The organism is Ovoidimarina sediminis, from assembly GCF_032586175.1.
Classification (GTDB): Bacteria; Pseudomonadota; Alphaproteobacteria; order Rhodobacterales; family Rhodobacteraceae; genus Ovoidimarina; species Ovoidimarina sediminis.
This window is the reverse complement of record NZ_JAWHTE010000011.1, coordinates 1-54392: the sequence shown is the minus strand read 5'-3', so window position 1 is coordinate 54392 and position 54392 is coordinate 1. Positions and strand designations below refer to the sequence as shown.

Here is a 54392-nt window from a genome sequence, read left to right as displayed (position 1 = left end):
CGCCACGCTCTTCCACGATTGCCGCGTCTCGGAAATCTCCTTCCGCCAGATCCGCAACACCGGGGCCGACGATCTTGCCCCCTTCGGCGCCCGCTTCGATGTCTTCGCCTTCGACGGCTCGTTCCTGTCGCTTGTGCTCGACCTGCCGCCGCAGGGCGTCGACGGGCTCAAGAAACGCCACATCCTCGGCCTCACGCTCACCGTCGAAACCGAAAAACCGCTGGAGATGTTCGCCCGCCTCAACATCCGCCACGGCCCCAACACCGAACAGATCGTGCGCGAATTTCCGATGGACGCCACCGAAATGACCGTCGAATTCGATCTGGGCTACACCGAACTCAACGAACGCCGGATCGAACGGGCCTGGATCGACCTGATCTTCGAAGGCCCGCAGATGAACCAGATCGTCCTGCGCGACATCACCACGGCGCGCCGCCCGCGCGCGGATCTGTGAGGGGAGGGGGCATGTCTGACTTCACGCTCACGAAAACCGCGTTCCGGGCCGGCAGATGGGAAGGGCAGGCCACCCGCGCCGATGGCGAGGATGCGCCGGGCCCCGCCTTCACCGCCTGGCATCTTGACCGGCCGATCGACGGGCTCGAACTCAGCCCCGGCAAGGGGCCGGGGATCTGGAACGTCGCGATGCACGTTCCGGCCGAGATCCTCGCCGACGGCATACAGACGATCCTGATCCGCGACGAAGATACCGGCGACGCCATGGAACGCATCGTCATCGCCGCAGGAAAACCGCTCGACGACGATATCCGCGCCGAGGTCGATCTGCTGCGCGCGGAACTCGACATGATGAAGCGCGCCTTTCGCCGCCACTGCGTCGAAACCGGCGCCGACTAGGGCGGTTTGGATTTGGGCGGGAGTATCCTAGTCTGAATTGCAGGGACAAAGGGGAACACCTGCAATGACGGACTATCCATACGATCTGGGAACCTATGACGTCACCATCACGGCGGCCAACGATGACGCGCGCCTCTGGGCGCGCCGCGGGCTCCTCTGGACCTATGGGTTCAACCATGAAGAGGCCGTGGCCTGCTTCGACCAGGCGCTTGCCGCCGATCCGAACTGCGCCTTCGCCCATTGGGGCCGCGCCTATGCGCTCGGGCCCAATTACAACATGGCGTGGGAGCATATGGATGCCGCGATGCAGGCCGACGCCACCGCCGCCTGCCACGCCGCCATCGCCGCGGCGCGCGATTGCACGGCGGACGTCGCGCCCTGGGAAGCCGACCTGATCGAGGCGCTTGCCGCCCGCTTCCCCCAGGCCGAACCCGCCGAACTCGACGTCATGGAAGGCTGGAACGCCGATTTCGCCGATGCCATGCGCCCCGTCGCGGCAAGGCACCCCGGCAACCTCGAGGTCGCCAGCGTCTTCGCCGAGGCGCTTCTGAACCTCACCCCCTGGCAGATGTGGGATCTGCCCACCGGCACACCGGCGGAAGGCGCGGCGACCGAAGAGGTTCAGGCGTTTCTCGAAGGCCTGTTCGACACCCACCCCGGCGCCATGGCCCACCCGGGCCTCCTGCACCTCTATGTCCACCTGATGGAGATGTCGCCGTTCCCCGAACGCGCCCTGAAACACGGCGACGTCCTGCGCACCATCGTTCCCGACGCAGGCCACCTCGTTCACATGCCCACCCATATCGACGTGCTCTGCGGGCATTACGAAAACGTCGTGCGCTGGAACGAGGCCGCGGTGGTCGCGGACGAAAAGTTCTGGCGCGACAAGGGCGCCTTCAACATCTACACCGGCTACCGCCTCCACAATTACCACTTCGTCATCTACGGGGCGATGTTCCTCGGCCAGCTTCAGCCGGCGCTCACCGCCCTCAGGGGCGCGCGCGACACCGTGCCCGACGAGATGCTGCGCATGGAAAGCCCGCCCATGGCGGATTACTTCGAGGCCTATCTTGGCTTCGAACCCCACGTCCTCGTCCGCTTCGGCCTCTGGCGCGAGGCGACAGAGCTTGAGCTTCCCGAGGATCCCGACCTCTTCTGCACCCATGCCGCCAACGTGCATTACGCCCGTGGCGTCGGCCATGCCGCGCTGGGCGAGATCGACAGGGCCGAGGCGGAAGAAGCGCTGTATCTCGAGGCCATGGCCCGCGTCCCCGAAACCCGGCTTCTTCACAATAACCGGGTGCTCGATCTTCTGGCCATCGGGCGCGAGATGCTCAGGGGCGAAATCCTCTACCGCAAGGGCGAATACGACGCGGCCTTCGCCGCGCTTCGCCGCTCCGTCGCCCTCGACGACGCGCTCCTCTATGACGAGCCCTGGGGCTGGATGCAGCCGACCCGCCACGCCCTCGGCGCGCTTCTCTTCGAACAGGGGCGTACGGCAGAGGCCGAAGCCGTCTACCGCGAGGATCTGGGGCTTGGCGGCACCCTCAGCCGCGCCACCATCCACCCCGACAATGTCTGGGCGCTGCGCGGCCTCCACGACTGCCTGAAGGCGCGGGGGGAAGAGGTGGAAATCCGGCAGGTCCGCCAGCGCCTCGACCTTGCGGAAGCGCGCGCCGACCGCCGCGTCGCGGCCTCCTGCTTCTGCGCGCAAAGCGCCATGGCGGCCGGGTGAGGCGCGCCACTCTTCTCGCCGCGCTTCTCGCGCTGGCGGCCTGCGATTTCGACTATGCCGATATCGAGGTGACAGGGGCCTATCACCGCGAGGCCATCGCCTTCCTGAGCGGCGTTCAACCCGCCTCCATCGCCGCAAACCGCGAATATTGCGGCTACATGGGGATCGACGGCAACGGGCGCTTCACGGCAACCGGTCCGAACCGGGGCGACACCTTCACCTGCGAACTGCCGCGCAACGCGCCGGGGGTTTCGATCGTCGCCTCCTACCACACCCACGCCGCCTTCGATCCGTCGGCCGATGGCGAGGTACCGTCTGCCAATGACGTGATCCTCGACATCGAACACGGCACCTACGGCTATGTGGCCACCCCGGGCGGCCGGGTCTGGTTCGTCGACTGGAAGGCAGAGGAAACCCGCCTTCTCTGCGGCCCGGGCTGCATCGCAAGCGACCCGGCCTATGACGGGCGCCTCGTGGGGCCCGTCGCGCCCGTCTACACGCTGCCTCAGCTCATCCGCCGCGACGCCGGTGGCGGCTAACCCTCGCGCGCGGGAATGTTCAGCCCCGTCTGCACGGCGGGCCGGGCAAGAAACCGGTCGAGATAGGCCGTCACGTTGGTGTAGCTCTCCCACCCCACGGCATCCCGCACCCCGTAGCCTTCAAGCCCGCGCAGCCAGGGCGCAATCGCGATATCGGCGATGGAATAGTCGCCCGCAATCCACTCCTTGCCCTCAAGCGCCCCGTCCAGCACCGACAGAAGCCGCTTGGCCTCGTTCAGGTAGCGCTCTCTCGGCCGCGGATCCTCGATCTCGGCGCCCGCGAATTTCGAGAAATAGCCAAGCTGGCCGAACATCGGCCCGATCCCGCCCATCTGGAACATCACCCACTGGATGATCTCGTATTTCTCCGCCGCGGTCCGGCCCAGAAGCTTGCCGGTCTTCTCGGCCAGATAGATCAGGATCGCCCCGCTTTCGAACACCCGGATCGGCGCGCCATCCGGGCCGTCGGGGTCGATGATCGCCGGGATCTTTCCGTTCGGATTGATCTTCAGATAGGCCTCGCTCTTCACGTCGCTGTCGGCCAGCGTCACGCGATGGGGCTCGTACTCGATGCCCATCTCCTCGAGCGCGATGGAAACCTTCACTCCGTTCGCGGTCGGGAAGGAATAAAGCTGCAGCACATCGGGCCGCGTCGCGGCCCAGCGGTCGTCGGCAGTGAGAGGGCTCAGGTCGTTCATCGAAGGTGCCTCCACGGCAGGAATTTTGAGCAGTCTTTCACATGGCGGCACAGGTGCCGCAATGTAAGGGTCGCAACGGTGCGAATTCATGGTAATCAGTGTGCGGGTCTGCAGGGGAAACGTGCGGGCCGGGAACCAAAGGTGGGAACATGATTCAGGAATTCAAGGACTTCATTGCCAAGGGCAATGTCATGGATATGGCCGTCGGCATCATCATCGGTGCGGCCTTCACGGCCATCGTCACATCGCTTGTCGGCGATATCATCAACCCGATCATCGCGCTCTTCACGGGCGGGATCGATTTCTCCGGCTGGTTCTACATTCTCGGCGACGGCGAATGCTCCTCGGTCGACGCTTGTACGGAAGCGGGCATCCCGATCTTCGCCATCGGCAACTTCCTCATGGCCGTCATCAACTTCCTGATCATCGCCTGGGTCGTGTTCATCCTGGTCAAGATGGTCAACCGGGTGAAGGCAATGGCGGAAAAGCCCGACGAGGTCGCGCCCGAGGTCGATTCCGGACCCTCCGAAAAGGATATCCTGATCGAAATCCGCGACGCCCTCAAAGCGCGGTAATCGACCCGGGAACATTCTGAAAGCCGGCCTGCACCCGTCAGGCCGGCTTTTTCGTGTCAGAGCTTCAGGGCCAGCTGCGGCGACAGCACGTCGATTTCCAGCGCCTTGCCGACCGCGTAATAGGTCAGCCGCCCGGCATGCACGTTGAGCCCGGCCATCAGGTGCGGATCTTCCTCGCAGGCCCGCCGCCATCCCTTGTCGGCCAGCGCCAGCAGGTAGGGCATCGTCGCGTTCCCCAGCGCAATGGTCGAGGTCCGCGCCACCGCGCCCGGCATGTTCGCCACGCAGTAATGGATGATCCCGTCCACCTCGTAGATCGGGTTTTCATGCGTCGTGGGCTTCGAGGTTTCGAAACACCCGCCCTGGTCGATCGCCACGTCGACAAGCACGGCCCCCGGCTTCATCTCCGAAAGCTGCGCGCGGCTGATCAGTTTCGGCGCGGCGGCGCCGGGGATCAGCACGGCGCCGATCACCATATCCGCTTCCGCCACCAGCTCCGCCGTCGCACCTTTAGAGGCATAGCGGTTGCCGAACACGCCCGCGAAGGTGTCGTCGAGATACCGAAGCCGCGGCAGCGACATGTCCAGCACGGTCACATCCGCGCCCATCCCGGCGGCGACCCGTGCGGCATGGGTGCCCACGTTGCCGCCCCCGATCACCACGACCTTGCCGGGGCCCACGCCCGGCACGCCGCCCAGAAGAACGCCGCGCCCGCCATTGGCGCGCTGCAGGGCCCAGCTTCCCACCTGCGGCGCCAGCCGCCCGGCCACCTCCGACATCGGCGCAAGAAGGGGCAGCCCCCCCCGGTCATCCGTCACCGTCTCATAGGCGATGGCGGTCGCGCCTGACTCCATCAGATCGCGCGTCTGCTCCGGATCGGGCGCAAGGTGCAGATAGGTGAACAGCACCTGCCCTTCCTTCAGCCGCTTGCGCTCCACCGCCTGCGGCTCCTTCACCTTGACGATCAGCTCGGCGTCTTCGAACACCGCCTCCGCGGTTTCGACGAGCTTCGCCCCGGCGGCGACATAGTCGGCATCGGGAAAGCCCGATCCCGCCCCCGCGCCGGTCTCGATCAGCACCTCGTGACCGTGCGACACGGCCTCGCGCGCGGCGTTGGGCGTCAGCCCCACGCGGTACTCCTGCGCCTTGATCTCTTTCGGACAACCGATTCTCATGGTCCCTCTCCTCCATTGATCCGCTTATGCCGCCCGTCCCGAGAAATCGGGTTGAAATTTCTCCTGCCTCTCGGGGCAGTTCTGCAATAATCTCGCGCCGAAGGATCATTCAGCGAGAGAATTCATCGCCATGGAAAAGATCGATGAAATCGACCGGCGCATTCTGGTGGAGCTTCAGCGCGCGGGCCGCCTCTCCAACGCCGATCTTGCCGACCGCGTTCACCTCTCGCCCTCGGCCTGCCACCGCCGCGTCCACCGGCTCGAGGCGGCGGGGTATATCTCGGGCTACGTGGCGCTGCTCGACCGCCGCCGCATCGGGCGGCCCACCACGGTCTTCGTCGAGATCACGCTGTCGGGCCAGGCCGACGACATCCTCGATGCCTTTGAACGCGAAGTCGCGCGCATCCCCGAAGTCCTCGAATGCCACCTGATGGCGGGCACGGCGGATTACCTCCTCAAGGTCTCCGCCGAAGACAGCGAGGATTTCGCCCGCATCCACCGCCGCTCCCTCGCGCGGCTTCCGGGGGTCTCGCAGATGCACTCGTCCTTCGCGCTCCGCACCGTGCTGCAGACGACGGCGCTGCCGATCTGAACGACGGGAGGAAAGGAGTGACGAGCCACGAAATTGCCAGCCCGCCGGACGGTCTGGCGATTGCGTGGTGGCTTCGCCGCTATTCACGCCGAGCGCTCCGCTGGGGCAATGCCGGGCTGACCCTCAGGATCGCGATGTTGCCGGCCCTGCGGGCTTCAGCGCCGTTCCCATGTAGAGGATCGCCGTCAGCGGAAGCCGCCCGAAGGTGATATCCCCCCGCCGGTTCAGCCCGCGCGGCCCGAGCCCCGTGAACGGCCCCGGCTCCAGCCCCGCCGCCGCCATCGCGGCCCTCAGCTCTTCGGGCTTGATGAACATCTCCGGGTCATGCGTGCCCATCGGCAGCAGCCTCAGGATATCCTCCGCCACCGTGATCGTCGCCAGCCGCGCCAGCGGGTTGCGGTTGATCGTGTCGAACAGGAAAAGCCCGCCCGGCTCCAGAACCCGCGCCACCTCGGCCATCACCTGCCGCAGGTCGCGCACATGCTCCAGCACATCGACGCACACCACGGCGTCGAAGCTTTGATCCTCATAGGGCAGGTCCTCGCCCACGCCCACGTCATAGGAAATCGCCCGGCCCGCGCGCGCGGCATGGGCCCGCGCCGCCCCGATCGCCTCCGCCGCCGGGTCGATCCCCGTCACCTCCGCCCCGCGCTCGTCCAGCGCCTCGGCCATGAACCCGCCCGCGCAGCCAAGGTCGAGCACGCGCTTGCCCGCCCAGCCGATCTGCCTGTCGAACCACGCGAGCCGCGCGGGCACCAGGTTCTTCAGCGTCCGCACCCAGCGGATATCGTCCGACCACCACGCGGCGGCCACATCGTCGTAAATCGTCAGGTTGTTCCGGATCATCTCGGTCATGACGGGAGAGCTAGGCGATCTTCCGCCCGCGTCTAGGCCCGAATGTTTCCCCAATCCTGAACAATCCGGCCACGCCCTGAGCCTTGTCACCGAACCCTGAACGATTTGCCTCAAAATTTCCTCAGTTTCAGGGCCTTGTGCTACCGAAAGGCGATTGAAACGCGGAGAATTCTATCATGGCACGTGGCGGCAAGAATGGTGGGGGCGGACCTTCTGGTGGCGGCGGCGGCGGCACGACGCCCCTCAACATCATCGGCACCGATGGCGCGGATCGCCTGAAAGGCGGCGACGGCGACGATACGTTCGAAGGCCTGGGTGGCGACGACCTCATTCAGGGCGGCGCGGGCACCGATACGGCGATCTATTCGGGCTCGGTCTACGATTACTCCTAGCAAACCTCGAAGCGCGGGTATCTCGTCAAGGATTGGGGTCACTGGAGCCGCGTGGGCGACAACGGCCGCGACGAGCTTTCCAGCATCGAGATCCTGCAATTCGACGACGCCACGATCGTGCTGGGCGAGGATTCCCCCACCGTCTTCGAAATGGACGCGGTGCATTACGTCACCGTGGGCGAGGAAATCGACCTCACCTTCCACATCCGCGACTGGGACAACCGCTATTCCATCACCTTCGAAAGCAGCGAACCCGACGTCGGCCGTCTGTCCCATTCCCGCGACGCCAACATGGGCATCATGAACATGGAGGCCGACTATTTTCTGACCTTCGATTCGGGCGCTTCTTACTATGGACGTCGCGATCTCACCTACCTCGCGGAAGGCGAGGAACTCACCATCACCTATACCGTGGTGGTCGATTACGAGCTTGAGGAAAGAACCCAGGAATTCTTCTTCGATGTCGTCATCGTCGGCGTGAACGAGGCGCCGGAATTCTCCGGCGCCGCCGCGCTCGAGGTCGTCGAGAAGGGCACGGATACCTCCATCGACCTGTCCCAGTTCGCCAGCGACATCGACAGCGACGACGATGCCTCCACGCTGACCTACGAAATCGTCTCGGCTCCCGAAGGCTTCGATATCTCGCTCGACGGCTCGGTCCTCACCTATTCCGTTTCCACCATCGACAGCCGGATGACCTCCGACGAGGTGCTGGAAGGCGAGGTGGTGTTCCGCGTGGTCGACCGGCATGGCGCGGCCAGCGCCGAAACCGTGACCGTGACGCTTACGGCGCAAGGCGCCGACGGGCCCGACACGCCGATCTACGTCACCCCCGACGGGGTGGATTACGCGGGCCTCGGCGTCGATCCCGATGCGGGGCCGAACCTCGGGCTCCTCCAGGCCTCGCGGCTTCTCGACGGACCCGAACTCCGCGCGCTTCTCGACTTCACCGATGGCGACGACGTGCGCGTGATCGAGGCCGAGGCGATCCTCGGTTTCAGCGACCGCTACAATCTCGACGATGCCGACGGCAATGAAATCATCTCGGGGCTCGGTTTCGATACCGGCGCGGGCGACGACGTGTTCATCCTGAACATCGACGCGGCCGGCAACGCCATCGCCCAGTCGACCGGGATCTCCACCGGCACCGGCGAAGACGTGGTCGTCATCACCGCCACCGGCGGCACCGTGCAGGGTGTCGTCGATGTCGATATCGATACCGGCATGAACAGCGATCAGGTCTGGGTCGGCATCGCGGCCCCGGGCCAGATGTGGTTCTCGGGCAGCATCGGCACCGGCTCGGGCCACGATATCGTCGAGATGCACTTCACCAATCTCGATTACGCCAGCTACACCGACGCCTTCTATGCAGGCTCTGTCAGCCTCGGCAGCGGCGATGACAGCTTCCGGCTGACCTTCGACGCCACCCGCTCCGTCTTCCAGGGCGAAATCGACGGCTCTGTCTATGCCGGTGACGGGAACGATTACGTCTATATCTCGAACAGCGCGGTCGAACAGGTCTTCGTCGAAGGGCTGATCTACACCGGCGGCTACGCCGCGCTCTACAACTTCGGCATGTCCGGCACGGTCGACATGGGCGCGGGCGACGACGTTCTGGATATCGACCTGAACGATGCCTTCCAGCCCGGCACCACCGGGCGGATCGACGGCGGCGACGGTTACGACATCCTCACGCTCCAGCACCTCCTGGCCGAGGACGTCACCGTGACCGAAACCGCCACGGGCTATCGCATCGAGGACGGCAACCAGATCCTTCTGGTCGACGGGTTCGAAGAGATCTGGTTCGCCGACGACACGCCGCTGGTGTGACGGCCTACTGAAAACGAAAAACCCCCGGGGCTCTGCCGCGGGGGTCGTCGCGCGGTCCCGAAACCGGGCCCGCCAGTGTCGAAGTCGCTTAAAGCATCCCTTCGCGCTGGGCCTTCTTGCGTGCGAGCTTGCGGGCGCGGCGGATGGCCTCGGCCTTCTCGCGTGCGCGCTTTTCGCTGGGCTTCTCGAAATGCTGCCGAAGCTTCATTTCGCGGAAGACGCCCTCACGCTGCAACTTCTTCTTCAGGGCACGAAGCGCCTGATCGACGTTGTTGTCGCGAACACTGACCTGCATGTGGTTGTCACCACCTTTCTAGGTTAAGGGTTGCAAGAATTGCAGAAGGTGGCCGTATAGCAAAGGCCGATTACCTTGTCTACCACTGCGCATTTCAGGAGGTATGACCGTGACACAGCCCGTTTCAGACACCCTTCAGGCCCTTGTCGGGGCCGCGCTGCCCCATGTTGCCTTCGACGGCTGGTCGCCCGCGGCCTTCCGCGCCGCCGTGGCCGATAGCGGGATCGACCCGGCCCTCGCGGCCACCGAGGCGCCCCGCGGCGCGCTCGATCTCGCGGTCGCGTTTCACCGCATGGGCGATGCCGCGATGGTTGAACAGCTTGGCGCGATGGATCTCTCCTCCATGCGGTTCCGCGACCGGGTCGCCACCGCCGTCCGCCTCCGCCTCGAACTGGCCGAGGATCGCGAGGCGGTGCGCCGCGGCACCACGCTCTTCGCCCTGCCCCAGAACGCGCCGCTCGGGGCGCAGCTCATCTGGGGCACGGCAGATGCGATCTGGACGGCGCTGGGCGACACCTCGGACGACCTGAACTGGTACACAAAGCGCGCCACGCTTTCGGGCGTCTACAGCGCCACGGTGCTTTACTGGCTGGGCGACGACAGCCACGAACATGCCGACACCTGGGCCTTCCTCGATCGCCGCATCGACGAGGTGATGCAGATCGAAAAACTGAAGGCGAAGATGCGCGAAACCCCGGTGCTGAAGCAATTTGCCGACATCCCGAACCAGATCTTCGCCAGGGTCCGCGCGCCCCGCACCCGCCGCACCGACGTTCCGGGCCAGTGGCCGGTCAGCCCGGAAGGCCCGCGGTGAAGGTCGTCGAAATCTCCGAACCGGGCGGGCCCGAGGTTCTCGCCCCGGCCACCCGCGACCGGCCGGTGCCGGGCCACGGCCAGGTTCTGATCGAGGTCGCCTATGCCGGCGTGAACCGCCCCGATGCGCTGCAGCGCGCGGGCGCCTACGACCCGCCGAAAGGCGCGAGCGATCTGCCGGGGCTCGAAGCTTCGGGCCGCATCGCCGAACTGGGCCCCGGCGTCACCGGCTGGTCGGTGGGCGATGAAGTCTGCGCGCTTCTTCCCGGCGGCGGTTACGCCGAATACGTCACCACGCCCGCCGCCCACTGCCTGCCCGTGCCGCAGGGCATGGGGCTGAAAGAGGCCGCCTGCCTGCCCGAAACCTTCTTCACCGTCTGGTCCAACGTCTTCATGCGCGGCGGCCTTGAGGCCGGCGAACGCTTCCTCATCCATGGCGGCTCGTCGGGCATCGGCACCACCGCGATCCAGCTGGCCCGCGCCTTCGGCGCCCGCGTCTTCGCCACCGCCGGGTCCGAGGCCAAATGCGCCGCCTGCCGCGATCTGGGCGCCGAGCGCGCCATCAACTACCGCGAGGAGGATTTCGTCGACATCCTGAAGGCGGAAGGCGGCGCGAACCTGATCCTCGACATGGTGGGCGGCCCCTACATCCCGCGAAACCTGCGCGCGCTGGCCGAAGACGGCCGCCTCGTCCAGATCGCCTTCCTCGAAGGCCCCAAGGCCGAGGTGAACTTCGCCCTCGCAATGGTCCGCCGCCTCACGATCACCGGCTCCACCCTCCGCCCGCAAAGCGACGCCGCCAAGGCCCGCATCGCCGAAGAGCTGCTGGCCCGTGTCTGGCCGCTCCTCGACGCGGGCCGGATCGGCCCGGTGATGGATTCGGAATTTCCGCTGGACGACGCCGCAGGCGCCCATGCCCGGATGGAAAGCTCCGGCCATATCGGCAAGATCGTGCTCCGCGTGGGCGGCTAGCGGCCCAGCACCAGAAGCTCCTCGAAATACGTCATGTCCGCGAAGCGGCAGAACGCGGGCGGCCTGAGGGGCAGGGCGGGGATCGCCTGAAGCGCGTCAAGGATCTCGCGATAGGCTGCCTCCCAGTCAGGCAGCACGGCGTCGGGCAACCAGGCCACGGGATAGGCGAAGGTCATGTGGAACGTATAGGCGTCGTGATCGGCATGCCGGTAACCGAAGGGGCCGGTCAGCGCCTCGCGCCACGTCCGCATCCGTTCCTCATCGGCCGGCGTCGCCCCGGTCAGCACCAGCCCCGTGGGCCTCACCCCGGCCACCCGCACCTCGAAGGGCTCTGGCGCATCGAAGTTCTGAAGCCGCGCGAGGTGCCAGGCCGTCACCTCGTCCACGGGCGCGTTCCGGTCAAGCGCGCCGGGCCAGGCATCCGCCGTCCGCCGCGTCTCGATCACGCCTTCGAACACCGTCATGTGCAGGCTCTCCACCGGCGTGAACAGAAACCGCTCCGCCTCCGGCAACGCCCGCATCCGCGCCCGCGCCTCCAGCACCGCCTCATGCCCCGGGGCGCCAAGATCAAGATGGCAGACCACCGTATTCCCATGCTCGGGCAGAAATTCCGCGGCGCTGTAGCGCTGCCCCAGCCGCGCCGGCGGCGCGCTCTTACCCGCTTCCGCAAACGCGGCAATCGCTTCTGACACGTCCATCACGTCCCCCTACCGGATCGGCTCGATAAGCGCACTTGTCGCCCGGCAATCCCGGATCACGTCGCGCCCGCACACCCGGGGCTCGAATTCCTTCGTCAGGCACACGCGCGCCTCCTGAATGCGGTTCGACTTGCAGGTGATCGTGATCATGTCCGCCTCAAGCGCCGGATTGACCTCCAGAAACGCGTCCTCGATCACCCGCGCGGGCACCCGCACAGGTTCCTTCAGCGCCCTCAGCACAGGGGGTTTCTCCACCGCCACGAACGCCGCCCGCGCCGCCTCGAAATACGCCTCCGACGACAGCCCCGAACACCGCCCGTGCTTGTTCCACGCATGCCAGGCAAGCCCCGCCGTCCCGGTGATATCCGCCATCGCGGCCGTATCCGCCCGCGACGGGTTCCGCGCCGTCCCCCGGCAATAGCTGGGCCAGCCTTCCTCATATTGCGGCCAAAGCCCGTGCAGAACCCAGCCGTGATCCCGTTCGGGCGCGCATTGCGGCGAACCCCGCGCATCGCCCTCCAGCGCGCACCACGTGGGCGACCAGCTCAGGGACAGCACGTAATAATCGAACGCCCCGGCCCGCTCGCCATCCGCAATGGCGGCAAAGGGCCAGAGGGCCATCAGGACAAAAGCCAGTCGCATTTCCTCTTTTCTCCGGCACACGATACGCTTATATGCCTGCCAACCTCCCCGAAAACGAGGAACCGTTCCAGCCCGGAACAGCCGTTTTCCGGCACGGGGAGAGACGTGTCCGAGGAGAATCCGCATGAACAAACCGATCATGGCAAAAGCGACAGCGGTCTGGCTGGTCGACAACACCACGCTCAGCTTCAAGCAGATCGCGGATTTCTGCGGGCTGCACGAGCTTGAGGTTCAGGGCATCGCCGATGGCGACGTCGCCGCCGGCGTGCGCGGCTTCGACCCGGTTCAGAACAACCAGCTGACCCAGGACGAGATCGACAAGGCCGAGAAGGATCCCCTGCACAAGCTGCAACTGAAATTCAACGCCGCCGCCGTGGGCGAGGAAAAGCGCCGCGGCCCGCGCTACACGCCGCTCTCGAAGCGGCAGGATCGCCCCGCGGCGATCCTCTGGCTCGTGAAGTTCCACCCAGAACTGACCGACGCGCAGATCTCGAAACTCGTGGGCACCACGAAGCCCACGATCCAGTCGATCCGCGAGCGCACGCACTGGAACATCACGAACATCCAGCCGGTCGATCCGGTGGCGCTGGGCCTCACCAAGCAGTCCGAGCTTGACGCCGCCGTCCAGAAGGCCGCCGCCAAGCGCGCCCGCGACGGCGAGGTGATGACGGATGACGAACGCCGCAAGCTTGTCTCGACCGAGCAAAGCCTCGGCATGCCGGACGAACCGAAGATCCCGACGGCGATCTCGGGGCTCGAGACCTTCACGCTCACCGACAGCGACGACGACGAGAAGGAAGACGATCGCGTCCCCGACGCCGACAGCTTCTTCAACCTGCCCGACGCCTCGGATGACGACGACGAGGACGACGACGACCACCGCTAAGGCGCACGCCCCCTCTCACGGGGGCGTTTGGGGAATCCTCCGAACCTGCTAGGCTGCCCCGGCACCAGCAGGGAAGGATACGCCATGTGCCACGTCTGTGTGATGGAAAGCGTGAAGGCGCGCATGTTGTCGCGCCGCCAGGTTCTCACCGCCGCGCCCGCGGCCACCGTCGCGGCGGCGGGGCTCGCCGCCGGCACCCGCGCCATCGCGCAGGCCCCGGGCCGCATCGTCGATCTCACCTACGTGGTCGACGCCGCCTTTCCCACCTGGTCGGACCCCCCGGGCATCAGCATCGATCAGGCGGCGAAGTTTTCGGAAAGCGGGTTCAACGCCTTCAACCTCGCGGTCTTCGAACACACCGGCACCCATATCGACGCGCCGCTCCATTTCTCCGCCGACGGCCAGTCGGTCGAGGAGATCCCGGTCGAAAACCTCGTCTGCCCGCTCTGCGTGATCGACATCCGCGAAAAGGCCGATGCCGATGACGAGGCCGAGGTGACGCCCGACGATCTCGCCGCCTGGATCGGCCGCAATGGCGATATTCCCGACGGCGCGATGGTCGCGATGAATTCGGGCTGGCAGAAGCACGTCGCCACCCCGAAATTCATCGGCTTCGACGACAACAACGTCCGCCACTACCCCGGCTTCCATGTCGAGGCTGCGCAGATGCTGATGGAAAACACCGGCGCGGTGGCGATCGCCACCGATTCCGCCTCGCTCGACATCGGTTCCATCGAAACCTTCGCAACCCATTACGCCTGGCTGCCCACGAACCGCTACGGGGTGGAAAACATCGCCAATCTCGATCAGGTGCCGGAAGCGGGCGCCACCGTCTTCGTCGGCGCCCCCACCCATCGCGGCGGCTCCGGCGGCCCGGCGCGGATCATCGCGATGGTGTGACGACGCGCAAGGTGGACGAAGGGAAGCCCCGCTCGACGGCGGGGCTTTCAACTTGCCGGGGATGCATTCGGGGGCATGCGCGGGAGTGGAGGATGTCTGACTTGAGCCCTCTTTGCCCGGAATCAAGGCGCGCAGCGCCGCCGGGCAGCGGTTCCGAGGGTCCCGCGAAAGGTCCGGTGGACCTTTCGCCCGAGGGACACCGCCCCCCGGGCGGGCCCTATTCCAACGCCGCAATCCTGCGCGATGTCATTCGGGTTTGAGAGATAAAGCGCCCAGAGCAGGCGTCGGCGGACCCACCCGCGGTCGGGCCCCGCCCGGCTTATCGCATGTGTTAGCAAAGTCCCGCCAATCCGACCTCCAGAAAGAGAAAAGCCCCGCCAACCGGCGGGGCCTTTTCTTTACGATGGGCCACACACGGCCCGAAACTCATTAACCGAACAGGCGGCCTTTCGCGGGCACCGGGGCGGCGAGCTCTGCCGAAAGCTTGTCCATGCGGCTTTCCAGCGTCTCGTCGATCTGCGTGCCCTTCAGGCGGTTGATAATCGCGGTCATCTGCCAATCCTCGCTTGCGTTCGATGGTGCCAAGATGCCGGGCGAATCGGACGCGGGTAAGGAGCATTGCGGCTCAGAAAAAGGAAATTTCGGGCCCCCGCCCCCCGAACTATGTGTGGCATGTCACATAAAACGCCGATTACCCGCCGCCCGGGAAACGAAAGCAGGCGATTATTGCCGGATCCGATACCCGGTGCGGAAGATCCACGCGATCACCGCGATGCAGGCCCCGGTGAACCCCAGAATCGCCAGCAAAGACCACCCCAGCGCCACGTCGCTCATCCCGTAGAACGACCAGCGGAAGCCCGAGACGAGGTAAAGCACGGGGTTGAACAGCGTGATCGTCTGCCAGACCGGCGGCAGCATCGAGATCGAGTAGAACGACCCCCCGAGGAAGACGAGCGGCGTCACGACGAGGAGCGGCACAAGCTGCAACTGCTCGAAACTCTGCGCCCAGATCCCGATGATGAAGCCGAAGAGGCTGAAACTGAGGCACGTGAGCACGAGGAACAGAAGCATCCACACCGGATGCTCGATCCTCAGATCGACGAAGAAGAACGCCGTCGCCAGGATGATCAGCCCGATCATCAGCGATTTCGTGGCCGCCGCCAGCACATAGCCCGCGGTGATTTCCAGAAACGACGCGGGCGCCGACAGAAGCTCGTAAATCGTGCCGATGAATTTCGGAAAATAGATCCCGAACGAGGCGTTCGACACCGACTGCACCAGCACCGACAGCATGATCAGCCCGGGCACGATGAAGGCGCCATAGCTCACGCCCTCCACCTCGTCGATCCTGCTGCCGATCGCCGCCCCGAAGACGACGAAGTAAAGCGAGGTCGACAGCACGGGCGAGACGACCGATTGCAGAAGCGTGCGGAACGTCCGCGCCATCTCGAACCGGTAGATCGCGATCACGGCGGTCAGGTTCATGCCCCCGTCTCCTTCACAAGCCCTACGAATATCTCCTCCAGCGAGGATTCCCGCGTCTGCACATCCGCAAGCGTCAGCCCGGCGGCATCCAGATCGTTCAGAAGCCGCCGGATGCCCGTGCGCTCCGCCTGCCGGTCATAGGTATAGACAAGCCGATCCCCGCCGCCCTCGCGTTCCAGCGCGTAATCGCCCAGGCTCTCCGGGATCGCCTCCACCGGCTCGGCCAGTTCCACGACAAGCTGCTTCTGCCCCATCCGGCGGATCAGCGCCTCCTTCTCTTCGACAAGAAGGATCTCGCCGTCCGAAATGATGCCGATCCGGTCCGCGATCGCCTCCGCCTCCTCGATGTAATGGGTGGTGAGGATGATCGTCACGCCTTCGGCCTTCAGCTTCGCCACCGTCTCCCACATGTCCCGGCGCAGCTCGACATCGACGCCCGCCGTGGGTTCGTCGAGAAACAGAATCCGCGGGCCGTGGCTCAGCGCCTTCGCGATCAGCACCCGCCGCCGCATCCCGCCCGAAAGCTCCATCGTCTTCGCGTCGCGCTTGTCCCAGAGCGACAGCTGCCGCAGCACCGCCTCGACGGCCGCCGCATCGCGCGGATGTCCGAACAGCCCGCGCGAGAAGTTGACCGTGCTCGTCACCGTCTCGAACGGCTCCAGGCTGATCTCCTGCGGCACAAGCCCGATCAGGCTTCGCGCCGCGCGGTAATCGTCGATGATGTCGTGCCCGCCCACCGTCACGGTGCCCGAGGTTGCGGTGGTGATCCCGCAGACGGTGGAAATCAGCGTCGTCTTCCCCGCGCCGTTGGGGCCCAGAAGCGCAAGGATCTCGCCTTCCTCGATATCGAGCGTCACGCCTTTCAGCGCGGTGAACCCGCTCGCATAGGTCTTCTTCAGGTCGCGTATGGAAACGATGGGGGCCATGGTCCCGTCTCCTAGGGCGTTCCACACCTCCGGCGCAACCCGCGAAACCGTGCGCCCCGCGCATGAGGCCCATGCAGAATTGCAGAGGTTCTCAGAAGGTCTTCCGCGCCTTCAGCGCCGCCCCGATCGTCCCGTCGTCGAGGTAATCAAGCTCGCCCCCGATCGGCACCCCCTGCGCCAGCGAGGTCACGCTTACGCCGTCGGGCACCTGCTCGGCGATGTAATGCGCCGTCGTCTGGCCATCGACCGTGGCATTCAGCGCAAGGATCACCTCGCGCACGCTCTCGGATGCGATCCGGTCCAGAAGCCGCGGGATCCTCAGATCCTCGGGCCCCACGGCATCCAGCGCCGACAGCGTGCCGCCCAGCACGTGATAGCGCCCGCCGAACACGCCCGCGCGCTCCATCGCCCAAAGATCGGCCACGTCCTCCACCACGCAGATCTCGCCGGTGGCCCGCTTCTCGGCGGCGCAGATCTCGCAGATATCGCCGGTGCCGATATTCCCGCAATTCAGGCATTCGCGCGCCGTCTCGCCCACCGCCCGCATCGCTTCGGCCAGGGGCGTCAACAGAACCGCCCGCTTCTTGATCAGGTGCAGCACCGCACGCCGCGCCGACCGGGGCCCAAGCCCCGGCAGCTTCGACATCATGTCGATCAGCGTTTCGATCTCTGGCGAGGGCTTCACGCGCGTGCGGGGCTCAGAACGGCAGCTTCATGTCCGCCGGCAGGCCCAGCCCCTCGGTCAGCTTCCGCATCTCCTCGGCGCTCTTTTCCTGGGCTTTCTGCTGGGCGTCCTTGATCGCGGCAAGGATCAGGTCCTCCACCACTTCCTTCTCGTCGGGATTGAAGATCGACGGGTCGATATCCAGCGCGGTCAACTCGCCCTTCGCGGTCGCCGTGGCCTTCACAAGCCCCGCGCCGCTTTCCCCGGTCACGGTGATGGAGGCCAGGTCTTCCTGCAACTGCTCCATCTTGCCCTGCATTTCCTGCGCGGCCTTCATCATCTTGCCCATGTCGCCGAGCGACCCAAGTCCCTTGAACATTCACTGCCTCCGATCAGTTCGGCCGCTTTGCGCGGCGCGAGGTGTACAGGATCATCCCGCCACATATCGCAGCGACGACGATGATGAACAAGACGGGGCTGCCGATACAGCCTTCGGCGATCGCCTGCTGCCGGATCGCATCGGGTGCCGACATCGCCACGAACGATACCCAGATCGACCAGCCCACCACCGCCGTCAGCACCAGCCACTGGTGCCCGAACCGGATCGCGGCGGCGGACAGGATCAGAAGCGCAAGCGAGGGCGGGGTGGCCATCAGGCCCAGAAGCTCGTCCCAGCCGGTTGCGGGCGCGCCCGGCTCCCACAGGGGGCGCACCTTGTCGCATACCTCTGCCAGGGCGGGCAGGGGGGCGAGCATCAGGGCAAGCGTGGCGCTCACTCTTCCTCGAAGGGATCCCATTCCTCGTCCACTTCGGCCAGGGCCTCCTCCGCCGCGGCGTTTTCCAGCGCCTCGCGGGTCGTCACCGCCTTGATCGTCGCGCCGGGAAAGGCGGCCATCACTGCCTGCACCATCGGGTGGCCCAGCGCCTCTTTCTCTGTCTTCGCCGTCTCGGCATCGCGGATTTCGGCGATCGTCGGCGCGCCGCCCGTGCCGGTGACGCTGATCGCCCAGCGCACCCCCGTCCAGGCCTGAAGCCGCTGGCCCAGCTTCGCGGCCAGGTTCGCGGGCGCGGTCTCGGCGGGCTCGAACTCGATCCGCCCCGGGGAATAGCTCACTAGCCTTACGCCGGTTTCCACCTCGATCAGAAGCTGCACGTCCCGGTTGGCGCGGATCAGCTCCACCACCTGCTCGAACCGCGCGAACCGCGCGAGCGAGGTTTCGGCCCCCAGCACCGGCGCCGCCGCCTGCATCGACGGCCCGCTCGGCACCGGCCGCTCGGCCCCGGCCGCCGGTCCCGACACGGCCTGCGTCTGCGGCGCGGCGCGCCCGCCGCCTCCACCACCGCCGCCACCGCCCGAGGGCCCCGGCGCCGGGGAAGGGGGCGCATCCCCCAGCTTCCGCACCAGCTCCTCCGGTGTCGGCAGGTCGGCCACATGGGTCATCCGGATCACCGCCATCTCGGCGGCCATCATCGCGTTCGGCGCCTGCGCCACCTCTTCCAGCGCCTTCAGAAGCATCTGCCACATCCGCGTCAGCACCCGCATCGGCAGCTTCTCGGCAAAGGCCTGCCCCCGCGCGCGCTCGTCGGGCGATACGGTCGGGTCGTCGGCGGCATCGGGCGTGATCTTGATGACGGATATCCAGTGCGTCACCTCCGCCAGATCCCTCAGCACCGCCATCGGATCGGCCCCGTCGGCATATTGTGCCGACAACTCGCCCAGGGCACCGGCGGCATCCCCCGACATCACCATGTCGAACAGATCCATCACCCGGCCCCGGTCGGCAAGCCCCAGCATGGCGCGCACCTGCTCGGCCGTCGTCTCGCCGGCCCCGTGGCTGATCGCCTGGTCGAGAAGCGAGGTCGCATCCCGCGCCGATCCCTCCGCCGCGCGCGTGATCAGCGCCAGCGCGTCGCCCGCGATCTCCGCCCCCTCGGCCCCCGCGATCTTCTTCAGAAGATCGATCATCACCTCGGGCTCGATCCGGCGCAGGTCGAACCGCTGGCAGCGCGACAGCACGGTGACCGGCACCTTCCGGATCTCGGTTGTGGCGAAGATGAATTTCACATGGGCGGGCGGCTCCTCCAGCGTCTTCAGAAGCGCGTTGAACGCGCTCGTCGACAGCATGTGAACCTCGTCGATGATATACACCTTGTACCGCGCGCTCGCCGCCCGGTAGGCCACGCTTTCGATGATCTCGCGAATGTCGCCCACCCCGGTGCGCGAGGCCGCGTCCATCTCCAGCACATCCACGTGCCGGCCTTCCGAAATCGCGACGCAATGCTCGCACTGCCCGCATGGGTCGGTCGTCGGGCCGCCGGTGCCGTCGGGGCCGATACAGTTCATCCCCTTCGCGATGATCCGCGCGGTCGTGGTCTTTCCCGTCCCCCGGATGCCGGTGAGGATAAAGGCCTGCGCGATCCGGTCCGCCTCGAAGGCGTTCCGCAGTGTCCGCACCATCGCATCCTGCCCCACGAGATCGGCGAACGTCTCGGGCCGGTATTTGCGGGCGAGAACCTGATAGCCGGGGGTGGGGGAATCGGACATGGGCACCTGTCGGGAACGTCTGAAGCGCGAGAATAGGACGCCCCCGGTCCGGGGTAAACCTCCCGCCCGGCTTGCCCGGCGAAACCTGTCCCTGTACGCTGGCCCTGCCGTCAGGGGCGGCATCCGGGTCCGCGGAAAGGCGCAAGCCACCCCCGAGTTTTCTCAGGAATCACCCTCATCGGGTCTTCCTGCCCGACCGGCGGACCATCGGGCCCTGAAGGAGACCCCGATGACCCAATCCCTCGATACGCTCAGACGTGCCGCCAGGCGGCTGAAACGCGCCGCCGGCGCGGGCGAGCCCGACGCGCTCGCCCGCATCCGCGCAGTCTTCCCCGATGGCCGCACCCTCCGCCACGCCGATGCGCTGCACATCATCGCCCGCGAGGAAGGCTTCGACAGCTGGCCCAGGCTCAAGGCCGCCGCCGAGATCGCCGCCATGTCGCGCGAGGCGCGCGCCGAACGCCTGAAGATCGCGCTTTTCTACGGCCAGCACTGGGTGGTCGAGCGCCTCTTGGCCGAAGACCCCGATCTTCCGGAAATGAACCTTGGCCTCCAGATCGCGCTCTACCGTGAAGACGCGGTGACGGCGGCACTTGCCCGTGACCCGGGTGCGGCGACGTCGATGATCGGCGTCCGCGCCCCGATCCTGCACCTCGCCTTCTCGCATCAGTGGAAGCATCACCCAGACGGGCCCGCCGCCTCGATCCACATCGCCGAACGCCTCGTGGCGCATGGCGCGGATGTCAATGACAGCTACCCCGCCGAGGAGGGCTCAGTCCACCGCCTCTCTGCCCTCTACGGCGCGCTGGGCCATGCCGGAAACGTCCCCCTTGCCCGATGGCTTCTCCAACAGGGCGCCAATCCGAACGACAACGAATCCCTCTACCATTCCACCGAACTCGGCCACACCGAGGGCCTGAAACTCCTCCTCGAGTTCAACGCCAAAACCGAAGGCACCAACGCGCTTCTGCGCGCGATGGATTTCGACGACGCCGAAATGGTGCGCCTGCTGCTTGAGGCCGGGGCCGACCCCAACGAAGGCCCCGCAGATCACCCCTCGGGCCAGCCGCCCGTGGTGATTCCGGGCCTCCACCAGGCCGCCCGCCGAATGTGCTCGGCCGAGGTCGCGCGGCTTCTGATCGCCCACGGCGCCGACGGAACCGCCCCCTATCAGGGCCACACCGCCTATGCGCTCGCCCGGATGCGCGGCAACCGCGCGGTCGCGCAGGTTCTCGAAGAGGCCGGGCAGGCCACGCCCCTCGATCCCAGTGAGACCCTGCTGGCCGAGGCCGCCGACGGCCGCGCCACGGGCCGGATCGAGCCTTCGGGCCTCACCGACGAATCCCGCCGCATGATCCACCGCATCCTCGGCTACGAAGATCCGCTCGGGCACGTCAAACGCCTCGTCTCCCTCGGCCTCGATCCGAACGAGATGGACGAACAGGGCATGCCCGCGATCCACATCGCAGCCTGGGAGGGCCACGCCGATGTGGTCGCCTTCCTCCTCGATCACGCCCCCGACCTCGCCCACCGCAACATCTACGGCGGCGATCTCATGGGCACCGTGATCCACGGGGCCGAGTTCTGCCCGGCCCGCGCCCGCCGCGATCATCTGGGCGCGGCGCGGCTGATCTGGGAAGCGGGATCGCCGCGGCACCGCCACGACATCACCCATTGCGGGGTCGAGGATCTGGCCGCCCTGCTGGAAGACTGGGCCGAAGAGGCCCCCGAGAGGGTGGTCAACGACACCGATTGACGGCAGGCTTCGGGGCGATGGACAAGGCGCGTCTCTGGCTGATGATCTGGGGCACGGCCTGGCTGCTTGCCTGGGCCGGCTCCGTCCTCGCCTTCTGGGTGGTGGAGCCCACGGGCGACGGTTTCGTGCGCGGGCTGAACCGCGTCACCACCTTCCTCGGCTGGCAGGGGATCGCGGCGATGCTGTCGATCCCGGTCTACCGCGTCTCCCGCCACTGGCCGGCGCGCAGCACCCCGCGGCGGCTCGGGCTGGTGCCGATCGCCTGCGCGAGCCTCCTTCTGGCGGCGATCCTCACCACCATCCTCTGAGCCCGCCTCGCAGGGTGAAGCCGGCCCGCCACGCACGAGGATCGGCAAGGCGGTGGTTGGCCCGGAGTCAAGGCCCGCAGGGCCGCCGGGCCAGCGCATGCCCGTCCCGGCGGGCAGGCGCTTCTTGCGCGGGCACCTCACCGCTAAAGCCCCCACGGGCTTGCTCCATAAAACGTCCCGCTCCACCGTCGGCAGCGCCAGCCCACGGGCATGCGCCGTCCCGGCTCGTCGCTCCGGTCCAGCCGGGCAAGCGCCGCCCCGGCCTCACCGCCCCTTCCGCCCCGTCTTCTCCTTCATCACCTCCCGCACCATCTTCCCGAACGACTTGTCCCGCGCCCGGGCCTCCGCCACGGTTTCGGTGTTCCGCCGGTTCTCGCTCTGAAGCTTCCGCCACCGCCGCAGCCGCCCGTCCTCCAGCGCCCCCGCCGCGATCGCGGCCTGCACCGCGCATCCCGGCTCCGCCTCATGCGCGCAATCGGCAAACCGGCACGCCCCGGCCAGCTCCACGATATCGCCGAACACCTCGTCGATTCCGGCCTCCGCATCCGTCAGCCGAAGCGCCCGCATCCCCGGCGTATCGATCAGCCACCCGCCATTCGTCATCGCCCGCAGCGAACGCCGCGTCGTCGTATGCCGCCCCTTGGCATCGTCCTCCCGCACCCCTTGCGTCGCCTCCGCCCCGCCGGTCATCGCGTTCATCAGCGTCGTCTTCCCCACGCCCGACGATCCCAGAAGCGCCGCCGTCTGCCCGCGCCCGCACCAGGCCATCACCGCCTCTGCATCCTGCCGCGCATCGACGGCCAGCACCGTCAGCATCGGTTGCAGCGCCTCCGCCCGCCGCACGTAATCGCGCGCCTCTTCCGCCAGATCCGCCTTCGTCAGCACGATCACCGGGTAGGATCCCGCCTCCCGCGCCAGCACAAGGTAGCGCTCCAGCCGGGCCTCGTTGAAATCCGCATTGCAGGACGACACGATGAACAGGGTGGAAACATTGGCGGCGATCAGCTGAACCCGCGCCTCCACCCCCGCTGCCCGGCGTTTCAGAACCGTCTCGCGCTCGAACAGCCGCACCATCCGGCCATCCTCCGCGGCGATCCAGTCGCCCACGGCGATCTCGCCCACCGGCCGGTCGGGCAGAAGCGTCACGGGGCCGCCCGGCCCCAGCGCGGCGATCCTGTCGCGGTCGACGGCGGCCACGCGGTAAAGGTCAAGGGAAGGCCCGTCCTCGATCTGGCGGGCAAAATGGGGGGACCATCCGAGATCCCGAAGCGTAAGTGTCATTGAACTGTCCTGAGCATGAAGCAAACAAGGAAAAAGCCCGCCAGTGGCGGCTTCTCTCGATCCGGCCCGCCCGCTTCCGCGGTGGCCGCCTATGCCCGGGTGGCCCTCATGGACATCCTTCGAACAAGAGCTTCAGACTCTGGGGTGAGAGGCTGGACAACGACCCAAGCGGGGCTCGTTACGGCTGCTTCCTTCCGGACCTGACCGGGTTGGCGAGGCGCCTGCCCGCGCCAACCTCTCACGCGGGGATATAGGGGGTTTCCGCCGCTTTTGCAATCGGCCCTCAGGCCAGGATGCGCGCCGGTATCCCCCGCAGCACGTCGGAGGATTTGCGCGCCCGCGCCAGCGTCCAGGCCCCCTGGATCGCGATCAGAAGCGTCTCTGCCCTGAACCGCGCCTCTTCGGGGGCAAGGCCCAGGCGGGTGCCATGCTGTGCGACCCGCGCCACCCACGTCTCGTAGGATCGCGCCACCTGAGCGCGGAACGCATCGTTCTCCGGGCCGTCCAGAAGGATCGACGACACCGGGCAGCCGTCCCAGCCGCCCGACAGGTCGAAGAACTTCGCCAGCTTGTGACAAAGCGTCGTGGCCCCGTCGGCATAGGTCGGGGCCTCGCGAAACGCCTCGTCGATGATCCCGACCATCCCGTCCGACGCCCATTCCGCCGCCACGATCGCCAGATCCGCCTTCCCGTTCGGGAAGTGGTGATAAAGCGATCCCTTGGGCGCCTTCGCCCGTTCGAGGATCTCGGTCACCCCCACACCGTGATATCCGCGCATGCGGAACAGCTCCGCCGCCGCCAGGATCAGTCGCGATTTCGTGGAGTGGTCCGTCATGAGATCTCGTATATCCGCTCTAGACCGAATGGTCTAGGCATGGTAGCAGACCGAACGGTCTAGACGGAGACTCCCATGAACGCCCCGATCCGCGCCCTCGCGCCCGCAGTGGAAACGCTGACCTTCCGCGCCGATATCGCCACGCTCACGGGCACGCTGTTCCGCCCGGCGGGCCGGCCCCGCGCGGCCATCGTCCTCCACGCGGCAACCGGCGTTCCCGCCCGCTACTACCGGCATTTCGCCGCCTGGCTCGCTGACCGGGGCTATGCCTGCCTGACCTACGATTACCGGGGGCTCGGCGCCTCCGCGACCCGCCCCATGCGCGACGAAACCGCGACGCTCGCCGACTGGGGGCTGCGCGATCAGCCCGCCGCCCAGCGCGCGCTCGAGGCGGCGGTCGGCGATGTGCCGGTCTGGGCCATCGGCCATTCCATCGGCGGCATGATGGTCCCGTTTAACGAAGGCGCCGCCCGGCTCGACCGGCTGATCACCGTGGCCTCCGGGCCGGTTCATCTCTCCGATCACCCGCTTGGCTGGAAGGCGCGCGCCCATCTCTTCTGGAACGGTCCCGGCGCGCTCGCCGCGGCGGCGCTTGGATACCTCCCGGGCAAGATCCTCGGCCTCGGCGCCGATCTTCCCGCCGGGGTCTACTGGCAATGGCGGCGCTGGTGCACCACGCGCGGCTTCTACCTCGGCGATATCGGCGCGACGCTTCCGATGCCCGAGTTCCGGGCCTTCACCGGCCACCTGCGCGCCGTGGCCATCGCCGATGACGGCATGGTGCCGCCCGCCGCCGTCTGGCGCCTGTTACAGACCTATCCGGAAGCGTGGAAATCCCAGGCCGTGATCCGCCCCGCCGGGCGCCCGATCGGCCATATCGCGGTCTTCTCGCCGGAGAATGCCGCACACTGGCCCGCCATCCTCGGTCAGTGCGCCTCGCGCTCCGCCCAGCCGGCGAAGATCTTCTCCAGCCCGACGACGATGTAGTAAAGGACGATCCCGAGAAACGCCAAGGCGATCAGAACCGCGAACATCAGCGGGTAATCCGAATTGGTCTTGCCGCTGTCGAACAGGGCCCCCAGCCCCCGGCCATGGGGGCTCACGATCTCCATCAGGTTCGTCCCGATGAAGGCCAGCGTCACCGCCACCTTCAGCGCCCCGAAGAACTCCGGCAGGGTCTTCGGCAGCGCGATCTTCCAGAAGATATCCACCTTCGACGCACCCAGCGAGCGCAGGATATCCCGGTATTCGGGCTCGAGCGTCGACAGCCCGATGGAAACCGACACCGCGATCGGAAAGAACGAGATCATGAAGGCGATGAGCACCGTGTTGAAATCATGCGCGCCAACGAACAGAAGCGCCACGATCGGCACCACGGTGGCCTTCGGGATCGCGTTGAACCCCACCAGAAGCGGGTAAAGCGCATCGCGCATCACCCGCGAAAACCCCATCACCATCCCGATCAGCACGCCCACGATCACGGCGAGCAGCAGGCCCAGCACCGTCCGCCACAGGGTCTGCCAGCCCATCACCAGGAACAGGTCCCAGAACCGGATATAGGCCGCCGGCAGGTCGCTGGGCGAGGCCATCAGGTAATTCGGCCATCCCGCGGCCCAGACCAGAAGCTCCCAGAGGATCAGGAAGACGACGATCGCGGCCAGCGGCGCGACGACGGCGCGGCTCGTCAGGAAGGCCAGAACCCCGGTGCGGGGCGCGGCGGGTTCCGTGGGCCCGGCGGGTTGCGTGGGAACATAAGCCATATGGGTGTCCTCAGCTGGCCTCTGCGGGCGCGCGCCCCTGGGCCACCTCGATCTGGTGGCGCAGGATGTTCAGCATCTCCGCCGCCTCTGGGGTGTAGAGGTGATCGATATCCCGCGGCCCCTCGATCGGCACGGTCATGCGGTACTGCGTCCGCGCCGGCCGCCCCGACAAAACGAACACCTCGTCGGCGAGAAAGATCGCCTCGCGCAGGTCATGGGTGATCAGAACACCGGTAAAGGGCTCCTCCTTCTTCACCTCGTGCATGATCTGCCAAAGATCCTCGCGCGTGAAGGCATCGAGCGCCCCGAAGGGCTCGTCGAGAATCAGAACCTCGGGCTGGTGAATCAGCGCCCGGCAAAGCGACGCCCGCTGCCGCATGCCTCCCGACAGTTCCGAGGGCCGCTTCTCCTCGAACCCCTCAAGGCCAACAAGCGCCAGAAGCCGCCTTGCCCGCGCCTCCTGCTCGGCCTTCGAGAGCGGCGAATGCACGATCTCGAGCGGCAGAAGCACGTTCTTCAGGATCGACCGCCATTCCAGAAGCACCGGGTTCTGAAACGCCATGCCCACGTTCGACCGCGGCCCCTTCACCGGCTCCCCGTGCACCCGCACTTCGCCGCCATCGGGCTTCATCAGCCCGGCGATCAGCTTCGTCAGCGTCGATTTCCCGCAGCCCGAGGGGCCCACAACGGCGGCGAACCCGCCTTCGGGCACCTCCACGTCAAGACCGGCCAGAACGGGCAGGGGGCCCGATTGCGTCTTATAGGCATGGGTCACGCCCGTGATGTTGATCAGCGGCTCCGCCATCGCCCACCCCGATTGATGCGCCACGCCCCCGGACGATACCGCCCCGGGGGCTTCATGTGGCCGGAAATATCCTCGCCGAAGGCAAGAAAGTCCGGCGCCGCGCCAGCGGCGCCGGGGCCGGTCAGTTCAGTTCAGCTTGAACCCACCCTCGGGCAGGTAGGCATCGGTGAAGTACAGCGACGCATCGGGCGCGTTCTGAAACGCGTAGGTCTGGCCCAGCTGTTCCAGCGCGGCGGCCATGCGGCCCGCGTCGATCCCGCCCATGCCGTTGGCCTTCACCCAGTCGGTCATCACGTTCTGGTCGATCGACATCTGAAGCCGTTCTTCCTCCAGCGCCGCATCCGCCGCAGGGTTGCGCTCCAGCAGGCTCTCGATGCCGGCGGCCGGATCGGCGATCACGTCGGCCCAGCCCTTGGCGACCGCGCGCAGGAAGGCTTCCACTGTCTCGCCGTTCTCCGCCGCCCAGTCGGTGTTGACGAGGATCGCGTTGGAATAGAGCTGCAGCCCGTGATCGGCCATCAGGATGTTCGTGATGTCATCGGCCTCCACGCCCAGCCGCTTGAGGTTCACCACCGACGAGAAGGAAAACCCGGTGATCGCGGCCACGTTGCCTTCCGCCAGCATCGGCTCGCGGGTCGGGAAGCCCACGGGCTCCACCGTCACGGTAGAGGCGTCGATGCCGGTTTCGGCCACGAAGACCGGCCATTGCGCCCAGGCGCCATCCGGCGGCGGCGCGCCCAGCACCTTGCCTTCCAGGTCCTTCGGTTCCGAAACGCCCAGCGATTTCCGGCCGACGATCGCAAAGGGCGGCTTGTCGTAGATCATCATCACCGCCGTCACAGGCGCGCCGGGGTTCTGGTCGAGGAACTTGATCACCGAATTGATGTCGCCGAAGCCGATCGGAAAGGCACCCGTCGCGATTTTCGGGATCGTGTTGACCGAACCGTTCCCGGCCTCGATGGTCACGTCCAGCCCTTCTTCGGCGAAATGCCCGTTGTCGATCGCGGCGAAATAGGCCGCCGACGGCCCTTCGAATTTCCAGTCGAGCGCGAACGGCACCTGCGTCTGCGCCCAGGCGGCGGGCGCGGCGATGGCGATGGCGGCGGCCATGGCCAGTGAGCGAATGTACATGCGTGGTCTCCCCAGGATTCTGAAAACGGGCTCTCTGGCCCGTCTGACAAGAGGGAGTTGTGCGTCTCGGCGCGCGGATTTCAAGGGCGAAACGGGCCGTTCAGGCCCGTTTCTGACACTCGCTTAGGCATTTGCCCAATAATCCGGCACGCGGGATCACAGCCCGATACGGAACCGCGCAAACCCGTCCGGCCCTTCGCCCGCGGGCTCGATCTTCACGCCTGGCACCTGGTCGGCATAGGCCGCGGCCTTGGGCCCGGTGTCGAACAGAACCGATGTCCCCGGCAGCGGGGCGAAGGACCAGTTCGCATCCGCCTTCGGGTCGATCGTGCCTTGCTCCACGATATAGCGCACGATCACGTCGCGGTTCGTATCCGGTGCTTCCAGGATCACCGTCTCGGGCGAGGCGCCGGGGAAGTTCCCGCCGCCGCCGGCGCGGTAATTGTTCGTCGCGATCACGAATTCCTGGTCGTCCGTCACCGGCTTCCCGGCCCGCGTCAGGTTCTTGATCCGGTTCGCATCAGGGTTGATCAGCTCGCCCTTCGGATCGAACTTCGACGGCTCCGACAGGTCGATCTGATAGCGCACCCCGTCGATCACGTCGAAATTGTAGCTCGGGAAATCGGGGTTCAGAAGCACCTGGTCGGCCTTCCCCGGCTCCACCTGGTTGAACATCCCCGCCGACCGTTCCAGCCAGTCCTTCAGCTCGCGCCCCGTCACCTTCACCGCCCGCACGGTGTTGGGGTAGAGGTAAAGGTCCGCCACGTTCTTGATCGCCACGTCGCCCACCGGCACGTCGGTGAAGTATTCGGGGCCGCCCCGGCCCCCCGCCTTGAAGGGCGCGGCCGCCGACAGAACCGGGATGCCGCCATGGGCGGTGCCCTTCAGCATCTCCTCGACATACCACTTCTGCGCCTGGCTCACGATCTGGACGGATGGGTCATCGGCCACCAGCGCGAAATAGCTGTGCAAGGGCGCCGCCGTCTTGCCCACCGCGCGGCGCACGTATTCCAGCGTCTCCTCGTGCACATCCGCGACGCTCGCCAGCACCTCCTCCTCGCTCTCCACGAGCGCGGTGACCGACCGGTCCTCGTTCCGCTGCGAGATGGGCCGGGTCTCCACCGTGTGCGCGGCCACCCGCCAGGCGTTTCCGTCGCGTTCCAGCATCAGGTCGATCACGCCCAGGTGCGAGCCCCAGAATCCCCCCATCACGGCGGGCGTTCCGTGGATCGTCCCGGCGTCGATATCGACGCCCGGCGTCTCCTTGTAGGCGGGGCCGGGGAAGACGAGGTGCGAATGCCCCGTCAGGATCGCGTCGATCCCCTCGATCTCGCCCAGCGGGATCGAGGCGTTTTCCATCCCCTCGCTGTACTGCGCCGCACCGATCCCGGAATGCGACAGCGCGATGATGATATCCGCCCCGTCCTCCTTCATCAGCGGCACCCAGGCGCGCGCGGTCTCCACGATGTCCCGCGCGGTGACGTTGCCGGTCAGGTGGCGCGCATCCCACTGCATGATCTGCGGGGGGACGAAGCCGATCAGACCGATCCGGATCGGGTGCTCCACCCCCGCCCCGTCGGTCAGCACCCGGTCGATCATCGCATAGGGCGGCACAAGGGTCTGGTCATTCGTGGGCTTGCCGCCCGCCTCCTTCACCACGTTGGCCGACACCACCGGGAACTCCGCGCCCGCCAGCGATTTCATCAGGAAATCAAGCCCGTAGTTGAACTCGTGGTTCCCCAGCGTCGAGGCATCGAACCCCACCGCGTTCATGGCCGAGATGATGGGGTGCATGTCGCCCTCCTTCATCCCGCGCTCATAGGCGATGTAATCGCCCATCGGGTTGCCCTGCAGGAAATCCCCGTTGTCGAGCAGGATCGAATTCGTGGCCTCCGCCCTGACATCCGCGATATGCGCCGCCGTGCGCGCCAGCCCCACCGTGTCCACCGGACGGTCGGAATAATAGTCATAGGGAAAGACATGCACGTGCAGGTCGGTCGTCTCCATGATCCTCAGATGCGCCTGGTTCGCGGCGGCACGGGCCGAGAACGGGTGCAGCATCGTGAAGGACGCGCCTAGGGCGGAGGAGGCGATGAATTCGCGGCGGCTCATGGAACGGATCGTGCGGATTGGCATGGCGGGGCTCCCTGGAAAAGACTCTGCGTTCTTCTGGAAAGCGACCGTAGCACCGCCGTGACCTTTCACATAGAGCGGACCTTGGCTAGACTACCAGATAAGGGAGGCATTGGAAGAAAAATCTACCTATGGTTGTGGCGCGCGAGGCGGTCTAGCCGGCTGGCCGCGCCCAGGCCCGCGACCGCGACAGCCCGGGATCCTCCGGGCCGGGAACGGCATCCGGCGGAAGACGGCCGAACGCCTCGCGCGTCGGCAAATGGTCCGCGACCTTCAGGTAGATCTCTCCGGCCACGTCGTAGAGCCGGCGCAGCTCCGAAAGCGGATCGGCGTGATCGTCGACGCGCAGATCGAGATGCCGCCAGTCCTGCCCCCGCGTGACGGCAAGCCCGGCCGACTGCCGCCCCCGCCGGTCGCCCCCCGCCGCCTCGGCGGCATCGAGCGCGGCCAGAAGCCGCTCGGCGAACGGAAGCCGGGCGCTGTCGAGGTAGGCCGCGACCATCGCGTCGACGACGTCGGGCCCCGCAAGGATGTTGCCCGCCGCCGAGACGCCTGGGCCGGCGGCATGGCCCGCCCAGTCCGAACAGGCCTGCCCGGTATGGGCCGCGATCCGGCCCGAGGCGTCGATCATGTGGCACTGGCGGCGGTCGCGCCCCGCATCGCGCGCCGACATGTCGGACAGGACCTGCGCGGGATCCTCGCCCGCAGCGATCCGTCCCAGCCCCTCGACGCCGTAAAGCGGGTTCGGCCAGGCCTGGGTGGCGATGGCCACTACGGACGACAGGTGCGGCACGATGGCGCCCGCCGCGAAGAAGCAGCTGGCCACCGCGACGCCAAGTTCACCGGTCGCGGGATCATGGGCGACGATCGAATAGGTCATGGGGCCGTCTCCTGTGTTCCCTGGCCGGGACGAGCTTGCCAGATCGGCGCCGGCCTGGGAACGGCCGCTTGGGGTTTGCCAAGACCCCGCGCCCGTGGCATGGGGCGGGCATGAAGGATGCGGAACATGTGACATTCGGGGGCTCCGGCCTCGACCGGGCGGCGGAACGGCGCGGCGACGCCGAGGCGCTTCTTGCAGACCCGGGCGCGAAGGTGATGCCTGTCTGGCGCGGCAAGCCGCTTCTCGAGGCCGATGGCGAAGCCCGCCGGGGCGGCTGGATCGCGCCGGATCACGGGCTCCTTGCCGGGGCGCCGCGCGTGTTCCTCGGCCTCGACGATGGTGCGCCGCGCTTCGCCGCCGACGTCTCGGGCTGGGAACCGGGCGAGACCGCCGAGACTGTGGGCGCCTTCGTCGACCCCTCCGAACAGCGCCACCCGGATCTGCCGGACACCCAGGCCTTCGCCGAGCTTCGCCAGAACATGATCCGCCTCTCGGCCCGCGAGGCCGAACTCGCGGCCACCGCCAAGGCGATCCTCGGCTGGCACGTCACGCACCGCTTCTGCGCGCAATGCGGCGCCGAATCGTCGATCAGCCAGGGCGGCTGGCAGCGCACCTGCCCGGCCTGCGGCGCGCATCACTTCCCGCGCACCGACCCGGTGGTGATCATGCTCATCACCCACGGCAACAACGTGCTGATGGGCCGCTCCCCGGGCTGGCCCGAGGGCATGTATTCGCTGCTCGCGGGCTTCGTCGAACCGGGCGAGACGATCGAGGCCGCCGTCCGCCGCGAGGTGTTCGAGGAAACCTCGGTCCGCGTGGGCGAGGTGTCCTATCTCGCCTCCCAGCCCTGGCCTTTCCCGTCCTCCCTGATGATCGGCTGCCACGGCCACGCCACCAGCCGCGAGATCACGATCGACCCGGCGGAAATCGAAGCCGCGCTCTGGGTCTCGCGCGAAGACATGATGGAAATCGTCGCGGGCCACCGCACCGATATCCGCGCCGCGCGCAAGGGCTCGATCGCCCATTTCCTTGTCACCCGCTGGCTGTCCGACAGCCTCGACTGAACCGGAAAGGCCTCATGAAACTCACTGCGACAGAGGATCTCGATCTTCCCGCCGACAGGGCCTTCGCGCTTCTGACCGACACCCCCTATTTCGAACGCCAGCTCCTGCGGCGCGGCATCGAGGTGACGCGCACCGCCGAGGGCGCGGGGCCCGAGGATCTGCGCTGGCAGGTGGCCTACAAACCCGTGCCCCAGATCGACGGGGCCGATCTCTGGATCGTGGAACATGCCCCGCCCGGCCGCCTCGTCATGGGGGCCAAAAGCGGCGGCTTCACCCTCGATCTCGTGGCTGAGGTGACGGCGCTCTCCCGCCGGCAATGCCGCCTTTCGGTCAAGGCGGAACTGTCCGCCTCGGGGCTGCGCAACACCGCCGCGCTCGCGGCCCTGCGCCTCAAGGCGCCGGCGATCGGAAAGACGTTTTCGGAACAGGTGGGGCGCGTCGCGCGCGACGCCGAACGGCGCGCGCGCGATAGGGAAACGGCTCAGGCGACTTCAGAGTAACCCGGCTGAGCGTCAGAGAGTAATTGTCCAAGCGTTTCCGACATCAGGCCGGACCGCTGATAGAGGTCGAGGTCGTCTTCTAGATCGAGAAGCTCGCGGTCATCCAGAAGCGACACCAGCATGCGAAACGCGTTCTGTGTCGGATCGTTCTGAAGATAGACCTGCCGCGTGGCGCCCGATTGTTTCCCTGTGGGGTTCGCCTTGGCCAGCATTTCGTAACCTTTCACTCGATACCCGATTTACTAATACAAGTTTAGACAAAATGATTGTGGCAGAAATGTGGCGTTCACCGCATTTCTGCCGAAGTTGGTAAACGCCTGCGCGACAACGCGCTCAGCGGCGCCTGGGGTCCGATGGATACACGCCCAGTATCTTCAGTTCGCTGGTGAAATAGCCCAGTTCGTCCAGCGCAAGCCTCACGTTCTCGTCGTCGGGGTGGCCCTCGATATCGGCATAGAACTGCGTGGCCGAAAACGACCCGTCCACCATGTAGCTTTCCAGCTTCGTCATGTTGACGCCGTTCGTCGCGAATCCGCCCATCGCCTTGTAAAGCGCGGCGGGAATGTTCCGCACCCGGAACACGAACGAGGTGATCATCGTCCCCTCGCCCCGCCGCGTCATGTCGATCTCGGGCGCCATGACGAGGAACCGCGTGGTGTTGTGGGCATGGTCCTCGATATGGGCGGCGAGGATATCAAGCCCGTACACCTCCGCCGCCAGTTCCGAGGCCAGCGCGGCCACGTGCCGGTCGCCCCGCTCCGCCACCTCGCGCGCGGCGCGGGCATTGTCGGGGCTCACCCGGCCCTGGATGCCGTGCTCGCGCAGGAAGGCCGCGCATTGCGGCAGCAGAACAAGGTGCGAATGCGCCTCCTTCACGTCCTCAAGCTTCGCGCCCGGCACCCCCAGAAGGTTGATATGCACCCGCACGAAGGCTTCGGCGATGATATGCAGCCCGCTTTCGGGCAGCATCCGGTGAATATCCGCCACCCGTCCGTAGATCGAATTCTCGACCGGAAGCATCGCAAGCTCCGCATGCCCCGCCCGCACCTCGGCCACCGTATCCTCGAAGGTCGGGCAGGGCACCGGCTCGGCCTCGGGAAACGTCTCGTGGCAGGCCTGATGCGAATAGGCCCCCGGTTCTCCCTGAAACGCGATTCTCTGGGTCATGGTTTTCGTCTGCAATTTCGCCGGGATGGTCGTTTGGTCGCGGGTCATATCCCTTGCAGAGCGTCGAGGGAAGCGGATAGATACCGCCGAAATCGAGATACGCTGGGACACACACATGTTCGACACAATGACCATGACCAAGGCGTTTGGGGCGTTCTGCGGCGCGTTCCTGATCCTGCTTCTGGCCAAATGGGCGGCCGAAGGGCTCTATCACGTCGAGGGCCATGGCGAGCAGGCCTATTCGATCGAGGTCGAGGAAGAGGCCGGCGAAGCCGAGGAAGTGGCCGCAGTGCCGTTCGAAGAGGTCTATGCCTCTGCGGATGCCGGCGCGGGCGAACGCCTGTGGCGCCAGTGCCAGGCCTGCCACAAGCTTGAAGACGGCGCCAATGGCACCGGCCCGCACCTTTACGGCGTGGTCGGGCGCGACAAGGGCGCGGTCGGCGGCTTCGGCTATTCCGAAACGCTTGCGTCGATGGAAGGCGACTGGACGCCGGAAAACCTCTCGGGCTTCCTTGAAAGCCCCCGCGACTACGCGCCGGGCACCAAGATGTCCTATTCCGGCATGAAGGATGTCGAGGATCGCGCGAACCTCATCGCCTACCTGGCGACGATCGGCGGCTGATCCGTCCCTTACCCGGATTTGCGAATGCCCGGCCACTGGCCGGGCATTTTCGTTTGGGCGCGGGGGGTGACATACGGATCACCAACAGTTCAGGAAATCGCGCCTTGAACAGTCGACACTCGCAAACTTACTCTAAATCCCAGACAAAGGCAGTTACAGGCCACTTTTGGAGGTTCAGATGACGCAACGCCCCGCTCGGCGCAGGGACGGCGCGACGCGCGCCGCGGTTCACGAGGGTGCATGGCGCATCGCCGCGACATGGGCCGCAGGGCTTCTGATCGGCGCGGCGGCGGTAAGCGCGGCCTTCGGCGAAAGCCACGAAGAGGTCACGGTCAGCCACGGCATCTCCACCTTCGGCGATCTGAAATATCCCGCCGATTTCCCCCATCTCGATTACGTCAATCCCGATGCGCCGAAGGGTGGCGAGGCCTCGTTCTGGGGCGCGGGAACCTTCGACAGCTTCAACCCCTACACGCGCAAGGGGCGCAGCGGCTCGCTGATCTCCAGCTTTTACGACAGCCTCCTCAGCGGCACGGCCGATGAAATCGGCGCATCCTACTGCCTGATCTGCACCACGGTCGAATATCCCGAAAGCCGCGACTGGATCGTCTACAACCTGCGCGACGACGCCACCTTCACCGACGGCTCGCCGATCACCGCCGAGGACGTGAAGTTCACCTACGACATCTTCGTCGAAGAGGGCCTGCCCTCGTTCCGCGCCGTCCTCGGCGCCATCGTCGAAAGTGTCGAGGTCGAAAACCCCTACCGCCTCAAGGTCACCTTCAAACCCGAAAGCCCCAAACGCGACCGCGTGGGCTCGGTCGGCGGCCTGCCGGTCTTCTCCAAGGCATGGTTCGAGACGAACGGATACGGGCTCGACGAAAGCCGCCTCGTGCCGAACCTCGGCAGCGCGCCCTACGTGCTCGACAGCTTCGATGTGAACCAGCGCATCGTCTACCGCCGGAACGAGGATTACTGGGCCAAGGATCACCCGCTCAACGTCGGGCGGTGGAACTACGAAACCATCCGCGTCGAGTATTTCGGGGATTCGCTCGCGGCCTTCGAAGGGTTCAAGGCCGGCGCCTATACCCTGCGGGTCGAAAACTCGTCGAAGACATGGGCCGAAGGCTACAACTTCCCGGCCATCGCAAGCGGCAGCGTCATCAAGGCCGAACTCCCCGACGGTTCCATCGCCACGGGGCAAAGCTACGCCATCAACATGCGCCGCCCGCAATTCTCCGATCCCCGCGTGCGCGAGGCGATCGGGCTCATGTTCAACTTCGAATGGTCGAACCAGGCGCTGTTCTACGGGCTCTACGCGCGCATCAACTCGCTGTGGGAAAACTCCGAACTCGCGGCCGAGGGCGTGCCCTCCCCAGAAGAGGTCGCGGTCCTTCAGCCCCTCGTCGACGAAGGGCTCCTCGATGCCGCGATCCTCACCGAACCCGCCGTGATGGCCCCCACCTCGGGCGAACGCCAGCTTGATCGCCGCAACCTCCGCCGCGCCTCGGCCCTTCTCGACGAGGCGGGCTGGGACGTGGGCGATGACGGGCTCCGCCGCAAGGACGGCAAGACGCTGGTCGTCGAGATCCTCGAAGACAGCCCGACCTTCGACAGGGTCCACAACCCGTTCATCCAGAACCTGCGGGCCGCCGGGATCGACGCGCGCTATGAACGCATCGACCCCTCGCAATACACCAACCGCACCCGTTCCCACGATTTCGACATGGTCGTCGATCAGTTCCCGATGGGCTACGAACCCGGCGCGGGGCTGCAACAGTATTTCGGCTCCGCCACCGCCGCCGAAAGCGTCTTCAACTCCGCGGGCGTCCAGGATCCCGCCGTCGACCGGCTGATCGAGGTCATCCGCAACGCCAATGACCGTGACGAGATGATCGCGTCCGTCAAATCGCTCGACCGGGTGCTGCGCGCCATGCGCTTCTGGGTCCCGCAATGGTTCAACGACCAGCACTGGGTCGCCTATTTCGATTTCTACCGCTATCCCGAGACGCTTCCCCCCTACGCCCTCGGCCAGCTCGATTTCTGGTGGATCGACGTGGATCGGAAGGCCGAACTCGAAGCATCCGGCGCACTCTGACGGGCTGATACGGCATGGGCGCCTATATCCTCAGACGTCTGCTTCTCGTGATCCCCACGCTTCTGGGGATCATGATCATCAACTTCTCGCTGGTGCAGTTCGTCCCCGGCGGACCGATCGAACAGATCCTGGCAGAACTCGAGGGCTCGGGCGACGTGCTCGAAGGCATCACGGGCGCCGGCGCCGAAACCCTCGATTCCCTCAGCAGCGACAGCGGCTATATCGGCGCCCGCGGCCTGCCGCCCGATTTCATCGCCGATCTCGAACGCCAGTTCGGCTTCGATAAGCCGCCGCTCGAACGCTTCATCGACATGATGCTGAAATACATGCGCTTCGATTTCGGCGACAGCTACTTCCGCTCCATCTCGGTTGTCGACCTGGTGATCGAAAAGATGCCGGTTTCGATCACCCTCGGCCTCTGGTCCACGCTCATCGCCTATCTCGTGTCGATCCCGCTCGGCATCCGCAAGGCGGTGAAGGACGGCTCGACCTTCGACACCTGGACAAGCGGGCTCATCATCGTGGCCTACGCGATCCCGGGCTTTCTCTTCGCGATCCTCCTGATCGTGCTCTTCGCCGGCGGCTCCTACTGGCAGATCTTCCCCCTGCGCGGCCTCACCTCGGACAACTGGGAAGAGCTTTCGGCCCTGGGCAAGGTCGGCGATTACCTCTGGCACATCGCGCTGCCGGTCTTCGCGTCCTCGATCTCGGGCTTCGCGACGCTGACGCTTCTGACGAAGAACAGCTTCCTCGACGAGATCAAGAAGCAATACGTCGTCACCGCCAAGGCCAAGGGTCTGTCCGAGGCGCGCGTGCTTTACGGCCACGTCTTCCGCAACGCCATGCTGATCGTGATCGCGGGCTTCCCGGCGGTCTTCATCGGCGTCTTCTTCGGCGGCTCGCTGATCATCGAAACGCTCTTCTCGCTCGACGGGCTGGGGCGGCTCGGCTTCGAGGCGGTGGTGGCCCGCGATTATCCGGTCGTCTTCGGCACGCTCTATTTCTTCGGCCTGATCGGCCTCGTCGTCGGGATCCTGTCGGATCTCATGTATGTCTTCGTCGATCCCCGGATCGACTTCGAAACGCGGGAAGGGTAGGGCGCATGGCCGATCCGAACATCACACCCCCGCTCGTGGAAGAACCGGCCCCGGGCGCCGAGGCCCCGGCCCCCGTCGCCCCGCCACGCGAACGCGGCTGGCTTTCGCCGATCAACAAGCGCCGCTGGCGCAACTTCAAGCGCAACCGCCGCGCGCTCTGGTCGCTCTGGATCTTCGGCATCCTCTTCGGCCTGTCGCTCCTGGCGGAATTCATCGCCAACGACAAACCGATCCTCGTCCGCTACCAGGGCGCCTTCTACACCCCGATCTTCAGCTTCTACCCCGAAACGGAATTCGGCGGTGATTTCCGGACCGAGGCGCAATATGGCGATGTCGAGGTGCAATGCCTGATCCGCACCGGCGGGCTGGCCGATTTCTGCTTCGACGATCCCGAAGGCACGCTCGAAATGGCCGAAACCGGCGTCATCGACGGCGAGGCGTTCGAGGAAGGCTGGATGCTCTGGCCGCCCATCCCCTACAAATACGACACCATCGTCGACAAGATCGGCCAGACGGCCCCCGCGCCGCCCGACGCCGAGAACTGGCTCGGCACCGACGACACCTCGCGCGACGTGCTCGCGCGGGTCATCTACGGCTTCCGGCTCTCGATCCTCTTCACCCTCATCGTCACCGCGGCGGCCTCGGTGATCGGCATCATCGCGGGCGCGGTGCAGGGCTATTTCGGCGGCTGGCTCGATCTGATCTTCCAGCGCATCCTCGAAATCTGGGGCGCCACGCCCTCGATCTACGTGATCATCATCCTCTTCGCGATCCTCGGGCGAAGTTTCTGGCTCCTCGTCTTCGTCGCCGTCCTGTTCGGCTGGCCCGCCCTTGTCGGCGTGGTGCGCGCCGAATTCCTGCGCGCGCGAAACTTCGAATATGTCCGCGCGGCCAAGGCGCTCGGCGTCTCGAACTGGACGATCATGTTCCGCCACATGCTGCCCAACGCCATGGTCGCCACCGTCACGCTCCTGCCCTTCATCATCACCGGCACCATCGCGACGCTCGCCTCGCTCGATTTCCTCGGCTTCGGCCTGCCCTCCTCGGCGCCGTCGCTCGGCGAACTCACCCTTCAGGCCAAGCAGAACCTGCAGGCCCCCTGGCTCGGCTTCACCGCCTTCTTCACCTTCGCGATCATGCTTTCGCTTCTGGTGTTCATCTTCGAAGGGGTGCGCGATGCCTTCGATCCGAGGAAGACGTTCCAGTGAGCGATGCCGTCCTCTCCGTCCGCGATCTCAGCGTCTCCTTCCGCCAGGACGGGGCCGTAAGCCACGCCGTCCGCGGCGTCTCCTTCGACGTGGGCCGTGCCGAAACCGTGGCGCTGGTGGGCGAAAGCGGGTCGGGCAAATCCGTCACCGCGCTCTCCACCGTCTCCCTTCTGCCCGACAGTGCCGAGATCACGGGCTCCATCACCTATGACGGCGAACAGATGGTGGGCGCCGACGAATCCCGCCTCCGCGCCGTCCGCGGCAACGACATCAGCTTCATCTTTCAGGAGCCGATGACCTCGCTGAACCCGCTCCACACCCTCGAAAAACAGCTCGCCGAAAGCCTCGCCCTCCACCAGGGCCTGCAAGGCGCGGCGGCGCGGGAACGCATTCTCGAACTCCTCCACAAGGTCGGCATCCAGGATCCCGAAACCCGCCTCGGCGCCTATCCGCACCAGCTTTCGGGCGGCCAGCGCCAGCGGGTGATGATCGCCATGGCGCTCGCCAACGGCCCCGATCTCCTGATCGCCGACGAACCCACCACGGCGCTCGACGTCACGATCCAGGCCCAGATCCTCGAACTTCTGGCCGAGCTGAAGGCCGCCGAAGACATGAGCATGCTCTTCATCACCCACGATCTCGGCATCGTCCGCCGGATCGCCGACCGCGTCTGCGTGATGAAGGATGGCGAGATCGTCGAGGCGGGGCCCACGGCCGAAATCTTCGCCAACCCCCAGCACCCCTACACGATCAAGCTTCTGTCGGCCGAGGCCGCGGGCGAACCCGCGCCGGTGCCCGAGGACGCGCAGGTGGTGGCCGAAACCGACCGGCTGCGCATCTGGTTCCCGATCCAGCGCGGGCTTCTGAAACGCACCGTGGGCCACGTGAAGGCGGTGAACGCCGCCAGCTTCAGCGTCCGCGAGGGCGAAACCGTGGGCGTCGTGGGCGAAAGCGGCTCGGGCAAGACGACGCTCGCGCTTGCCGTGATGCGCCTCATCTCGTCCGACGGCCCCGTCGTCTTCATGGGGCGGAACATCCAGGGGCTGAAAACCCGCGCCCTCCGCCCCCTCCGCCGCGACATGCAGATCGTGTTCCAGGATCCCTACGGCTCGCTCTCGCCGAGGATGAGCGTGGAAGAGATTATCGCCGAAGGCCTCACCGTCCACGGCACGGCGCCGGGCAAGGACGCCCGCCAGATGGTCGCGGAAATCATGGTGGAGGTCGGGCTCGACCCGGCCACCATGCACCGCTACCCGCACGAGTTTTCCGGCGGCCAGCGCCAGCGCATCGCCATCGCCCGCGCCATGATCCTGCGCCCCCGCCTCGTGGTGCTCGACGAACCGACTTCGGCCCTCGACATGACGGTGCAGGTCCAGATCGTCGAACTTCTGCGCGAGCTTCAGCGCAACTACCGCCTCGCCTACATCTTCATCAGCCACGACCTGAAGGTCGTTCGCGCGCTCGCCCACAAGGTGATGGTGATGAAACGCGGCGACGTGGTGGAGGCCGGGCCTGCGGCCGAAATCTTCGACGCGCCCAAGGATCCCTACACCCGCGAACTCATGGCTGCCGCCTTCGCGGTGCCGGGAGAGGTGGCCTGAGGGTCAGGGCGCGATAGAAGTGGCGGCGCGCCCTGATCCGCGCCTAGACTGTGGAATGCACGCCGCCTCCTGCCTCTTCTGCGATTTCGCCACGGGCGCGGCCCCGTGCCACGAGGTCTACAGATCGGACGGGGTGCTCGCGTTTCTCGACAACGCGCCCATCCGCCCCGGGCACGTGCAGATCGTTCCCCTCCGGCATGTCGAGACGTTCGACCTGCTTGAGGATACCGAAAGCGCCGAAATCATGGGCCTCGCGAAACGCCTCGCATGTCTCCAGAAGCGGTTATTTCGAACGGATCGGGTCGCGTTTCTCTTCACCGGAGGGGATATCGCGCATGCCCATGCCCATCTCTTCCCGATGCAGCAGAAGGACGACATCACCTCGCGGCGCTACATCCGGAATACGGATCTGACCTTTCGATCCCTGCCAGCCGAAGCCGACGCGGCGCTGGCCGATATGGCGGCGCGCCTGTCCGCCGCACTCTGACGCGCGGGTCAGATCACCCCGGCCCGATCGTCGCGCAATCGACGTTCCGGGCGCTGAGGCGCCGGCACGCGAAATCCGCCTGCTCCTCCGACATGCCGACGAAGTTCGCCTCATAGCCGCCAGACCGCTGCACCACCTTCCGCAGCGCCTCGTCCAGCGTCCCAAGCTCCAGCAATGCGGTTTGCAGCAGGATCCGCTCCGCCTGTTGCCGCGATCCGAACCGGCCCACGGTGATGCCCCAGTGCCGCCCGCCAGAGGTCGTCATCCGGGTCACGATCTGTTCCCCGGCCTCCTCGGTGGGCGTGGGCTCCGCCTCGGTCTCAAGCGCCGCCAGCGCCACCGCGCCCGCCGCCGTCACCGGCCGCGCCTTGGGCGCGATCGCGGGCAGAACCGGGGCCGCCCCTTGGTCGAGGTCCACCAGCGCCTCCGCCAGCGCCTCGGCCACCGACGATTCGATCACCTCGGGCTCGACGGTCTCCGCCGCTGCCACGGCCACCGGCGCCGACACGGCCAGATCGGGCCGCGCCTCGGGCCTCAGGCTCTTCACCACCGCCAGCGTCCGCAGCGTCGTGGCCGGGGTGCCCGGCTCCTCGGCATAAACCGGCGGCGCGGGCTTGCGCACCGCCACCCGGGTCGGCGCCCGCTTGAATCCCATGTCCAGAAGTTCCGCCACCCGCGCATTCCGCGTCGCGGTCGACCGGCCGCCGAACACCGTCGCGATGATCCGCTCCTGCCCCCGCTCCGCCGAGGCGACGAGGTTGAACCCGGCCGCCCGCGTGTATCCCGTCTTGATCCCGTCCGCGCCCTTGTAGGCGGCCAGAAGCTTGCGGTTCGTGTTCGCCACCTCGCGCACGCCGGCATGGGTCGAGCGGCGCGAGAAGATGTTGTAATATTGCGGATAATCATAGAACAGCCGCCGCCCCATGATCGTCATGTCGCGCGCCGTCGACAGGTGCCCCGCCTCGGTCAGCCCGTGGGCGTTCTTGAATGTCGTCCGCGTCATGCCAAGCGCCTTCGCCGTCCGGTTCATCCGCCGCGCGAAGGCGGCCTCCGATCCTTCGACGGCCTCCGCGATCGCGGTCGCCGCATCGTTCGCCGATTTCACCGCCGCGGCGCGAATGAGATAACGAAACGCGATCCGCTGCCCCGCCTTCAGCCCCAGCTTCGAGGGCGGCTCCGACGCCGCCTTGGGCGAAATCTTCAGCTTGGTGTCCAGCGAAATCTCGCCCCGCTCCACCGCCTCGAAGGCGATGTAAAGCGTCATCATCTTGGTCAGCGATGCAGGGTGAAGCCGCGTGTCGGCGTTCCGCGAATGCAGAACCTCGCCCGATCGCGCATCCATCACCATCGCGGCATAGGGTGCGGCAAGCGCCCCGGCAGCTGAAATGACCAGAAATATTCCCGTGAAAAGGGCGCAAACCGCCCGTCGACCCTGCGCGTGTATCACGTCGCCTGCCCCAATATCTGCCTCTGATGGCAGGGCTTTATGCCCTGTCCGAATTGATTTGACTGCACGCTAACATAGCGGCGGGTCCCAAAAAATACCTTAAATTCAGGCATTTTTCGGGCATCAAGGGGTGATAACAGGATCTTGTGGTTTACGTTGCGTGAACCACTAGATGCTGTTTTCCGCGAGATCGCGCAGCAACGGCGGCAACCCGCTCATATCCGGAAGCCGGAAGAATCGCGGATGCGCCTCGGGCGCAGTCTCGTGTTCCAGCGCCCAGGTCAGCGCATGGGGCACGTGCACGCCCGCCGCGCCCACCGCCAGCGCAGGCAGCACGTCGGATTTCAGCGAATTGCCCACCATCACCGCCCGCTCGGGCGCCGTGCCGATCCTTCCGAACACCTCGCGATAGGTGGCCGCGTTCTTCTCCGCCACGATTTCGACGGCGCCGAACATCTCGCCCAGGCCCGATTGCGCCACCTTCCGTTCCTGGTCCAGCAGATCACCCTTGGTGATCAGGGCCAGCCTGTACTGGCCCGCAAGGGCTTCCAGCGTCTCTGCCACATGGGGCAACAGGTCGATCGGATGCTCCAGCATCTCGTGGCCCGCCTCGATCAGCTCGCGGATCACCGGGGCCGGCACGGCATCCTCCGTCACCTCCAGCGCGGTCTCGATCATCGACAGAACGAAGCCCTTGATGCCGTATCCATAGCGCCCGATGTTCCGCCGCTCGGCGTCAAGAAGCCGCGCGCCCAGGTGATCGGCGTCGGCATAATCCTCCAGAAGCGCCGCGAACCGCGCCTGCGTCAGCTGGAAGAACCGCTCGTTGTGCCAGAGCGTGTCATCCGCATCGAACGCCACGACATCCAGCGCACCGGCCTGTCTCATGCCAAACACCCCCTTTTCACGGGCCGATCAGCCACTATATTGCAAGCCCGAGTTCAGCAATCATTGTAGCTTCAGGTTCCGTGCTCCCGACCGATATCATTTCGATGGCCGACAAGGACACCCCCGGCAAGGACGGGAGCAATAGTGGTGTCCTGCTCGAAACCAAGACGAAGACGCAGCGCCCGCCGCTCTACAAGGTGCTGCTGCTGAACGACGATTTCACGCCGATGGAGTTCGTCGTCCACGTCCTCGAACGATTCTTCGGGATGAGCCATGCGCAATCCTTCGAACTCATGCTGACGGTGCACAAGAAGGGCGTCGCGGTCGTCGGCGTCTTCAGCCACGAGGTCGCGGAAACCAAGGTCAGCCAGGTGATGGATTTCGCCCGCCGCCACCAGCACCCCCTGCAATGCACGATGGAGCGGGAGTAGGGCGGCAACGCCCCTCCGCCGATCCATGGCCTCCCGTCTTGAAACCGCACTGGCAGAGGGTCTTTTCGCGCTGCCCGCTGAAGGCGCCACCGTCGCCCTCCAACCCCGCGCCGGCACCGATCTGACGCCGCTGAACGACAGCGCGCTTGAGGTCTTCCAGACGTTCCGCCCCGATTACGAGGCCTTCGAACGGAAGGGCCTCGCCGTTACCACCGATCTGCCGGACAGCGCGGCCCTCACTCTCGTCTTCCTCCCGAAGTCGCGTGCCTATGCCGAGGCTCTGATTGCCCACGCCGCCCGCATCACCACCGGGCCCATCGTCATCGACGGGCAGAAAACCGATGGCGTCGAATCGATCCTGAAGGCGCTTCGCAAGCGGGCCGAGGTGACGGGCGTTCTCTCCAAGGCCCACGGCAAGCTCGCCGTCCTGGCCCCGGGCGCGGCCTTCGATGACTGGGCCGATCCCGGCCCCCAACCCGTCGCCCCCGGCCTTCTCGCGCCGATCGGCACCTTTTCCGCCGATCACCCCGATCCCGGCTCCGAACGCCTCGCCGCGGCACTGCCGGAAAAGCTTGGGGCCCATGTCGCCGATCTGGGCGCGGGCTGGGGCTTTCTCGCGCGGGCCATCCTCACCCGGGCCACGGTCGAAACCTGCACGCTGATCGAGGCCGAGAAACGCGCGCTCGACGCCGCGCGCCGCGCCATCACCGATCCCCGCGCCCGCTTCGAATGGGCCGACGCGCGCTCATGGGGCGCGCCCGCACAGTTCGACACCATCGTCACCAACCCGCCCTTCCACACCGATCGCGCCAGCGACCCGGCCCTCGGCCAGGCCTTCATCGATGCCGCCCAGCGGCTTCTGAAGCCCAAGGGCCAGCTTTTCCTTGTCGCGAACCGCCATCTTCCCTACGAAAGACACCTTGCGGATCGCTTCGGCGAGGCCGCGGAAATCGGCGGAGACCGATCCTACAAGCTGCTGCGCGCCGCGCGGCCGCGCAAAACGGGGACACGTGCATGAGCTTCTCGATCGCTGGCAAGACCGCCGTCGTCACCGGGGCCGCCAACGGCGTGGGCCTCGCCATCGCCCGCCATTTCGCCGATCGCGGGGCGAATGTCGTCTTCGCGGATATGGATGAGAAGAAGCTCCGCTCCGAACTCGACGAAACCAGCGACGACGGCAACATGCGCATCTTCGTCGGCGACCTGCGCGAGAAGCTGACCATCGCCAACCTGCTGTCGGCCACGATCGACGCCTTCGACCGGGTGGATATCCTGGTGAACGCCAGCCGCCAGATGCTGTCGTCCGATCCCCTGAACCCCGATGACGATGCCGTCACCCAGCTTCTGAACCAGAACCTCATCACCTCGCTCCGTCTGTCGCAGCATTTCGCCCGCCGCATGATCAAGCAGGCCGAGGAAGAAGAGGCCGAGGGCCCCGCGGGCTCGATCATCAACCTCTCCTCGATCGCCGCCCAGCGCACCCATCCCGAGCTTCTGGCCTATTCCGTCAGCTCCGCGGCGCTCGATCAGCTCACGCGCTCCCTCGCCGTGGCCCTCGCGCCCCACCGGATCCGCGTGAACGCGGTCGCCTTCGGCAGCGTGATGAGCGCGTCGCTCCAGGGCACGCTCAAGGAACACGCGGAAGTGCGGGAAAAGATCATCGACCACACGCCCCTATCGCGCATCGCCAGCGCCGGCGAACTCGCCGAGGTGGCGCAGTTCCTCGCGTCCGACGGCTCGGGCTTCATGACCGGGCAGATCCTGACGGTCGATGGCGGCCGCACCCTTGTCGACGCGGTGGACGCGGCGGCGCACTAGGCGCCCCGCACCCCGGGCGAGACCACCGGCGCAGCCGCCACGCGATCCACCGCCCGGCCGGCGGTCTGACGATACGGCCACAACCCTGCACGCCGCGTCTCTTCCCCCTCCGCACTTCGAACCCCGGCGTGAACAGCGGCGAAGCCGCCACGCAATCGCCAGACCGTCCGGCGGGCTGGCGATAGTGTGAGGCTGGGCGCTCCGCCTATTCGGCGTGCGGGGTTGCGGAATAAACCCCGCCGCCCGACCGTCGGTTCGCCAGCCCACGGTCTGTCGACCGCGCGGCTCAGCACCCGGCTTCAATGATTGTTGTCTGTGCCCCGAACACCACGCGATCCACTACCCGGCAGGCGAATTCGCACCGCGAAATCTGCCGAGAGGGCCAGACCGCCCCCCGGTCTGACGATACGGCCACAACCCTGCACGCCGCGTCTCTTCCCCCTCCGCACTTCGAACCCCGGCGTGAACAGCGGCGAAGCCGCCACGCGATCCACTGCCCGGCAGGCGAATTCGCACCGCGAAATCTGCCGAGAGGGCCAGACCGTCCGGCGGGCTGGCGATAGTGTGAGGCTGGGCGCTCCGCCTATTCGGCGTGCGGGGTTGCGGAATAAACCCCGCCGCCCGACCGTCGGTTCGCCAGCCCACGGTCTGTCGACCGCGCGGCTCAGCCCCCGGCTTCAATGATCACTCTCTGCGTTCCGGCACACGGCCTGACGCCCGCGCGGCGCACCGCCATGTGCCAACCGCCGTCCCGGCCCTGCGCCGGGACCTCCCGCATCGCTATCCCGCCCGGCACCCCGCCACGACCTGCTCGGCCTGCCGCGCTAGCACCACGCGCCGCGCGCGCAGATCGTCCAGCTTCCGCCGCTCCGCCACCGGATCGATCGCCACCGCCCGCTCCCGCTCCACCAGCCGGTCGCCGGTGCAGAAGCTCACCCCCACCCGGTCCCGGTACCCTGTGCAGAAGCTCAGCCGCGGCGACACCGTCGTCTCGGTCTCGATCGCATAGCCGCGCGCGAGGTTCGCCTCGGTCTCGAGGATCAGCACGTCGATCACCCTCAGATCCCGCGTCGCCTGCGCGACGCAGCGCTGTTCGGTCGTGGCGCAGCCCGCCAGCACGAGGCAGAGCCCCAGAACGATATGAAAGCGAACCCTGGTCATGCCCCGATCCTACCAGACCAACCCGCCCCAGCGAAAGCGTCAGAACGCACGTTGCCGTGACGGGCCGAAACCTGCTAGCCCTTTGCCCGCAAGACAGGGGAACACCATGACCGAACAGTTCGATGACCGCAAAGCCCGCGCCTCCGCCTGGTTCCGCGAACTGCGCGATCAGATCGTGGCGGCCTTCGAGGCGCTGGAAGACACGCAGTCGACCGGCCCCTTCGCGGATCGGCCCGCCGGACGGTTCGAGGTTTCCGAAACCCGGCGCCACTCCGACGACGGCACCGACGCGGGCGGCGGGCTTATGAGCGTGATGCGCGGCGGCCGGGTGTTCGAAAAGGTCGGCGTCAACGTCTCCACCGTCTATGGCCAGCTGGGCGCCCGCGCCCAGGCCGCGATGGCCGCCCGCAAGGGTATCCCCGGCATGGCCGACGACCCGCGCTTCTGGGCCTCGGGGATCAGCCTCGTCGCCCATATGCAGAACCCCCACACGCCCGCCGTCCACATGAACACCCGGATGTTCTGGACACCGCATGCCTGGTGGTTCGGCGGCGGATCGGATCTCAACCCATGCATCGAATATGCCGGGGACACGGCCGATTTCCACGCCGTGCTCGAACGCCACTGCGCGCCTCATTCCGACGCCTATTATCCGAAGTTCAGGGACTGGGCCGACGAATACTTCTTCGTTCCCCACCGGGGCCGGGCGCGCGGCGTCGGCGGCATCTTCTTCGACGATCACACCACCGGCGACTGGGAGGCCGATTTCGCCTTCACCCAGGATGTGGGCCGCGCCTTCCTGCCGGCCTTCGTGCCGCTCGTCGAACGCCGCCGTGACACCGCCTGGTCCGAGGACGACAAGGAAACCCAGCTTATCCATCGCGGGCTCTATGCCGAATACAACCTCGTCTACGACCGGGGCACGAAATTCGGGCTGGAAACCGGCCATGACGCGAACGCGGTCCTGATGAGCCTGCCACCGGTCGCGAAATGGACTTAAGCGGCCCCGCCTTCGACGCCGCGCTGCAGGCCGCGATCGACGGCAAGACGAAACCGCCGGGCTCGCTTGGCCGGATCGAAACCCTCGCGGGGCAGATCGCCCGCCTGCAAGGCACGCTCGCGCCCCGCACCGGAACGCTCGCCCATATCGTCTTCGCCGCCGATCACGGGATCGCGCGCGCCGGCGTCTCCGCCTACCCGCAGGAGGTCACCCGCCAGATGGTCGCGAATTTCGTGGCCGGCGGCGCGGCCTCGAACGTCTTCGCCCGTTCCGTGGGCGCGTCCCTCGCCGTCGTGGATGCGGGCGTGGCGGGCGGCCCGCTCGGCCTTCCGGACCTTCTGGAAGAGCGGATCGGCGAGGGCACGGCCAATGCGCTCGACGGCCCCGCCATGACACCCGCCCAGCGCGATGCGGCCCTTGCCACGGGCCGGACGCTCGGGGCCGGGGCGGGCACCGACGCGCTGTCCCTGGGCGAAATGGGCATTGGCAACACCTCTGCCGCGGCACTCATCGCGGCCAAGCTCACCGGGCGCCCGATGGCCGATCTCGTCGGGCGCGGCACCGGGCTCGACGATGCCGGGCTGAAGGCCAAGACAGACATCCTGACAGAGGCCGCCGCCCGCACCCCCGCCACCCTCGACGCCGCCGAGGCGCTTGCCCAATACGGCGGGTTCGAGATCGCCATGATGGCGGGCGCCATGCTCGGCGCGGCGTCCGAAAACCGCCTCGTTCTCGTCGACGGCTATATCGCCACCGCCGCCGCCGCCCTCGCGATCGGGCTCGATCCGGCGGTGAAGGACGCGCTCGTCTTCTGCCACCTCTCCGCCGAACCCGGCCACCGCCTCCTCTGCGCCCATCTCGGCGCCGATCCGCTCCTCGATCTCGGCCTCCGCCTCGGCGAGGGCACCGGCGCGCTTCTCGCCTGGCCGCTCGTCAAGGCCGCGGGTGCCATGCTCCGCGAAATGGCGAGCTTCGAAAGCGCCGGGGTCAGCCGCGAAGGATGAGGGCGCGGCTGACCGAGGAATGGGCCATCTTCCTCCTGGCCGTCCAGTTCCTGACCCGCATCCCGGTGTCGCCCGACTGGTCGGAGGCGCGCATGTCCGCCACCCCCCGCTGGTATCCCGCCGTCGGCCTCCTGATCGGCGGCATCGCGGGCTTCGTCTTCTGGGGCGCGGCGCAGGTCGTCCCGCCGCTCCTCGCCGCGCTTCTTGCCACCGCCGCGGGCGTGATCCTGACGGGCGCCTTCCACGAAGACGGTTTCGCCGATTGCTGCGACGGGCTGGGCGGCGCGGTCTCGCGCGAGCGCACGCTCGAAATCATGCGCGACAGCCGCCTCGGCACCTATGGCGCGCTGGGCCTCGGGCTTCTCGTCGCGGCGAAGATCGCGGCCCTGGCCAGCCTGCCCGCCGCGCTCGTCCCCTGGCTTCTGGTCGCGGGCCATGCGGCAAGCCGCGCCTCCAGCGTCCTCGTCATCGCGACCAGCACATATGTCCGCGATCACGGCACCGGCAAACCCATCGCCACGGGCACCGATGGGCTCTGGCTTGCCTGGATCACGGGGGGTCTCGCCTGCCTGCCGCTTGCGCTGGCGGGCGACGCGCGGCTTCTTCTGGCGGGGGCGCTGGGGCTGATCCTCGGCCACATCGCCATGCGCCGCGTGTTCGAGAAACGGCTCGGCGGCTATACCGGCGATTGCCTCGGCGCGGTCCAGCAGACAAGCGAGGCGGGGGTCTACCTGGCGGTTCTGGCCGTTCTCTAGGCCGCGCGCACTTCCGCAATCGTCACGCTTTTCGGCCAAGGGCCGGTTAACAGCGGCGCCAGCCGCCCGGCCAGCGCAGGCCCGTCCCCACGGGTCTGCGCTTTTGCTGACGATACCGCGCAGCGATGCGGCAGACGCGCTTGCCCCATAAAGCGCTCAGGCGAAACCGCGCGGCGCAGCCCCACGGGCCTGCACTGGCCTCCTGTTGAGGCGCAGGCCCGCCTTACCCGCCCCGCACCGTATCGATCATCAGCTGCACATTCGCCGGGTCCGCATCCGGCGTGATCCCGTGGCCCAGGTTGAAGATATGCGGGCCACCGGAAAACGCCTCCACGATCCGCCGCGTCTCGCGCACCAGGTCCTCGCCGCCCGTCACCATATGCGACGACGCGAGGTTCCCCTGCACACAGCCATCGGCCTGCACATGTTCCGCCGCCCATTCGGGCGAAACGGAATTGTCCAGCGCCACGCAATCCGCCCCCGTCGCCTTCGCGAAGCCGATGTATTTCTCGCCCGCCTCGCGCGGGAACGCGATCACCGGCACGCCGGGATGCTTCGCCTTCAGCGCCGCGATGATCGTCTTCGCCGGCGCCACGCAGAAATCCTCGAAATCCTGGCCCTTCAGCGATCCCGCCCAGCTGTCGAACAGCTTCACCGTCTCCGCCCCGGCCTCGATCTGGGCGGAGAGATAAGTGATCGTCGCCTCCGTCAGCCGCCCGATCAGCGCCTCGAACAGCGCCCGGTCCTCCGCCTTCAAGGCATGCGCCGGGCCCTGATCCGGCGTGCCCCGGCCCGCGATCATATAGGTTGCCACCGTCCAGGGCGCCCCGGCGAAACCGATAAGCGCCACCTCCTTCGGCAACTCCCGCGACAGGATCCGCACGGTCTCGTAGACCGGCGCCAGATGGTCGTGAATGTCCTCCGCACCCTTCAGCTTGCCGAAATCCGCCTCGCTCGTGATCGTCGACAGGCGCGGCCCTTCGCCGGTCACGAACCACAGATCCGCGCCCAAAGCGTCCGGCACCAGAAGGATATCGGCAAACAGGATCGCGGCATCGAACCCATAGCGCCGGATCGGCTGCAACGTCACCTCCGCGGCCAGCTCGGGGTTGTAGCAGAGCGACAGGAAATCCCCCGCCTTCTCGCGCGTCGCCCGGTATTCCGGCAGGTAGCGCCCCGCCTGCCGCATCATCCAGATCGGCGGCACCGCCTGCGTCTCCCCGGCCAGCGCGCGCATCAGCGCCTTCGTCTCTGCCATCACGTTCGTCCTCTCCAGCGTCTTCCCGGTGGTCTTGGACCCGTGTCAAAATGTCAAGACGCATCCAGTTGTCAGGCAGAATTGACGCGGGTAATCATGCGCTTATGACAATCGAGATGCCCACTCCCGCCAAGCCGTTCCGCATCGGCACCCGCGGCTCGCCGCTGGCGCTGGCGCAGGCCAACGAAACCCGCGAACGGCTCGCCCATGCCCACGATCTGCCGTTCGAGGCGTTTCAGATCGTCGTCATCAAGACGACCGGGGACAAGATCATCGACCGGCCGCTGAAAGAGATCGGCGGCAAGGGCCTTTTCACCAAGGAAATCGAAGAGGCGATGCTGGCGGGCGAGATCGACATCGCGGTGCATTCCACCAAGGACATGCCGGTCGACCAGCCCGAGGGCCTCTGCCTCACCTGCTATCTCCCGCGCGAGGATGTGCGCGACGCCTTCCTCTCCCGCGCCACCCGGCATCTTGCCGATCTGCCCGCGGGCACGCGTGTCGGAACCTCCAGCCTCCGCCGAAAGGCCCAGCTTCTGAACCGGCGGCCCGATCTCGAGGTGGTTGAATTCCGCGGCAACGTCCAGACCCGGCTGAAGAAGCTCGACGATGGCGTCGCCGCCTGCACCTTCCTCGCCATGGCGGGGCTGAACCGGCTCGGGATGGCCGATATCGCCTCTTCCGCCATCGAACCGGACGAGATGCTGCCGGCCGTCGCCCAGGGCACCATCGGCATCGAACGGCGCGAGGATGATGCCCGCGCCGCCGCGATGCTCGAGGCGATCCACCACGGCCCCACGGGCCAGCGCCTTGCCGCCGAACGCGCCTTTCTCGCCGCCCTCGGCGGCTCCTGCGAAACCCCCATCGCGGGGCTTGCGGAAATCGACGGCGGCACGCTCCGGCTCCGGGGCGAGATCCTGCGCACCGACGGGTCCGAGTCGATCGCCGACGAACTCACCGTCCCGGTGGAGGATGGCGCGGCGGCGGGCCGCGATCTCGCCCAGACCCTGCTCGGCCGGGCCGGCGACGGCTTTTTCGACTGGCGCTGAGCCCTGGGGCAATCCGCCTGCGAAGGGCGGTGTTTCGGACCGGCCCGCATACTGATAAGCTCAAGGGCAGTGACCTGACGTGACGCTGTCCTGGGGAGTGCGCGATGAACCTGACAACGCCCGATTTCAAGAATTGCTCGTCCTGCCCGATTCGGCACAGGGCGGTCTGTGCGCGGTGCGAACCCGACGAACTCCTCGAACTCGAGCACATGAAGTACTACCGAAGCTTCAACGCCGGCCAGACGATGATCTGGGCGGGCGACCGGATGGAATTCGTGGCCTCGGTGGTCGAGGGCGTCGCAACCCTGTCGCAAACCATGGAAGACGGGCGCACCCAGATGGTGGGCCTTCTCCTGCCATCCGATTTCATCGGCCGCCCGGGGCGCGACACCGCACCCTACAACGTCACGGCGGTCAGCAACGTCACCGTCTGCTGCTTCCGCAAGCGGCCGTTCGAACAGCTTCTTCTCTCGACACCCAACGTCGCCCAGCGGCTTCTGGAAATGTCGCTTGATGAACTCGACGCGGCGCGCGACTGGATGCTGCTTCTCGGCCGCAAGACCGCGCGCGAGAAAATCGCGACGCTTCTGACGATCATCGTCCGCCGCGACAGCGAGATCCAGCAGGTGCTCGAAAAGGGCCGCGCCACGCTCACCCTGCCGCTCACGCGCGAGGCGATGGCCGATTATCTCGGCCTCACCCTCGAAACCGTCAGCCGCCAGATTTCGGCGCTGAAGCGCGAAGGGGTGATCGAGCTCGAAGGCACCCGCCAGCTCACCGTGCCGGATATCCGCCGGCTGGTGGCCGAAGCGGGCGACGAGGCCGAACGCCTGCTCTAGGGCGTGTCCGACAGAACCGGGCTTCCTCGGGGCGCAGGGGTGCGCCGCCGGAGAAACCCCTTTCTCGCCTGGCGGAACACCGCGCATTCGGACATGGCGAAAGTTGCATCGTAGATTATAATACAGCCTTGGGAGGAGTGCGGCCCGATCATCAAACCGCGCCCGGCTGGTCGGGCCGGACTGCCGGGGTCACACGGGAACACAGATCGATGCTGAGGCGCCAGAGCCCAGACCGGACGCCCATGAGCTTCCTCGCCGGCGGCAGCGAGATGGCCCGGCGCATCCGCGAATTCGACTGGTCCGCGCACCCCTTCGGCCCGATCGAAACCTGGCCCCAGTCGCTCAGATCGGCCCTCGGCATCTGCCTGAACTCCGCCTTTCCGACGGCGATCTACTGGGGGCCTGACCTCCGCCTGCTCTACAACGATTCCTGGTCTACGATCCCGGGCCCCCGGCATCCGGCCTGCCTCGGCGAGCCCGCGAACGAGGTCTGGTCCGATATCTGGCACGTGATCGAGCCGCAGTTCACGCAGGTAATCGAAAGCGGCGAAGGTCTTGCGCTGGATGACCAGTTCCTGCCGATGCGCCGTTTCGGCTATGAAGAGGAAACCTACTGGTCCTACAACTTCACCCCGATCCGCGGCGAGGATGGCGCGATCGAGGGCATCTTCAACTCCGGCCAGGAAACCACCGCGAAGGTGCTGAAACAGCGGCAGACGGGCTTTCTCCTCCGCCTCGCCGATACCCTGCGCGCCAGCGCCGATTCGCGAAGCGCGCTTGAGGCGGGATGCCGCCTGCTTGGCGAACACCTCGGCGCGATCCGCGTCGGCGTACGCGAAAAAGACAAAGACGACGGCCAGCTTCATATCCACACCGAATGGACGGCGGAGGGAACGGAAAAGATCGGATCGACCTTCCCGTGGTCGCAGCTCGGCTCCATCGCCGAAGCCCTGCGAAACCGGCAGGTGGTGCGGATCGACCGTACCGAAAGCCTCGACAAGGACGAAGCCCGCACGCTTGCGGCCCTCGGCGCGGCCGCCGTCCTCGCCCTTCCGCTCCACCGGTCGGGAGAGCTCAGCACCATCCTCTTCGTCCACCGCCCGAAGGATCAGCCCTGGCTGGATGAAGAGGTGGCCACCGCCGAACAGGTCTTCGAACGGATCATCCGCGCGATCGAACGGCAGCGCGCGCAGGAGCGTGAAAAGGCCCTGACCGACGAAATCGATCACCGCGCCCGCAACATGCTCGGCGTCTCGCAGGCGCTGATCCGCATGACCGAGGCCGAGGATGTCGAGGCGTTCCGCGAGTCGCTGATGCGCCGCACCCGCGCGCTCGGCAACAGCCTCCAGGTGCTGTCCTCGCAGAAATGGGCCGGCGCCGGTTTCGACGATCTTCTGAGGCAGGAACTCGCCCCCTTCGCCCCCGACGATCCCGGGCGCATCACGCTTGAGGGGCCGAAGGTTCTCGTCCCGCCGCTCAAGGCACAGCCGGTGTCGATGGCCCTGCACGAACTGGTGACGAACGCGGTCAAATACGGCGGGCTCTCCGGTGCCGACGGCACGCTCGAGATCTCCTGGGTGATCGGCCCCGACAGTGTTCTCGCCGTCGACTGGCGCGAACGGAACGTGACGCCGGGCGACGACGCCAAGACGGGCGGCTCGGGCTTCGGGGAAAAGCTGCTCAAGATGATGATCGAAAGCCAGCTTGGCGGCAGCCTCTCGCGCGAGATCGGCGGCGGCACCTTCCGCTGCCGGCTGGAAATCCCGCTGCCGCCGGACGACTGAAAACGGGTAACCGCGGCCAAGGGCCAATCAAGCGACAAGCCGGGCCAGCGTCCGACCGCCGGGGGGACGCACAGCCCCCACTAAAGCATCCGACTGAAAACCTGAATCGCGGGGATTCCTGTTGGAGCTGATTTGTGATTCATCCTGTCTGGGAGG

At 66.8% G+C, this 54392-nt stretch carries 58 protein-coding genes and 1 other RNA gene (1 of these 59 running past the window's edge); 32 read left to right on the top strand and 27 right to left on the bottom strand.

The window, feature by feature from the left end:
- The 4 genes from RXV90_RS13745 to RXV90_RS13730 form a co-directional block, all read left to right on the top strand.
- Positions 1-454, top strand: the 3' portion of a protein-coding gene (locus RXV90_RS13745; RefSeq protein WP_316649353.1) for a DUF6478 family protein. Its footprint begins 323 nt before the window's first position; only the last 454 of its 777 coding nucleotides appear in the window; its start codon lies beyond the left edge, outside the window; it ends in the stop codon at positions 452-454.
- 11 nt (positions 455-465) lie between these two features.
- Positions 466-852, top strand: a complete 387-nt coding sequence (locus RXV90_RS13740) for a hypothetical protein (protein WP_316649352.1) — start codon at positions 466-468, stop codon at positions 850-852.
- Between the two features lie 64 nt (positions 853-916).
- Entirely contained in the window at positions 917-2587 is a 1671-nt protein-coding gene (locus RXV90_RS13735) for a tetratricopeptide repeat protein (RefSeq protein WP_316649351.1), read from the top strand.
- The gene (locus tag RXV90_RS13730; protein ID WP_316649349.1) at positions 2584-3126 is read left to right on the top strand and encodes a DUF4329 domain-containing protein; all 543 of its coding nucleotides are present in this window, start codon (positions 2584-2586) and stop codon (positions 3124-3126) included. The genes RXV90_RS13735 and RXV90_RS13730 overlap by 4 nt, the downstream gene beginning before the upstream one ends.
- Here the strand turns inward: RXV90_RS13730 and RXV90_RS13725 are convergent.
- A complete protein-coding gene (locus tag RXV90_RS13725) occupies positions 3123-3824 on the bottom strand; it encodes a glutathione S-transferase family protein (RefSeq protein WP_316649347.1) in 702 nt (233 codons plus the stop codon). The genes RXV90_RS13730 and RXV90_RS13725 overlap by 4 nt on opposite strands.
- Positions 3825-3973: 149 nt before the next feature.
- Here RXV90_RS13725 and mscL point away from each other — a divergent pair, with 149 nt between their 5' ends.
- Positions 3974-4399: a large conductance mechanosensitive channel protein MscL gene (gene mscL / locus RXV90_RS13720; RefSeq protein WP_316649345.1), complete on the top strand. Its 426-nt coding sequence runs from the start codon at positions 3974-3976 to the stop codon at positions 4397-4399.
- 56 nt (positions 4400-4455) lie between these two features.
- Here mscL and ald read toward each other — a convergent pair whose 3' ends face one another.
- On the bottom strand, positions 4456-5574 hold the full coding sequence (gene ald, locus RXV90_RS13715; protein ID WP_316649344.1) for an alanine dehydrogenase: 1119 nt from the start codon (positions 5572-5574) through the stop codon (positions 4456-4458).
- Between the two features lie 130 nt (positions 5575-5704).
- Between ald and RXV90_RS13710 the strand changes: the two genes are divergently transcribed.
- Positions 5705-6166: an Lrp/AsnC family transcriptional regulator gene (locus tag RXV90_RS13710; RefSeq protein WP_316649343.1), complete on the top strand. Its 462-nt coding sequence runs from the start codon at positions 5705-5707 to the stop codon at positions 6164-6166.
- Positions 6167-6289: 123 nt separating this feature from the next.
- Here RXV90_RS13710 and ubiG read toward each other — a convergent pair whose 3' ends face one another.
- Positions 6290-7021: a bifunctional 2-polyprenyl-6-hydroxyphenol methylase/3-demethylubiquinol 3-O-methyltransferase UbiG gene (gene ubiG, locus RXV90_RS13705; RefSeq protein ID WP_316649342.1), complete on the bottom strand. Its 732-nt coding sequence runs from the start codon at positions 7019-7021 to the stop codon at positions 6290-6292.
- A 176-nt stretch (positions 7022-7197) separates the two neighbouring features.
- On the opposite strand from ubiG, the gene RXV90_RS13700 reads away from it, so the two are divergent.
- The gene (locus tag RXV90_RS13700; RefSeq protein WP_316649341.1) at positions 7198-7413 is read left to right on the top strand and encodes a hypothetical protein; all 216 of its coding nucleotides are present in this window, start codon (positions 7198-7200) and stop codon (positions 7411-7413) included.
- A 51-nt stretch (positions 7414-7464) separates the two neighbouring features.
- Positions 7465-9243, top strand: coding sequence for a hypothetical protein (locus tag RXV90_RS13695; RefSeq protein ID WP_316649339.1), 1779 nt, complete (start codon positions 7465-7467; stop codon positions 9241-9243).
- Between the two features lie 88 nt (positions 9244-9331).
- Here RXV90_RS13695 and rpsU read toward each other — a convergent pair whose 3' ends face one another.
- Positions 9332-9538 (bottom strand): 30S ribosomal protein S21, encoded by a 207-nt coding sequence (rpsU, locus tag RXV90_RS13690; protein WP_160764367.1) that lies wholly within the window; start codon positions 9536-9538, stop codon positions 9332-9334.
- A 109-nt stretch (positions 9539-9647) separates the two neighbouring features.
- On the opposite strand from rpsU, the gene RXV90_RS13685 reads away from it, so the two are divergent.
- Positions 9648-10352, top strand: coding sequence for a COQ9 family protein (locus RXV90_RS13685; protein WP_410482369.1), 705 nt, complete (start codon positions 9648-9650; stop codon positions 10350-10352).
- Positions 10349-11323: an NAD(P)H-quinone oxidoreductase gene (locus tag RXV90_RS13680; RefSeq protein WP_316649337.1), complete on the top strand. Its 975-nt coding sequence runs from the start codon at positions 10349-10351 to the stop codon at positions 11321-11323. Before RXV90_RS13685 ends, RXV90_RS13680 begins: the two co-directional genes overlap by 4 nt.
- Here the strand turns inward: RXV90_RS13680 and RXV90_RS13675 are convergent.
- On the bottom strand, positions 11320-12021 hold the full coding sequence (locus RXV90_RS13675) for a DUF1868 domain-containing protein (protein ID WP_316649336.1): 702 nt from the start codon (positions 12019-12021) through the stop codon (positions 11320-11322). The genes RXV90_RS13680 and RXV90_RS13675 overlap by 4 nt on opposite strands.
- 9 nt (positions 12022-12030) lie before the next feature.
- The gene (locus RXV90_RS13670; RefSeq protein ID WP_316649335.1) at positions 12031-12663 is read right to left on the bottom strand and encodes a ribonuclease T2; all 633 of its coding nucleotides are present in this window, start codon (positions 12661-12663) and stop codon (positions 12031-12033) included.
- A 124-nt stretch (positions 12664-12787) separates the two neighbouring features.
- Between RXV90_RS13670 and RXV90_RS13665 the strand changes: the two genes are divergently transcribed.
- Together RXV90_RS13665 and RXV90_RS13660 are read left to right on the top strand one after the other, a co-directional pair.
- Positions 12788-13549 (top strand): DUF1013 domain-containing protein, encoded by a 762-nt coding sequence (locus RXV90_RS13665; protein WP_316649334.1) that lies wholly within the window; start codon positions 12788-12790, stop codon positions 13547-13549.
- Positions 13550-13633: 84 nt separating this feature from the next.
- Positions 13634-14449, top strand: coding sequence for a cyclase family protein (locus tag RXV90_RS13660; RefSeq protein ID WP_316649333.1), 816 nt, complete (start codon positions 13634-13636; stop codon positions 14447-14449).
- 429 nt (positions 14450-14878) lie between these two features.
- Here the strand turns inward: RXV90_RS13660 and RXV90_RS13655 are convergent, their stop codons facing one another.
- From RXV90_RS13655 to RXV90_RS13625, 7 genes are all read right to left on the bottom strand, one after another.
- Positions 14879-15001, bottom strand: a complete 123-nt coding sequence (locus RXV90_RS13655; RefSeq protein WP_316649332.1) for a hypothetical protein — start codon at positions 14999-15001, stop codon at positions 14879-14881.
- A gap of 171 nt (positions 15002-15172) precedes the next feature.
- Positions 15173-15934: an ABC transporter permease gene (locus tag RXV90_RS13650; RefSeq protein WP_316649331.1), complete on the bottom strand. Its 762-nt coding sequence runs from the start codon at positions 15932-15934 to the stop codon at positions 15173-15175.
- A complete protein-coding gene (locus RXV90_RS13645; RefSeq protein ID WP_316649330.1) occupies positions 15931-16860 on the bottom strand; it encodes an ABC transporter ATP-binding protein in 930 nt (309 codons plus the stop codon). Before RXV90_RS13645 ends, RXV90_RS13650 begins: the two co-directional genes overlap by 4 nt.
- Before the next feature lie 91 nt (positions 16861-16951).
- Positions 16952-17545 carry a recombination mediator RecR gene (gene recR / locus RXV90_RS13640; RefSeq protein WP_316649329.1) on the bottom strand — a complete coding sequence of 198 codons (594 nt, stop codon included), beginning with the start codon at positions 17543-17545 and terminating at the stop codon, positions 16952-16954.
- A 13-nt stretch (positions 17546-17558) separates the two neighbouring features.
- Entirely contained in the window at positions 17559-17903 is a 345-nt protein-coding gene (locus RXV90_RS13635) for a YbaB/EbfC family nucleoid-associated protein (protein ID WP_316649328.1), read from the bottom strand.
- A 13-nt stretch (positions 17904-17916) separates the two neighbouring features.
- Positions 17917-18300 carry a hypothetical protein gene (locus RXV90_RS13630; RefSeq protein ID WP_316649327.1) on the bottom strand — a complete coding sequence of 128 codons (384 nt, stop codon included), beginning with the start codon at positions 18298-18300 and terminating at the stop codon, positions 17917-17919.
- On the bottom strand, positions 18297-20069 hold the full coding sequence (locus RXV90_RS13625; protein ID WP_316649326.1) for a DNA polymerase III subunit gamma/tau: 1773 nt from the start codon (positions 20067-20069) through the stop codon (positions 18297-18299). Before RXV90_RS13625 ends, RXV90_RS13630 begins: the two co-directional genes overlap by 4 nt.
- A 229-nt stretch (positions 20070-20298) precedes the next feature.
- Between RXV90_RS13625 and RXV90_RS13620 the strand changes: the two genes are divergently transcribed.
- Positions 20299-21825: an ankyrin repeat domain-containing protein gene (locus RXV90_RS13620; RefSeq protein WP_316649324.1), complete on the top strand. Its 1527-nt coding sequence runs from the start codon at positions 20299-20301 to the stop codon at positions 21823-21825.
- A gap of 17 nt (positions 21826-21842) precedes the next feature.
- Entirely contained in the window at positions 21843-22133 is a 291-nt protein-coding gene (locus RXV90_RS13615; protein ID WP_316649323.1) for a hypothetical protein, read from the top strand.
- Positions 22134-22397: 264 nt separating this feature from the next.
- Here RXV90_RS13615 and rsgA read toward each other — a convergent pair whose 3' ends face one another.
- The 3 genes from rsgA to RXV90_RS13600 form a co-directional block, all read right to left on the bottom strand.
- Positions 22398-23414, bottom strand: coding sequence for a ribosome small subunit-dependent GTPase A (rsgA, locus tag RXV90_RS13610; protein WP_316649322.1), 1017 nt, complete (start codon positions 23412-23414; stop codon positions 22398-22400).
- Between the two features lie 143 nt (positions 23415-23557).
- Positions 23558-23654, bottom strand: an RNA gene (ffs, locus tag RXV90_RS13605) — signal recognition particle sRNA small type.
- Positions 23655-23697: 43 nt separating this feature from the next.
- Positions 23698-24249, bottom strand: a complete 552-nt coding sequence (locus tag RXV90_RS13600; protein ID WP_316649321.1) for a TetR/AcrR family transcriptional regulator — start codon at positions 24247-24249, stop codon at positions 23698-23700.
- Between the two features lie 75 nt (positions 24250-24324).
- Here RXV90_RS13600 and RXV90_RS13595 point away from each other — a divergent pair, with 75 nt between their 5' ends.
- On the top strand, positions 24325-25236 hold the full coding sequence (locus RXV90_RS13595) for an alpha/beta hydrolase family protein (RefSeq protein WP_316649318.1): 912 nt from the start codon (positions 24325-24327) through the stop codon (positions 25234-25236).
- Here the strand turns inward: RXV90_RS13595 and RXV90_RS13590 are convergent.
- The 5 genes from RXV90_RS13590 to RXV90_RS13570 all read right to left on the bottom strand — a co-directional run bounded on the left by RXV90_RS13590 (position 25176) and on the right by RXV90_RS13570 (position 30958).
- Entirely contained in the window at positions 25176-26009 is an 834-nt protein-coding gene (locus tag RXV90_RS13590; RefSeq protein ID WP_410482368.1) for an ABC transporter permease, read from the bottom strand. The genes RXV90_RS13595 and RXV90_RS13590 overlap by 61 nt on opposite strands.
- Positions 26010-26019: 10 nt before the next feature.
- A complete protein-coding gene (locus tag RXV90_RS13585; protein ID WP_316649317.1) occupies positions 26020-26814 on the bottom strand; it encodes an ABC transporter ATP-binding protein in 795 nt (264 codons plus the stop codon).
- Between the two features lie 126 nt (positions 26815-26940).
- Positions 26941-27945 (bottom strand): ABC transporter substrate-binding protein, encoded by a 1005-nt coding sequence (locus tag RXV90_RS13580; protein ID WP_316649316.1) that lies wholly within the window; start codon positions 27943-27945, stop codon positions 26941-26943.
- A 156-nt stretch (positions 27946-28101) separates the two neighbouring features.
- Complete coding sequence (locus tag RXV90_RS13575; protein ID WP_316649315.1) at positions 28102-30081, bottom strand: bifunctional 2',3'-cyclic-nucleotide 2'-phosphodiesterase/3'-nucleotidase; 1980 nt, start codon at positions 30079-30081, stop codon at positions 28102-28104.
- Positions 30082-30232: 151 nt separating this feature from the next.
- Positions 30233-30958: a DUF1028 domain-containing protein gene (locus RXV90_RS13570; protein ID WP_316649314.1), complete on the bottom strand. Its 726-nt coding sequence runs from the start codon at positions 30956-30958 to the stop codon at positions 30233-30235.
- Positions 30959-31068: 110 nt separating this feature from the next.
- On the opposite strand from RXV90_RS13570, the gene nudC reads away from it, so the two are divergent.
- Together nudC and RXV90_RS13560 are read left to right on the top strand one after the other, a co-directional pair.
- Positions 31069-32022: an NAD(+) diphosphatase gene (gene nudC, locus RXV90_RS13565; protein ID WP_316649312.1), complete on the top strand. Its 954-nt coding sequence runs from the start codon at positions 31069-31071 to the stop codon at positions 32020-32022.
- Between the two features lie 14 nt (positions 32023-32036).
- Positions 32037-32522 (top strand): hypothetical protein, encoded by a 486-nt coding sequence (locus RXV90_RS13560; protein ID WP_316649311.1) that lies wholly within the window; start codon positions 32037-32039, stop codon positions 32520-32522.
- On the opposite strand, the gene RXV90_RS13555 is transcribed toward RXV90_RS13560, so the two are convergent.
- Both RXV90_RS13555 and RXV90_RS13550 read right to left on the bottom strand, forming a co-directional pair.
- Complete coding sequence (locus tag RXV90_RS13555; protein ID WP_316649310.1) at positions 32504-32749, bottom strand: hypothetical protein; 246 nt, start codon at positions 32747-32749, stop codon at positions 32504-32506. The genes RXV90_RS13560 and RXV90_RS13555 overlap by 19 nt on opposite strands.
- A gap of 106 nt (positions 32750-32855) precedes the next feature.
- The gene (locus RXV90_RS13550; RefSeq protein ID WP_316649309.1) at positions 32856-33689 is read right to left on the bottom strand and encodes a prephenate dehydratase; all 834 of its coding nucleotides are present in this window, start codon (positions 33687-33689) and stop codon (positions 32856-32858) included.
- Positions 33690-33804: 115 nt separating this feature from the next.
- Between RXV90_RS13550 and RXV90_RS13545 the strand changes: the two genes are divergently transcribed.
- The 6 genes from RXV90_RS13545 to RXV90_RS13520 all read left to right on the top strand — a co-directional run bounded on the left by RXV90_RS13545 (position 33805) and on the right by RXV90_RS13520 (position 40802).
- On the top strand, positions 33805-34311 hold the full coding sequence (locus tag RXV90_RS13545) for a c-type cytochrome (protein ID WP_316649307.1): 507 nt from the start codon (positions 33805-33807) through the stop codon (positions 34309-34311).
- 178 nt (positions 34312-34489) lie between these two features.
- Positions 34490-36409, top strand: a complete 1920-nt coding sequence (locus RXV90_RS13540) for an extracellular solute-binding protein (protein WP_316649306.1) — start codon at positions 34490-34492, stop codon at positions 36407-36409.
- A 14-nt stretch (positions 36410-36423) separates the two neighbouring features.
- Complete coding sequence (locus RXV90_RS13535; RefSeq protein ID WP_316649305.1) at positions 36424-37506, top strand: microcin C ABC transporter permease YejB; 1083 nt, start codon at positions 36424-36426, stop codon at positions 37504-37506.
- A gap of 5 nt (positions 37507-37511) precedes the next feature.
- On the top strand, positions 37512-38714 hold the full coding sequence (locus RXV90_RS13530) for an ABC transporter permease (RefSeq protein WP_316649304.1): 1203 nt from the start codon (positions 37512-37514) through the stop codon (positions 38712-38714).
- Positions 38711-40315, top strand: coding sequence for an ABC transporter ATP-binding protein (locus tag RXV90_RS13525; RefSeq protein WP_316649303.1), 1605 nt, complete (start codon positions 38711-38713; stop codon positions 40313-40315). Before RXV90_RS13530 ends, RXV90_RS13525 begins: the two co-directional genes overlap by 4 nt.
- Before the next feature lie 55 nt (positions 40316-40370).
- Entirely contained in the window at positions 40371-40802 is a 432-nt protein-coding gene (locus tag RXV90_RS13520; RefSeq protein WP_316649302.1) for an HIT family protein, read from the top strand.
- 13 nt (positions 40803-40815) lie between these two features.
- On the opposite strand, the gene RXV90_RS13515 is transcribed toward RXV90_RS13520, so the two are convergent.
- A complete protein-coding gene (locus RXV90_RS13515) occupies positions 40816-42150 on the bottom strand; it encodes a D-alanyl-D-alanine carboxypeptidase family protein (RefSeq protein WP_316649458.1) in 1335 nt (444 codons plus the stop codon).
- Between the two features lie 267 nt (positions 42151-42417).
- A complete protein-coding gene (locus RXV90_RS13510) occupies positions 42418-43137 on the bottom strand; it encodes an HAD family hydrolase (protein ID WP_316649301.1) in 720 nt (239 codons plus the stop codon).
- A gap of 104 nt (positions 43138-43241) precedes the next feature.
- On the opposite strand from RXV90_RS13510, the gene clpS reads away from it, so the two are divergent.
- Genes clpS through RXV90_RS13495 form a run of 3 tightly spaced genes read left to right on the top strand, consistent with a single transcriptional unit; the run spans position 43242 to position 45386 of the window.
- The gene (clpS, locus tag RXV90_RS13505; protein WP_316649300.1) at positions 43242-43568 is read left to right on the top strand and encodes an ATP-dependent Clp protease adapter ClpS; all 327 of its coding nucleotides are present in this window, start codon (positions 43242-43244) and stop codon (positions 43566-43568) included.
- Between the two features lie 25 nt (positions 43569-43593).
- Entirely contained in the window at positions 43594-44586 is a 993-nt protein-coding gene (locus RXV90_RS13500) for a methyltransferase (protein ID WP_316649299.1), read from the top strand.
- The gene (locus tag RXV90_RS13495; protein WP_316649298.1) at positions 44583-45386 is read left to right on the top strand and encodes an SDR family NAD(P)-dependent oxidoreductase; all 804 of its coding nucleotides are present in this window, start codon (positions 44583-44585) and stop codon (positions 45384-45386) included. The genes RXV90_RS13500 and RXV90_RS13495 overlap by 4 nt, the downstream gene beginning before the upstream one ends.
- A gap of 780 nt (positions 45387-46166) precedes the next feature.
- Here the strand turns inward: RXV90_RS13495 and RXV90_RS13490 are convergent.
- Entirely contained in the window at positions 46167-46547 is a 381-nt protein-coding gene (locus RXV90_RS13490; protein ID WP_316649297.1) for a hypothetical protein, read from the bottom strand.
- 106 nt (positions 46548-46653) lie between these two features.
- On the opposite strand from RXV90_RS13490, the gene hemF reads away from it, so the two are divergent.
- From hemF to cobS, 3 genes are read left to right on the top strand one after another with little or no spacing between them, the layout of a single operon-like run.
- A complete protein-coding gene (gene hemF / locus RXV90_RS13485; protein ID WP_316649296.1) occupies positions 46654-47547 on the top strand; it encodes an oxygen-dependent coproporphyrinogen oxidase in 894 nt (297 codons plus the stop codon).
- Positions 47538-48551, top strand: coding sequence for a nicotinate-nucleotide--dimethylbenzimidazole phosphoribosyltransferase (gene cobT / locus RXV90_RS13480; RefSeq protein ID WP_316649295.1), 1014 nt, complete (start codon positions 47538-47540; stop codon positions 48549-48551). The genes hemF and cobT overlap by 10 nt, the downstream gene beginning before the upstream one ends.
- Complete coding sequence (cobS, locus tag RXV90_RS13475; protein WP_316649294.1) at positions 48548-49306, top strand: adenosylcobinamide-GDP ribazoletransferase; 759 nt, start codon at positions 48548-48550, stop codon at positions 49304-49306. The genes cobT and cobS overlap by 4 nt, the downstream gene beginning before the upstream one ends.
- A 223-nt stretch (positions 49307-49529) precedes the next feature.
- Here cobS and hemE read toward each other — a convergent pair whose 3' ends face one another.
- Positions 49530-50564 (bottom strand): uroporphyrinogen decarboxylase, encoded by a 1035-nt coding sequence (hemE, locus tag RXV90_RS13470; protein ID WP_316649293.1) that lies wholly within the window; start codon positions 50562-50564, stop codon positions 49530-49532.
- A gap of 104 nt (positions 50565-50668) precedes the next feature.
- Here hemE and hemC point away from each other — a divergent pair, with 104 nt between their 5' ends.
- From hemC to RXV90_RS13455, 3 genes are all read left to right on the top strand, one after another.
- Positions 50669-51613: a hydroxymethylbilane synthase gene (hemC, locus tag RXV90_RS13465; RefSeq protein ID WP_316649292.1), complete on the top strand. Its 945-nt coding sequence runs from the start codon at positions 50669-50671 to the stop codon at positions 51611-51613.
- 104 nt (positions 51614-51717) lie between these two features.
- Entirely contained in the window at positions 51718-52452 is a 735-nt protein-coding gene (gene fnrL, locus RXV90_RS13460; protein WP_316649291.1) for a transcriptional regulator FnrL, read from the top strand.
- A 242-nt stretch (positions 52453-52694) separates the two neighbouring features.
- Positions 52695-54236, top strand: a complete 1542-nt coding sequence (locus RXV90_RS13455; RefSeq protein WP_316649290.1) for a sensor histidine kinase — start codon at positions 52695-52697, stop codon at positions 54234-54236.
- Positions 54237-54392 lie beyond the last annotated feature (156 nt).

Excerpts from the sequence above, each read along its gene's own strand:
- RXV90_RS13570 (WP_316649314.1), bottom strand. The coding sequence starts at position 30,958 with ATGACCTATTCGATCGTCGCCCATGATCCCGCGACCGGTGAACTTGGC.
- RXV90_RS13655 (WP_316649332.1), bottom strand. The coding sequence starts at position 15,001 with ATGACCGCGATTATCAACCGCCTGAAGGGCACGCAGATCGACGAGACG.
- RXV90_RS13575 (WP_316649315.1), bottom strand. The coding sequence starts at position 30,081 with ATGCCAATCCGCACGATCCGTTCCATGAGCCGCCGCGAATTCATCGCC.
- RXV90_RS13520 (WP_316649302.1), top strand. The coding sequence starts at position 40,371 with ATGCACGCCGCCTCCTGCCTCTTCTGCGATTTCGCCACGGGCGCGGCC.
- RXV90_RS13510 (WP_316649301.1), bottom strand. The coding sequence starts at position 43,137 with ATGAGACAGGCCGGTGCGCTGGATGTCGTGGCGTTCGATGCGGATGAC.
- RXV90_RS13635 (WP_316649328.1), bottom strand. The coding sequence starts at position 17,903 with ATGTTCAAGGGACTTGGGTCGCTCGGCGACATGGGCAAGATGATGAAG.
- RXV90_RS13590 (WP_410482368.1), bottom strand. The coding sequence starts at position 26,009 with ATGGCTTATGTTCCCACGCAACCCGCCGGGCCCACGGAACCCGCCGCG.
- RXV90_RS13625 (WP_316649326.1), bottom strand. The coding sequence starts at position 20,069 with ATGTCCGATTCCCCCACCCCCGGCTATCAGGTTCTCGCCCGCAAATAC.
- RXV90_RS13670 (WP_316649335.1), bottom strand. The coding sequence starts at position 12,663 with ATGCGACTGGCTTTTGTCCTGATGGCCCTCTGGCCCTTTGCCGCCATT.
- mscL (WP_316649345.1), top strand. The coding sequence starts at position 3,974 with ATGATTCAGGAATTCAAGGACTTCATTGCCAAGGGCAATGTCATGGAT.
- ald (WP_316649344.1), bottom strand. The coding sequence starts at position 5,574 with ATGAGAATCGGTTGTCCGAAAGAGATCAAGGCGCAGGAGTACCGCGTG.
- RXV90_RS13580 (WP_316649316.1), bottom strand. The coding sequence starts at position 27,945 with ATGTACATTCGCTCACTGGCCATGGCCGCCGCCATCGCCATCGCCGCG.
- RXV90_RS13515 (WP_316649458.1), bottom strand. The coding sequence starts at position 42,150 with ATGGTGATGGATGCGCGATCGGGCGAGGTTCTGCATTCGCGGAACGCC.
- RXV90_RS13660 (WP_316649333.1), top strand. The coding sequence starts at position 13,634 with ATGTGCCACGTCTGTGTGATGGAAAGCGTGAAGGCGCGCATGTTGTCG.
- RXV90_RS13740 (WP_316649352.1), top strand. The coding sequence starts at position 466 with ATGTCTGACTTCACGCTCACGAAAACCGCGTTCCGGGCCGGCAGATGG.
- RXV90_RS13455 (WP_316649290.1), top strand. The coding sequence starts at position 52,695 with ATGAGCTTCCTCGCCGGCGGCAGCGAGATGGCCCGGCGCATCCGCGAA.
- RXV90_RS13490 (WP_316649297.1), bottom strand. The coding sequence starts at position 46,547 with ATGACCAGGGTTCGCTTTCATATCGTTCTGGGGCTCTGCCTCGTGCTG.
- hemE (WP_316649293.1), bottom strand. The coding sequence starts at position 50,564 with ATGGCAGAGACGAAGGCGCTGATGCGCGCGCTGGCCGGGGAGACGCAG.
- RXV90_RS13560 (WP_316649311.1), top strand. The coding sequence starts at position 32,037 with ATGAAACTCACTGCGACAGAGGATCTCGATCTTCCCGCCGACAGGGCC.
- RXV90_RS13530 (WP_316649304.1), top strand. The coding sequence starts at position 37,512 with ATGGCCGATCCGAACATCACACCCCCGCTCGTGGAAGAACCGGCCCCG.
- RXV90_RS13595 (WP_316649318.1), top strand. The coding sequence starts at position 24,325 with ATGAACGCCCCGATCCGCGCCCTCGCGCCCGCAGTGGAAACGCTGACC.
- fnrL (WP_316649291.1), top strand. The coding sequence starts at position 51,718 with ATGAACCTGACAACGCCCGATTTCAAGAATTGCTCGTCCTGCCCGATT.
- RXV90_RS13500 (WP_316649299.1), top strand. The coding sequence starts at position 43,594 with ATGGCCTCCCGTCTTGAAACCGCACTGGCAGAGGGTCTTTTCGCGCTG.
- RXV90_RS13540 (WP_316649306.1), top strand. The coding sequence starts at position 34,490 with ATGACGCAACGCCCCGCTCGGCGCAGGGACGGCGCGACGCGCGCCGCG.
- RXV90_RS13550 (WP_316649309.1), bottom strand. The coding sequence starts at position 33,689 with ATGACCCAGAGAATCGCGTTTCAGGGAGAACCGGGGGCCTATTCGCAT.
- RXV90_RS13710 (WP_316649343.1), top strand. The coding sequence starts at position 5,705 with ATGGAAAAGATCGATGAAATCGACCGGCGCATTCTGGTGGAGCTTCAG.
- RXV90_RS13495 (WP_316649298.1), top strand. The coding sequence starts at position 44,583 with ATGAGCTTCTCGATCGCTGGCAAGACCGCCGTCGTCACCGGGGCCGCC.
- clpS (WP_316649300.1), top strand. The coding sequence starts at position 43,242 with ATGGCCGACAAGGACACCCCCGGCAAGGACGGGAGCAATAGTGGTGTC.
- RXV90_RS13665 (WP_316649334.1), top strand. The coding sequence starts at position 12,788 with ATGAACAAACCGATCATGGCAAAAGCGACAGCGGTCTGGCTGGTCGAC.
- RXV90_RS13615 (WP_316649323.1), top strand. The coding sequence starts at position 21,843 with ATGGACAAGGCGCGTCTCTGGCTGATGATCTGGGGCACGGCCTGGCTG.
- RXV90_RS13650 (WP_316649331.1), bottom strand. The coding sequence starts at position 15,934 with ATGAACCTGACCGCCGTGATCGCGATCTACCGGTTCGAGATGGCGCGG.
- cobT (WP_316649295.1), top strand. The coding sequence starts at position 47,538 with ATGGACTTAAGCGGCCCCGCCTTCGACGCCGCGCTGCAGGCCGCGATC.
- cobS (WP_316649294.1), top strand. The coding sequence starts at position 48,548 with ATGAGGGCGCGGCTGACCGAGGAATGGGCCATCTTCCTCCTGGCCGTC.
- hemF (WP_316649296.1), top strand. The coding sequence starts at position 46,654 with ATGACCGAACAGTTCGATGACCGCAAAGCCCGCGCCTCCGCCTGGTTC.
- hemC (WP_316649292.1), top strand. The coding sequence starts at position 50,669 with ATGACAATCGAGATGCCCACTCCCGCCAAGCCGTTCCGCATCGGCACC.
- ubiG (WP_316649342.1), bottom strand. The coding sequence starts at position 7,021 with ATGACCGAGATGATCCGGAACAACCTGACGATTTACGACGATGTGGCC.
- RXV90_RS13620 (WP_316649324.1), top strand. The coding sequence starts at position 20,299 with ATGACCCAATCCCTCGATACGCTCAGACGTGCCGCCAGGCGGCTGAAA.
- RXV90_RS13645 (WP_316649330.1), bottom strand. The coding sequence starts at position 16,860 with ATGGCCCCCATCGTTTCCATACGCGACCTGAAGAAGACCTATGCGAGC.
- rpsU (WP_160764367.1), bottom strand. The coding sequence starts at position 9,538 with ATGCAGGTCAGTGTTCGCGACAACAACGTCGATCAGGCGCTTCGTGCC.
- RXV90_RS13535 (WP_316649305.1), top strand. The coding sequence starts at position 36,424 with ATGGGCGCCTATATCCTCAGACGTCTGCTTCTCGTGATCCCCACGCTT.
- RXV90_RS13585 (WP_316649317.1), bottom strand. The coding sequence starts at position 26,814 with ATGGCGGAGCCGCTGATCAACATCACGGGCGTGACCCATGCCTATAAG.
- RXV90_RS13725 (WP_316649347.1), bottom strand. The coding sequence starts at position 3,824 with ATGAACGACCTGAGCCCTCTCACTGCCGACGACCGCTGGGCCGCGACG.
- RXV90_RS13600 (WP_316649321.1), bottom strand. The coding sequence starts at position 24,249 with ATGACGGACCACTCCACGAAATCGCGACTGATCCTGGCGGCGGCGGAG.
- RXV90_RS13735 (WP_316649351.1), top strand. The coding sequence starts at position 917 with ATGACGGACTATCCATACGATCTGGGAACCTATGACGTCACCATCACG.
- rsgA (WP_316649322.1), bottom strand. The coding sequence starts at position 23,414 with ATGACACTTACGCTTCGGGATCTCGGATGGTCCCCCCATTTTGCCCGC.
- RXV90_RS13545 (WP_316649307.1), top strand. The coding sequence starts at position 33,805 with ATGTTCGACACAATGACCATGACCAAGGCGTTTGGGGCGTTCTGCGGC.
- RXV90_RS13675 (WP_316649336.1), bottom strand. The coding sequence starts at position 12,021 with ATGGACGTGTCAGAAGCGATTGCCGCGTTTGCGGAAGCGGGTAAGAGC.
- nudC (WP_316649312.1), top strand. The coding sequence starts at position 31,069 with ATGAAGGATGCGGAACATGTGACATTCGGGGGCTCCGGCCTCGACCGG.
- RXV90_RS13700 (WP_316649341.1), top strand. The coding sequence starts at position 7,198 with ATGGCACGTGGCGGCAAGAATGGTGGGGGCGGACCTTCTGGTGGCGGC.